The 57,671-nt window shown below is 59.9% G+C and carries 51 protein-coding genes and 2 pseudogenes (2 of these 53 cut by a window edge); 28 read left to right on the top strand and 25 right to left on the bottom strand.

Annotated elements, in window-relative coordinates:
* A protein-coding gene (locus KQH55_RS08935; protein WP_235090627.1) for an acetoin dehydrogenase E1 component beta-subunit crosses the window boundary here: on the bottom strand, positions 1 to 1,168 show its 5' portion. 629 nt of this gene lie to the left of the window's left edge; only the first 1,168 of its 1,797 coding nucleotides appear in the window; it begins with the start codon at positions 1,166 to 1,168; the stop codon falls past the left edge of the window.
* 731 nt (positions 1,169 to 1,899) lie between these two features.
* On the opposite strand from KQH55_RS08935, the gene KQH55_RS08930 reads away from it, so the two are divergent.
* The 8 genes from KQH55_RS08930 to KQH55_RS08895 all read left to right on the top strand — a co-directional run bounded on the left by KQH55_RS08930 (position 1,900) and on the right by KQH55_RS08895 (position 13,026).
* Complete coding sequence (locus KQH55_RS08930) at positions 1,900 to 3,654, top strand: hydrogenase maturation protein (RefSeq protein WP_170872324.1); 1,755 nt, start codon at positions 1,900 to 1,902, stop codon at positions 3,652 to 3,654.
* A 412-nt stretch (positions 3,655 to 4,066) separates the two neighbouring features.
* Positions 4,067 to 4,810: a hypothetical protein gene (locus tag KQH55_RS08925; RefSeq protein WP_076793985.1), complete on the top strand. Its 744-nt coding sequence runs from the start codon at positions 4,067 to 4,069 to the stop codon at positions 4,808 to 4,810.
* Between the two features lie 214 nt (positions 4,811 to 5,024).
* The gene (locus KQH55_RS08920; RefSeq protein ID WP_076788423.1) at positions 5,025 to 5,276 is read left to right on the top strand and encodes an acyl carrier protein; all 252 of its coding nucleotides are present in this window, start codon (positions 5,025 to 5,027) and stop codon (positions 5,274 to 5,276) included.
* Positions 5,273 to 6,526, top strand: coding sequence for an acyl-CoA dehydrogenase family protein (locus tag KQH55_RS08915; protein WP_235090626.1), 1,254 nt, complete (start codon positions 5,273 to 5,275; stop codon positions 6,524 to 6,526). Before KQH55_RS08920 ends, KQH55_RS08915 begins: the two co-directional genes overlap by 4 nt.
* Positions 6,526 to 7,491: an amino acid--[acyl-carrier-protein] ligase gene (locus KQH55_RS08910; protein WP_235090625.1), complete on the top strand. Its 966-nt coding sequence runs from the start codon at positions 6,526 to 6,528 to the stop codon at positions 7,489 to 7,491. Before KQH55_RS08915 ends, KQH55_RS08910 begins: the two co-directional genes overlap by 1 nt.
* Positions 7,492 to 7,550: 59 nt before the next feature.
* Positions 7,551 to 8,597 carry a DUF1839 family protein gene (locus KQH55_RS08905; protein WP_235090636.1) on the top strand — a complete coding sequence of 349 codons (1,047 nt, stop codon included), beginning with the start codon at positions 7,551 to 7,553 and terminating at the stop codon, positions 8,595 to 8,597.
* Between the two features lie 71 nt (positions 8,598 to 8,668).
* On the top strand, positions 8,669 to 11,179 hold the full coding sequence (locus KQH55_RS08900) for a beta-mannosidase (protein WP_076793990.1): 2,511 nt from the start codon (positions 8,669 to 8,671) through the stop codon (positions 11,177 to 11,179).
* A complete protein-coding gene (locus tag KQH55_RS08895; protein ID WP_235090624.1) occupies positions 11,176 to 13,026 on the top strand; it encodes an alpha/beta fold hydrolase in 1,851 nt (616 codons plus the stop codon). Before KQH55_RS08900 ends, KQH55_RS08895 begins: the two co-directional genes overlap by 4 nt.
* Before the next feature lie 195 nt (positions 13,027 to 13,221).
* On the opposite strand, the gene KQH55_RS08890 is transcribed toward KQH55_RS08895, so the two are convergent.
* Positions 13,222 to 13,362 (bottom strand): hypothetical protein, encoded by a 141-nt coding sequence (locus KQH55_RS08890; protein WP_235090623.1) that lies wholly within the window; start codon positions 13,360 to 13,362, stop codon positions 13,222 to 13,224.
* A 625-nt stretch (positions 13,363 to 13,987) separates the two neighbouring features.
* On the opposite strand from KQH55_RS08890, the gene KQH55_RS08885 reads away from it, so the two are divergent.
* Complete coding sequence (locus KQH55_RS08885) at positions 13,988 to 14,194, top strand: hypothetical protein (protein WP_076788431.1); 207 nt, start codon at positions 13,988 to 13,990, stop codon at positions 14,192 to 14,194.
* Between the two features lie 58 nt (positions 14,195 to 14,252).
* Positions 14,253 to 14,396 (top strand): annotated as a pseudogene (locus tag KQH55_RS16910) (phasin family protein); the annotation flags it as partial.
* A gap of 108 nt (positions 14,397 to 14,504) precedes the next feature.
* Here the strand turns inward: KQH55_RS16910 and KQH55_RS08880 are convergent.
* The 5 genes from KQH55_RS08880 to KQH55_RS08860 all read right to left on the bottom strand — a co-directional run bounded on the left by KQH55_RS08880 (position 14,505) and on the right by KQH55_RS08860 (position 21,402).
* Positions 14,505 to 15,323 (bottom strand): helix-turn-helix domain-containing protein, encoded by an 819-nt coding sequence (locus KQH55_RS08880; protein ID WP_235090622.1) that lies wholly within the window; start codon positions 15,321 to 15,323, stop codon positions 14,505 to 14,507.
* Positions 15,324 to 15,780: 457 nt separating this feature from the next.
* Positions 15,781 to 17,835: an LTA synthase family protein gene (locus KQH55_RS08875; protein WP_235090621.1), complete on the bottom strand. Its 2,055-nt coding sequence runs from the start codon at positions 17,833 to 17,835 to the stop codon at positions 15,781 to 15,783.
* A gap of 22 nt (positions 17,836 to 17,857) precedes the next feature.
* Positions 17,858 to 18,757, bottom strand: a complete 900-nt coding sequence (locus KQH55_RS08870) for an EAL domain-containing protein (protein ID WP_235090620.1) — start codon at positions 18,755 to 18,757, stop codon at positions 17,858 to 17,860.
* 44 nt (positions 18,758 to 18,801) lie between these two features.
* Complete coding sequence (locus tag KQH55_RS08865) at positions 18,802 to 19,650, bottom strand: helix-turn-helix domain-containing protein (protein WP_235090619.1); 849 nt, start codon at positions 19,648 to 19,650, stop codon at positions 18,802 to 18,804.
* 480 nt (positions 19,651 to 20,130) lie between these two features.
* Positions 20,131 to 21,402, bottom strand: coding sequence for a YadA family autotransporter adhesin (locus KQH55_RS08860; RefSeq protein WP_235090618.1), 1,272 nt, complete (start codon positions 21,400 to 21,402; stop codon positions 20,131 to 20,133).
* An 810-nt stretch (positions 21,403 to 22,212) separates the two neighbouring features.
* Between KQH55_RS08860 and KQH55_RS08855 the strand changes: the two genes are divergently transcribed.
* From KQH55_RS08855 to KQH55_RS08850, 3 genes and pseudogenes are all read left to right on the top strand, one after another.
* Positions 22,213 to 22,941: an HrpB1 family type III secretion system apparatus protein gene (locus KQH55_RS08855; protein ID WP_235090617.1), complete on the top strand. Its 729-nt coding sequence runs from the start codon at positions 22,213 to 22,215 to the stop codon at positions 22,939 to 22,941.
* Between the two features lie 203 nt (positions 22,942 to 23,144).
* Positions 23,145 to 23,232 (top strand): annotated as a pseudogene (locus KQH55_RS16695) (transposase); the annotation flags it as partial.
* Positions 23,233 to 24,155: 923 nt separating this feature from the next.
* The gene (locus KQH55_RS08850) at positions 24,156 to 25,046 is read left to right on the top strand and encodes a response regulator transcription factor (RefSeq protein WP_235090616.1); all 891 of its coding nucleotides are present in this window, start codon (positions 24,156 to 24,158) and stop codon (positions 25,044 to 25,046) included.
* Here the strand turns inward: KQH55_RS08850 and sctC are convergent.
* Positions 25,023 to 26,933, bottom strand: coding sequence for a type III secretion system outer membrane ring subunit SctC (sctC, locus tag KQH55_RS08845; RefSeq protein ID WP_373566379.1), 1,911 nt, complete (start codon positions 26,931 to 26,933; stop codon positions 25,023 to 25,025). The genes KQH55_RS08850 and sctC overlap by 24 nt on opposite strands.
* 84 nt (positions 26,934 to 27,017) lie before the next feature.
* The gene (locus tag KQH55_RS08840; protein ID WP_235090614.1) at positions 27,018 to 28,472 is read right to left on the bottom strand and encodes a helix-turn-helix transcriptional regulator; all 1,455 of its coding nucleotides are present in this window, start codon (positions 28,470 to 28,472) and stop codon (positions 27,018 to 27,020) included.
* Between the two features lie 334 nt (positions 28,473 to 28,806).
* On the opposite strand from KQH55_RS08840, the gene KQH55_RS16690 reads away from it, so the two are divergent.
* Positions 28,807 to 29,529 (top strand): DUF3455 domain-containing protein, encoded by a 723-nt coding sequence (locus tag KQH55_RS16690; RefSeq protein ID WP_076793999.1) that lies wholly within the window; start codon positions 28,807 to 28,809, stop codon positions 29,527 to 29,529.
* 200 nt (positions 29,530 to 29,729) lie between these two features.
* Here KQH55_RS16690 and sctT read toward each other — a convergent pair whose 3' ends face one another.
* Genes sctT through KQH55_RS08795 form a run of 8 tightly spaced genes read right to left on the bottom strand, consistent with a single transcriptional unit; the run spans position 29,730 to position 35,983 of the window.
* A complete protein-coding gene (sctT, locus tag KQH55_RS08830; RefSeq protein ID WP_235090613.1) occupies positions 29,730 to 30,542 on the bottom strand; it encodes a type III secretion system export apparatus subunit SctT in 813 nt (270 codons plus the stop codon).
* Entirely contained in the window at positions 30,539 to 31,060 is a 522-nt protein-coding gene (locus KQH55_RS08825; protein ID WP_235090612.1) for a type III secretion protein SctO, read from the bottom strand. Before KQH55_RS08825 ends, sctT begins: the two co-directional genes overlap by 4 nt.
* A gap of 10 nt (positions 31,061 to 31,070) precedes the next feature.
* Positions 31,071 to 32,450 carry a type III secretion system ATPase SctN gene (sctN, locus tag KQH55_RS08820; RefSeq protein ID WP_076794004.1) on the bottom strand — a complete coding sequence of 460 codons (1,380 nt, stop codon included), beginning with the start codon at positions 32,448 to 32,450 and terminating at the stop codon, positions 31,071 to 31,073.
* On the bottom strand, positions 32,447 to 33,520 hold the full coding sequence (gene sctL, locus KQH55_RS08815; RefSeq protein ID WP_076788449.1) for a type III secretion system stator protein SctL: 1,074 nt from the start codon (positions 33,518 to 33,520) through the stop codon (positions 32,447 to 32,449). The genes sctN and sctL overlap by 4 nt, the downstream gene beginning before the upstream one ends.
* Positions 33,505 to 34,203, bottom strand: a complete 699-nt coding sequence (locus KQH55_RS08810) for a type III secretion protein HrpB4 (protein ID WP_235090611.1) — start codon at positions 34,201 to 34,203, stop codon at positions 33,505 to 33,507. Before KQH55_RS08810 ends, sctL begins: the two co-directional genes overlap by 16 nt.
* Positions 34,204 to 34,217: 14 nt before the next feature.
* The gene (gene sctJ / locus KQH55_RS08805) at positions 34,218 to 35,015 is read right to left on the bottom strand and encodes a type III secretion system inner membrane ring lipoprotein SctJ (RefSeq protein WP_076794006.1); all 798 of its coding nucleotides are present in this window, start codon (positions 35,013 to 35,015) and stop codon (positions 34,218 to 34,220) included.
* 3 nt (positions 35,016 to 35,018) lie between these two features.
* On the bottom strand, positions 35,019 to 35,405 hold the full coding sequence (locus KQH55_RS08800) for a type III secretion protein SctI (protein ID WP_235090610.1): 387 nt from the start codon (positions 35,403 to 35,405) through the stop codon (positions 35,019 to 35,021).
* Between the two features lie 26 nt (positions 35,406 to 35,431).
* On the bottom strand, positions 35,432 to 35,983 hold the full coding sequence (locus KQH55_RS08795) for an HrpB1 family type III secretion system apparatus protein (RefSeq protein WP_235090609.1): 552 nt from the start codon (positions 35,981 to 35,983) through the stop codon (positions 35,432 to 35,434).
* Between the two features lie 308 nt (positions 35,984 to 36,291).
* Here KQH55_RS08795 and sctU point away from each other — a divergent pair, with 308 nt between their 5' ends.
* The 12 genes from sctU (at position 36,292) to KQH55_RS08735 (ending at position 47,415) form a co-directional block, all read left to right on the top strand.
* Entirely contained in the window at positions 36,292 to 37,374 is a 1,083-nt protein-coding gene (gene sctU / locus KQH55_RS08790; RefSeq protein ID WP_076788456.1) for a type III secretion system export apparatus subunit SctU, read from the top strand.
* Positions 37,375 to 37,393: 19 nt separating this feature from the next.
* Positions 37,394 to 39,478, top strand: coding sequence for a type III secretion system export apparatus subunit SctV (gene sctV, locus KQH55_RS08785; RefSeq protein WP_076794009.1), 2,085 nt, complete (start codon positions 37,394 to 37,396; stop codon positions 39,476 to 39,478).
* An 11-nt stretch (positions 39,479 to 39,489) separates the two neighbouring features.
* A complete protein-coding gene (sctP, locus tag KQH55_RS08780) occupies positions 39,490 to 40,116 on the top strand; it encodes a type III secretion system protein SctP (RefSeq protein ID WP_076788710.1) in 627 nt (208 codons plus the stop codon).
* Between the two features lie 61 nt (positions 40,117 to 40,177).
* On the top strand, positions 40,178 to 41,377 hold the full coding sequence (sctQ, locus tag KQH55_RS08775; protein WP_076794011.1) for a type III secretion system cytoplasmic ring protein SctQ: 1,200 nt from the start codon (positions 40,178 to 40,180) through the stop codon (positions 41,375 to 41,377).
* The gene (gene sctR, locus KQH55_RS08770; RefSeq protein ID WP_076794013.1) at positions 41,361 to 42,011 is read left to right on the top strand and encodes a type III secretion system export apparatus subunit SctR; all 651 of its coding nucleotides are present in this window, start codon (positions 41,361 to 41,363) and stop codon (positions 42,009 to 42,011) included. The genes sctQ and sctR overlap by 17 nt, the downstream gene beginning before the upstream one ends.
* Before the next feature lie 8 nt (positions 42,012 to 42,019).
* A complete protein-coding gene (gene sctS / locus KQH55_RS08765) occupies positions 42,020 to 42,283 on the top strand; it encodes a type III secretion system export apparatus subunit SctS (protein ID WP_076794015.1) in 264 nt (87 codons plus the stop codon).
* Positions 42,284 to 42,405: 122 nt separating this feature from the next.
* Positions 42,406 to 43,179 carry a hypothetical protein gene (locus KQH55_RS08760; RefSeq protein ID WP_235090608.1) on the top strand — a complete coding sequence of 258 codons (774 nt, stop codon included), beginning with the start codon at positions 42,406 to 42,408 and terminating at the stop codon, positions 43,177 to 43,179.
* A gap of 285 nt (positions 43,180 to 43,464) precedes the next feature.
* Entirely contained in the window at positions 43,465 to 44,532 is a 1,068-nt protein-coding gene (locus KQH55_RS08755; protein WP_235090607.1) for a prominin family protein, read from the top strand.
* Positions 44,533 to 44,547: 15 nt separating this feature from the next.
* Positions 44,548 to 44,781, top strand: coding sequence for a hypothetical protein (locus tag KQH55_RS08750; RefSeq protein ID WP_013428978.1), 234 nt, complete (start codon positions 44,548 to 44,550; stop codon positions 44,779 to 44,781).
* Between the two features lie 46 nt (positions 44,782 to 44,827).
* Positions 44,828 to 45,058, top strand: coding sequence for a hypothetical protein (locus KQH55_RS08745; RefSeq protein ID WP_013428979.1), 231 nt, complete (start codon positions 44,828 to 44,830; stop codon positions 45,056 to 45,058).
* 73 nt (positions 45,059 to 45,131) lie between these two features.
* Positions 45,132 to 45,587: a CesT family type III secretion system chaperone gene (locus KQH55_RS08740; protein WP_076794018.1), complete on the top strand. Its 456-nt coding sequence runs from the start codon at positions 45,132 to 45,134 to the stop codon at positions 45,585 to 45,587.
* Positions 45,588 to 45,759: 172 nt separating this feature from the next.
* On the top strand, positions 45,760 to 47,415 hold the full coding sequence (locus KQH55_RS08735) for a winged helix-turn-helix domain-containing protein (RefSeq protein WP_235090606.1): 1,656 nt from the start codon (positions 45,760 to 45,762) through the stop codon (positions 47,413 to 47,415).
* A gap of 362 nt (positions 47,416 to 47,777) precedes the next feature.
* On the opposite strand, the gene KQH55_RS08730 is transcribed toward KQH55_RS08735, so the two are convergent.
* Positions 47,778 to 47,960, bottom strand: a complete 183-nt coding sequence (locus KQH55_RS08730; RefSeq protein WP_235090605.1) for a hypothetical protein — start codon at positions 47,958 to 47,960, stop codon at positions 47,778 to 47,780.
* A gap of 249 nt (positions 47,961 to 48,209) precedes the next feature.
* Here KQH55_RS08730 and KQH55_RS08725 point away from each other — a divergent pair, with 249 nt between their 5' ends.
* Complete coding sequence (locus KQH55_RS08725) at positions 48,210 to 50,720, top strand: hypothetical protein (protein ID WP_235090604.1); 2,511 nt, start codon at positions 48,210 to 48,212, stop codon at positions 50,718 to 50,720.
* 64 nt (positions 50,721 to 50,784) lie between these two features.
* Here KQH55_RS08725 and KQH55_RS08720 read toward each other — a convergent pair whose 3' ends face one another.
* Entirely contained in the window at positions 50,785 to 51,330 is a 546-nt protein-coding gene (locus KQH55_RS08720; RefSeq protein ID WP_076788713.1) for a PadR family transcriptional regulator, read from the bottom strand.
* Positions 51,331 to 52,089: 759 nt separating this feature from the next.
* On the opposite strand from KQH55_RS08720, the gene hfq reads away from it, so the two are divergent.
* On the top strand, positions 52,090 to 52,476 hold the full coding sequence (gene hfq, locus KQH55_RS08715) for an RNA chaperone Hfq (protein WP_076788472.1): 387 nt from the start codon (positions 52,090 to 52,092) through the stop codon (positions 52,474 to 52,476).
* 208 nt (positions 52,477 to 52,684) lie between these two features.
* On the opposite strand, the gene KQH55_RS08705 is transcribed toward hfq, so the two are convergent.
* The 6 genes from KQH55_RS08705 to tdh form a co-directional block, all read right to left on the bottom strand.
* Positions 52,685 to 53,701: an amidohydrolase family protein gene (locus KQH55_RS08705; protein ID WP_076788474.1), complete on the bottom strand. Its 1,017-nt coding sequence runs from the start codon at positions 53,699 to 53,701 to the stop codon at positions 52,685 to 52,687.
* Between the two features lie 37 nt (positions 53,702 to 53,738).
* Positions 53,739 to 54,263, bottom strand: coding sequence for a 3-hydroxyanthranilate 3,4-dioxygenase (locus tag KQH55_RS08700; RefSeq protein WP_076788715.1), 525 nt, complete (start codon positions 54,261 to 54,263; stop codon positions 53,739 to 53,741).
* Between the two features lie 96 nt (positions 54,264 to 54,359).
* Entirely contained in the window at positions 54,360 to 54,791 is a 432-nt protein-coding gene (locus tag KQH55_RS08695; protein WP_076794021.1) for a RidA family protein, read from the bottom strand.
* Between the two features lie 22 nt (positions 54,792 to 54,813).
* Entirely contained in the window at positions 54,814 to 56,304 is a 1,491-nt protein-coding gene (locus KQH55_RS08690) for a 2-hydroxymuconic semialdehyde dehydrogenase (RefSeq protein ID WP_076794023.1), read from the bottom strand.
* A 561-nt stretch (positions 56,305 to 56,865) separates the two neighbouring features.
* Positions 56,866 to 57,402 carry a hypothetical protein gene (locus tag KQH55_RS08685; protein ID WP_076794025.1) on the bottom strand — a complete coding sequence of 179 codons (537 nt, stop codon included), beginning with the start codon at positions 57,400 to 57,402 and terminating at the stop codon, positions 56,866 to 56,868.
* A gap of 90 nt (positions 57,403 to 57,492) precedes the next feature.
* On the bottom strand, positions 57,493 to 57,671 hold the 3' portion of the coding sequence (gene tdh, locus KQH55_RS08680) for an L-threonine 3-dehydrogenase (RefSeq protein ID WP_076788480.1). Its footprint extends 850 nt past the window's final position; only the last 179 of its 1,029 coding nucleotides appear in the window; its start codon lies beyond the right edge, outside the window; it ends in the stop codon at positions 57,493 to 57,495.

Genomic DNA, 57,671 nt, shown 5'->3' with positions numbered 1-57,671 from the left:
CCTCTTGAAAGCCGCGATAGCTTTCCACCTGGATTCGATTGGCAAGCGTGGGATGCACATTCAGGCGGCTCAGTTCAGACGAAAACGCCTGCTCCTGAACGTCTGAACCATATGCGATAAACAGCCGAGGCGCGTCAGCTACCGACAACGCTTCGACTAGCGCGCCTGCTGACCATGGCGGTGCCTCGCTGCTTTGGGCGCAGAACGAATCATTGGCGCAACGTCGGATATCGCCAGCGACATCGTACGGCGACTGCCACAGACGATCGAGCTCGGCAGGCAAATGGCGCGTGGCGTCAAGACCAAGATCGGCATCCAGGTGTAGGAGCCATTGCGCGCCCAGCTCCCACGATATCTCGGCAGGCGGCTCCCGATGTTCGGCACGCCCGTCCGGCCCCAAGACCGGCGAGAGCATCGCCATGCCGGCGAACCCGTGAGGCCTCGTTTTCAATAAATCCATTGCATGACCGGCCACACGTGCACCGTGAGTGACAAGGTACACTGGCGAGCCACGCCTCTGATGCGCATCTAGATAGTTATCAATGAAACGCATTGCCATCCTCCCCGCATGAGGGCTGCCCCAAAAATCGCCCAATCCCGATCCGGTAGGATGGACGAAAATCAGATCGGACACGTCGAGCAACGTAGAGACGTTGTCATATCGATCCCAACATTCTCGGCCCGAAAGGTTCCCGACGATAGGACCGACCGTTGCCAGCAACAGATAGCCGGTAGAACGCAGCGGATCCTGTCGAACGCTGTCACCGAACAAGAAGGTGACTGGGCGGGACGAGGGTTCCGCATCGCGCTGGGTGTAGGCCACGTAGACGATCCGGTCGTCGTCGGATGCGCCCTCAATAGGCACCATGCCGACGGTAGCCGCTAAATCCAGTGTTCCGTCACTGACCTGCATTTGAAAATAACTCGTGACAGCTTCCCCGAACAGCCCTGAAGCAGGCTTTTCGGATGACGCCGAAGTCGGCCTTTCGGACAGCACCGAAGCCGAGTTTTCGGAGGACATCGAAGCCGGCTGCTTGGACAGCGCCGAAGTATGAAGGACGGTCACGGTCCGCGTATCAGGCTGGCCGGCAACCATCGCGTCGCCGACACCGGGCTCGCCTCCTCCTCCGCCACACGCATTCATGGACAGCGCAACAGCGATCACCATTGCGCTGGAGGATACTCGACCTGGCTTAATCAACCGGCAAAGACATTTATTTAATTCCATTTTCATGATGGTCACCATTTTAAGTGGTTAAAAGCAGCCCTCCGAAGAACCGGATAATCTTTAAAAAAGACCGACGGCCTTCTATTAAATGTTAGACGCAGAGCAATAGCGCTGCCTCGGCACCGGCGTGCGCGTCAACTCATTTGCTGGCTGAACTGCATGTAATGCAATTGAAAGTATGAGGCGCGAAACGTATCACGCGCGAAGCGCCAAGTAAAGATCAATAAGGAAACAATCGTTGCTTATATAACGATTTGGGCGAAATATATGAACCAATCAAGTCACCCACACCGGTTTTATTGGTATAGTACAAATTGGGTCTTTCTGTTTTGGATTGCTAACTCATCGGACAATATGGATTAATTTTCCGCGACATCACGGTAGCCGGCATGATATGCCTGCTTCGCAGCTCAGTTTTACCCATGTCTTGATAGTCCGGCCGGGCTGAGTCCGGCACATTTTTCCGGGCATCCGGGCATCACCGGTCGATGTTTCCGAAAGCGGATTTCTGTTTGCTTAGGCGCCACACAGCACCCTTTCAACGCCCATCACTTCGCCTTCCCGTCGCTTTCTTCGGCATCCCTGTCGTCGCGCGAGGTGGGATTGCTACGCTTCACGCTGTATTCGCGTTTTTTGATTGCTCGATATCGCAAACACCATCTGGGGGGCGCTTGGATATTCTGCTGTTTGCCTCGGCCTATAACGGCATGGTCCAGCGTGTTCATCGCGAACTCATTGCACTGGAGCATCGCGTCTGCATTGAATTGTCGCCGGACCCGGACACGATGCTGGCTCGCGCTGAACAGGTCAATCCGGATATGATCATCTGTCCATTCCTGAAACATCGCATTCCCGACACGGTATGGCGCGCCTGGCCGTGCTTGGTCGTGCACCCGGGAATCGAGGGCGATCGGGGGCCGTCCGCGTTGGATTGGGCGATTACCCACCGGCAATCCGAGTGGGGCGTTACCCTGCTGCAAGCCAACGCCGAAATGGACGGCGGCGATGTGTGGGGGACGCACCGGTTTGCGATGCGCACGGCCAGCAAAGGCAGCATCTATCGACGTGATGTCATACCCGGCGCGGTGAAGCTCATCCGGCAGGCACTGGTCGATTTCGCGAATCCGCGGTTCCGGCCGCATCCGCAAGACTATTCTCGCCCGTCGGTCAAGGGCCGTCCCCACGTGCTGATGCGACAGGATGCACGCCGCATCGACTGGAGCACCGACGACACCGATACGATCGTCAACCGCATCCATGCGGCTGACGGCTTCCCCGGCGTGCGTGACGAGATCCATGGCCAGCCGGTGTATCTGTTCGGTGCGGTAGCGGATACGGGCATCGCACATGAGGCCACGCCGGGGGCATGGCTGGGCCAGCGGCACGGCGCGGTGTGCCGCGCCACGCGGGACGGTGCCGTATGGATCAAGCAGATGAAGGCGGGGAGCCGCGGTCCAGGCGCCGGCATCAAGCTCCCGGCGATGCTGGCGCTGCGCGCCGCGTTCGGCGACGCAGCCTGGCTAGAGCAGTTACCCGAGATGGACTCGCCTGCTATCGAGGATATCCGCATCCATGTCGAACATCGGGTGGCATACGTCGAATTCGACTTCCACAACGGCGCGATGAGCACCGGCCAATGCACGCGCTTGACTCATGTGCTTGACGCGCTGAGTCGGCGCCACGACGTGCGCGTGATCGTACTAATGGGCGGCAACGATTTTTGGAGCAACGGCATTCATTTGCACTGCATCGAGGCATCGCCGGATCCGGCCGGCGAGTCGTGGCGCAACATCAATGCGATAAACGACTTAGTGCGCACCATCCTGCTGACCGAACGCAAGATCACCATTGCCGCGCTGCGCAACAACGCCGGCGCCGGCGGCGCCATCATGCCACTGGCATGCGACTTCGTGCTGGCCCGCCGCGGCGTCGTGCTCAATCCACACTACCAGACAATGGGCTTATACGGCTCCGAGTACTGGACTTACCTATTGCCGCGTCGCACCGGCGCCGCACGAGCGAAGGCCCTAGTCGACGCATGCTTGCCGGTAGTGGCGGACGAAGCGCTAGGCATGAACCTCGTCGACCACGTGCTGCCAGAGGATTGGACTGAATATCACGCTTTGCTGTCACGCCATTGCCAGACGATCGCGCAGGACGAACGGTTCTCGACGTATCTGAACATCAAGGCGCGCGTGCGAAGCATGGACGAACGGCGCAAGCCGCTGCAAGCCTATCGGGACGAAGAATTGCAGCGCATGAAGGCAGCCTTCGATGATCCGGATGCCAGCTACCACGCACTACGCTACCAATTCGTTCACAAAATCCCGTGTGCGGCAACGCCGCTACACCTGCTTGGCGACGTCGGCGTGCGGCAGTCGCACAATACGCAGCACCGACGGGAGCCGTCGCCCGTTCAAGCGTAACAGCCGGCCGGCACGGATTCATCGCCATCGCGACATATTGCGACGGCAATGCCATCGCTGTCGTACGCATACAACAGCCACCACGTCAGAAACACGCTGGTTCCAGCGTTCGCGCCTGGCGCGACGCCGGCGGTGCGCACCCACGGCGCACGCGTTGCCGCGCGCGCGACGGCATACGCGACGCAAGCGACGGCCCGGCCGCAGCAAGCGCACGACAGCGACCGCTGCAGCTGCCCCCACGGACGGCTGTGCTGCGTCGACGCGTGTTGCGCCCTGCCATGCCGCACGTGCGCCAACGTCCCTCCCATGCTGTCTGTCCGGCGCTCGCCGCCGGCGGGGACCGACCGGTTCCGTACTTTCATTCCGTCGTTCCCCAAGCGTCCTCCCCGGTTCATCCACATCTAGCTCAATCATGGGCGCCCACGCCTGGCATAGCCGGGCGCGGGCGGTCCGTGCCGCAACGCTCGCTTTCGTCGCGCTGTCCTTCATCGGCGGCGTCAAGGCGCTCGAGCATGGCGGATTTGGCTGGCAGTACATTGTCCATAACGGCGCGCTGCTGCCATCCCAGGCCGCACTGATCCTGGTGTGTGCTCATGTTACGATGCCCACCGCGGCCGCGCGGCTCGCCACCCGGCTCGGCAACGCAGCGCTGTCGCTGTTCGCCATCCATTTGCCATTGTTTCTCGTCTTCACCAAGCTGGGAAAGTTGCTGGCGATCGGCATGGACCCGCTACAATGCGTGCAGCAGTTCACGGCATGTGTAAACGCGTCACGCGACGTCGTGCCGTCGATGGCGCTTTACCCGGCCTATCTGGTTGGCACTGTGGTGGCAGCAGTGGTGTGCCAGGAGCGGATCGTCGCACCGTTGCGCGACGCATTGCGCACAGCCGGCTGTCGCGCGAACCGCTCCAGCATCGCGCCGCTGGTCCCTCAGGCGGGCAGTCCGGGTAATCCATCTCGCTCGCTTCCCGCCGTCTGCGCGGCAAGCCATGCCAGGTATTTTGCATGCCGAAGCAGTACCTCCAACGTGCGAGCGCGCACAATCAGCGTAGTCGCATTCGGGCTGCGGGTCTTGGATACCGTTTTTTCCGCCAATTGCACCTGCTGCCACCGGGTTTTTTATTGCCCGGCGCCGCCGATTGGTGCTCCGCCGTAGTGTGCAGCGCCTCCAAACCGCGTTGCACAGCGCTTCTTTGTGTGAACGCTGCGTTTTGCACGCACTTTTTCACGCTGTTAGAGACACTGGCGTTTTGTCGGGTGCCGCACAGATCTCGCGAGTACGGACTGGTCTACTAGCTTCGCGCACGGGGAGTGCCGCCGCCGGGATTTGGACGACCCGAGCCGGAAAATGATTGATACCGGAGCATCCGATGAAAAACGAATTAAGACAGATCATCCAGGAAGTCGCTCACCTGGAATTATCCGTTGACCGCCTTTCCGACAGTGACGACCTCTACGAAGCAGGTTTGTCGTCGCTGAACACGATTCAATTGATGCTTGCGATCGAAAAACACTTCAACGTCGAAATTCCCGACCGCATGCTGAATCGCCATCTGTTTCAGAGCATCGATTCACTGGCTGAGGCCGTCTCGCAATTGCAGCGCGACGTGCAATCAGCATGAGCGTTATCCAATCCGCCAACGGTGGTGAGCCGGTGCACGCCATTGCATTGCCCGAACCTGACGCGCACCCGTCGGGCGCCGGCGAGCACGCGTTGGACCAAGCCGCGATCGCGGTGGCGCAGGTCGCGGCGCGTTTCGCCGATGCCGTGGACCGCAAAGCCAGGTTCCCAAGCGAAGCCATCGACGCCATGCGCGAGCATAGGCTGCTCGGCGCGATGGTGCCCGTCGAGTTGGGCGGCATGGGCGCGTCGCTGGAAGCGGTCGCTTCAGCGTGCCGCATTCTCGGCCATGCGTGCTCGTCTGCCGCGATGATCTACGCGATGCATCAGATCGAAGTGATTTGCGTACTGGAACATGCGATGTCGGTGCCGTGGCATCGCGGGTTTCTCCGACAGGTTGCCGAGCATGAGTGGCTGCTGGCGTCCGCGACGTCCGAAGATGGCGTGGGCGGCAATTTGCGCAACAGCCGCTGCGCGATCGAACCCGACGGCGACGGTGCGTTCACATTGCACAAGCGCACGCCGACGATCTCCTACGGCGCCTATGCCGACGCCATTCTGACGACCGCCCGGCGCTCGCCGGACGCGCCGGCCGTGGAGCAGGTGCTCGTGACGATTTTGAAAGACGACACGACCCTGACTCGCCGCAGCGGATGGGATACGTTCGGCATGCGGGGCACGTGCAGCGAAGGCTTCGTGCTCGAGTCGCGCGGCCGCCAGGAACAGGTTTTCCCCGTACCGTTCGGCGAGATCGCCGAGCGCACGATGGTGCCGGCCTCCCACATCCTGTGGTCGTCACTGTGGACCGGCATCGCCAGCGACGCGTTTTCCCGCGCGCATCGCTACTTCCGCACACAGGCACAAGACAAGCCGACCGGCGCATCGCCCGCCGGTAGTCGAATCGCCGAAGCGCTCGGCCTGCTGCAAGCCATGCAGGGACGCATCGACAGCGCGCTGCGCGTCCACGCGCGCGCCAGCGCATCGGCCACGCGCTCGTGGTCCGAGACAATGGCAGACGCGGCTCAGATCAACACGCTCAAGACTTACGTGTCCATCACCGCGCTACAGGTCGTAATGCATGCGGTGATGATTTGCGGCATGGCGGCGTACAAGAACGGCACGCCGTTCACGCTGAGCCGGCACATTCGCGATCTCTATTCTGCACCCCTTATGATCAACAATGACCGTATCGATGCCAATACGGCCAGCCTATTGCTGGCGCAACGGCCCGCTTCGCTGGAGAAAGAATAATGGGTGATATTACGCTGCAAAACCCACCGGCGCACGCGGCCGACATCGATGATCGGCACGGCGTGAACGCACTACGCGATGCGCTCGTGGACGCGGGCCTGTTAATCCCGATGGGCGTGCAAGGCCTGTATGGCAGGAGCGAAGTGTTCGAGAACGTGATCGGGGCCATCGATGCATTGGTCACGCGCCTGGGCGCTGATCAGCACGCCGAGGTACTGCGCTTTCCGCCCGCAATGAACCGGACCGATTTTGAGCATAGCGAATACCTGAAGGGATTTCCGCAGCTCGCCGGGACGGTCCATAGCTTCTGCGGCTCGGAGCACGAGCATCAACGTGTGCTGCAATGCCTGGACCGGGGCGAGGATTGGACCGAGTTCCAAAAGCCGACCTACGTGGTCATGACGCCGGCTGCATGCTATCCCGCCTATCCGGTCATCGCGCGGCGCGGCGCGCTGCCACCGCAGGGCAGGACGCTGGATCTGTTCTCGTATTGCTTTCGCCACGAGCCGTCGCTGGACGCAACCCGGATGCAGCTGTTTCGCATGCGCGAGTATGTGCGCCTGGGTACGCCAGATCAGATCCTGGCATTTCGCACCGAGTGGATCGAGCGTGGCAAGCGAATGATGGCGATACTGGCGCTGCCGCACGAAGTGGACCTGGCCAATGACCCGTTCTTTGGCCGCGGCGGCCGCATTGCCGCGTCGAGCCAGCGTGAGCAAAACCTGAAATTCGAAATGCTGGTGCCGATCGAGAGCGACACCCGACTCACTGCCTGCCTGAGCTTCAACTACCACATGGACCACTTCGGCCTGCTGTGGGGCATTAAGACGAGCGATGCCGGCGTCGCGCATACCGGTTGTGTAGGTTTCGGCATGGAACGCCTGGCGCTCGGACTGTTCAAGCATCATGGATTCGATGTGCAGGCGTGGCCAGAATCGGTACGCAACGCGCTGTGGGGGAGCTAATGAATGACGTCGTCTCGCCCATGGCCACGCCGCACGCACTCACACGGCCAGCGCTGCCGATGACGTTGCCGCGCGACCCGGCTGGCTATCGTCCGCACGCGCTACATGACTCAACCATGGTCTGGAAGCAGACCAATTGCTACGTCGACCTGTGGATTGAGCTGCTGTCACAATGGGGTTTCGAGCCCCATGCCATGCTGCCCTTCACAGTCACGCAAGACTTTGAGGGAGACCAGTTCACCTTTTTCAAGGTGCCGTTGGAAGACTTAGAGCGGCTGTACGGGATTGTCGTGCAAGAGCACGCCATCTTCGAGCCACTGCCGTACCATATTGAGCAGCAGGTCCGACGCGGCAACGTGATGCTGGTCGAGGTGGATGCGTGGCATCTGCCCGACACCCGTGGCATCAGTTATCAACGCGAGCACACGAAGACGACCATCGGCATCGACGCGATCGACTTGCAAGCTGGCGAAATCGGCTATTTCCATAACGCTGGATACTATCGGGCCGCAGGTGACGACTATCGTGGGCTGTTCGACATCAGCTCCAGTACGTCGCTGGCGCCCTACGTCGAATGCGCGAAGCGGCGCTTCGAGCCGTTGCGCGGCCCGGCACTGCACGAAACCGCGCTCTCGCTGCTGACGCGGCACTTCAAACGCCGCCCCACCAGTAGCCCGATCGCCGCGTTTCGGGCTGCGCTTGCCAAAGACGCTGCAGTCATCGCATCGCGCCCGATCTCGTACTTTCATTCGTATTCATTCAACACGTTGCGTCAACTCGGTGCGAACTTCGAGCTACTGGGCCGCTGCCTGCGATGGCTGGACGCACCCGATGCGAACGGTACCGACGGCAACGGGGCCTTTACCGCTTGCGTGGCCGCCTGCAACACGATCGCCTCCGAGGCGATGGTGCTCGAATTCCGGCTCGCCAGGGCTTGCGCGCGACGCAACGAGGACCGTTGCGAAAGTACGCTGGAAACCATCGAGCACGCGTACGGGTCGTTGATTGACGAACTGGGTGTGCGGTTGGGCGACAACGATGCACCGCCACGGCTGTGCCACGACTCGAACACGGCCCGCCCCGACGCCAGGTCCTCGTTGCAATGAATCCGCAGCCTGCCCCGGCCGGGCGCAGCACTGCCGGCCCCGGAACTGTTCATGGGCGCGCGGCTTCGCCTATGTGGCGCTTGTGCACTACCCCGGCCGACGCCGCTACCCGACCAAGCGATCTGCCGCACGTGGATGCATCGCAGTGGATCGACGCGCCCGTGCCTGGGACCGTCGGCCAGGCACTCGCGGCCGCGAACCGGCTCACCCCGCTGGGTACAAGCCGGCTGGGTGAATACGACCACTGGTACCGGCTACCGCTGCGACGCGGCGGCGCCCGCCTGATACGGTTTGACGGGTTGGCGGGCATCGCGCAGGTCTGGCTGAACGACACTTTGCTGCTGCAGTCGACGAACATGTTCGTCTCGCAGCAGGTGTACATCGACCCGCTGCCCGAGGATAGCGCGTTGTATCTATGCTTTCGGTCACTGGCCCGCCACCTCGATACCATGCCCGCGCCCCGCCGCGCCCGCTGGCGCACGCGCCTGGTCGATGCGCCAGCACTGCGGGCGGTACGAATCTCGCTGTTCGGCCATATGCCAGGCTGGTTTCCGCGCATCGAGCCAATCGGCCCGTGGGGCGCCGTGGCCGTCATCAACGCTGACGCCGATACGGCCGCGCAGATCGTGCACCACAAGCTGAGCGCCTCGATCGAAGGCCGCGATGGAATCGTGGAGGCGACCATCACATTTGCCGCACCGGTTTCCGGCCATTTGGACGCGGTCCTGGACTGCGAGGGCCATCATGTACGCCTGCAACGCCACGACCGGTTCACGCTGCGCGCGCGGCTCACCGTGCCAAACGCCAAGCGATGGTGGCCGCACACGCATGGCGAACCAGCGCGCTACGCCGTCTCGCTGCACCTGGGCGACACGACCGTGGCCCTGGGATACGTCGGATTCCGCGCCATCGAGGTCACGCGCGGCCACGACGGCCAGGGCTTCGCGTTGTCCGTCAACGCGCTGCCGATCTTCGTGCGAGGCGCGTGCTGGAGCACCGCCGATCCGCTGGGGTTGCGCGTGTCCGCGCACGACTATCGCACGTGGTTAACGCTGGCCCGGGACGCCGGCTTCAACATGATCCGCGTCGGTGGCACCATGACGTACGAAGACGACGCGTTCTATGCGTCGTGCGACGAGCTGGGCCTGCTGGTCTGGCAAGACTTCATGTTCGCCAATTTCGACTATCCGTGTACCGCTCCTGATTTCGTCACATCGGTAAAGCTGGAAGCCAGCCAGTTTCTCGCGCGTACGGCAGGCAACCCTTCATTGGCCGTGCTATGCGGAGGCAGCGAAATCGCGCAGCAAGCGTCAATGGTCGGCCTGAGTGACGAGCAGCGCGATATGCCGTTGACTGCCAGCTTGCTCGCCGAGCTTGCCGCGACACATCGGGGCGACGTACCGTACGTATCGGACACGCCGTCCGGGCAGGTACTGCCATTTTATCCCCGCACGGGCATCTCGCATTACTACGGGGTCGGCGCCTATCTGCGGCCCTTGGACGATGCGCGCCGCGCAGCGGTCCGCTTCGCCAGCGAATGCCTAGCGTTTGCACACGTTCCCGCCGATGCAACGCTCGCTGCAATCGGCTCGCCGTCGGTGCACGAAATCGCGTGGAAAATGGCCGTGCCGCGCGATCCCGGCGCGCCATGGGATTTCGACGATGTGCGCGATCATTATTTGCGCGAGCTGTATGGGCAAGACCCGGCGCGGCTCAGGGGACAGGATCCGTCACGCTACCTCGAACTATCGCGAGCCGTGCTCGCCGACGTCGTATCCGAGACAATGGTGGAATGGCGCCGCACTGCGTCCAGCTGCACGGGCGCACTACTGTGGCAATTCCAGGACGTGATGCCAGGCGCCGGATGGGGCATCGTGGACGCGTTCCGGCGTCCCAAGTCGACCTGGTATGCACTCAAGCACGTGCTCCAATCGCAGCAAGTGTGCCTGTGTGACGAGGGGTTGAATGGACTGGACGTACACGTGTTCAACGACGGCCCCGCCCCGTTGCGGGGACGGCTGGAATTGGTCGCGTTGCGCGACGCCGTCGTGCCGGTCACACGGGCCCGTTGCGATCTTCATATCGAACCGCACGGTGCACTCCAGGTCAGCGCGGCGCAGTGCCTAGGGCGCTTCTTCGACTTCACCTACGCGTATCGGTTTGGCCCGCGCGAACATGACACGGTCATCGCATCGCTGTACGACCACGAGGAGCGGCTGCTCGCGCAATCGTTCTATTTCCCCGAACGTACCGCGCCGGCCGTCTTCGAACGCGACGATATCGGTTTGAACGCCTCGCTGGAACAGCGTGACGGCCAATGGTGGATCAATGTCGGCACGCGCGCGAGCGCGCGCTATGTGCAGATCACTGCGCCAGGTCTGCTGCCGAAGGACGACTGGTTCCATCTGGCGCCCGGCGCGAACGTGTCTATCCCGCTGCTGCCAGAATCGACACCCTTGCACTCCCCTCTTACGTCATTTTACTTGGGAACCCCGCATCTGGACACGCACGACGGCCCGGGAACGATTGAGATACGCGCCGTCAATTCCAACAAAGTCATTCGCTTGAGGAAACCATCGTGATACCAATTACATTCGATAATTGCGTCGGATGGCTGCACGAAGGACGCTCGTCACGAGGCGTCGTGCTGTGCGCCGCCGTCGGCCACGAAGGTCTGTGGACCCACAAGCTGATGCGTGCGCTAGCGCAGCGGCTGGCGCGCGAGGGCATCTGGGCGCTGCGGTTCGACTACCCCTGCTGCGGCGACTCGGCGGGCGACGACCTGGACAGCGGCCGGTTTGACAAAAGCATTGCCAGTATCGGCCGGGCTGTGCACGCACTGCGCGCCCATGCGCAGCTGACCGATGTCACGCTGGTCGGCCTGCGCACCGGTGCCGCCATGGCGTTATTGGCCTGCACGATGGATACATCTGCCGCCCTGCAGGTCGATACACTCGTCGCACTGTCGCCCATCGTGCGAGGGCGCACCTATATGCGCGAAGTAGCCATGGTCGAGCGTCAATGGCTGGACACGACGCCGCCCGCAGTGCAGCAGGCCCATGCGAAAGAGCCCTGCCTGAGCGTGCTCGGGCATCGCTATCCTGCTGACTTCGTCGCCGCGTTGCGAGCAATTGACCTGTGCGCCGCCATCGGGGGCGCGGCTTCGCTACCACGTTCCGTACTGCTCATCGATACCGATCGTGGTGACAGTGCCGTGCTGCAAACGGCGTTGCAGGCGCGTGGCGTCCAGACCACCGTGCAGCCGTTTCCCGAGTCCGCCACGACATTGGTCGAAAGCATCCGCTCCCGACTGCCGCTCGCCACCATCGAAGCGAGCGTCGCATGGATCGCCACGCGGCAAATGCAGGATGCCCCCGTGGCGCAACCTATGCCAGAACCGGCCGCTTCGTTGCGTACGACGGGTGCGCACCTGGTGCTGCCCGACGCCACCGAGAGCACCGTACAGATCGGCGCCGCACCGCTGATCGGAACGCTGTGTCGGCCGGCCACCCCGATGCCGGGCCGCTCGGGCATGCCGGCGTTGCTGTTCGTCACGACCGCCTCCAATCCTCGCAGTGCCGATGCACGACTCGCGGTGCGTGTCGCGCGGCAACTCGCAGCCCACGGCATCGCCTCGTTGCGCGTGGACGTGAGCGGCGTCGGCGACAGTGGCGCCTGCGTGCTGGACGACCAATCCGTCGTCCCGTACTCTGACCAAGCCGTAACGGACGTGGTTGCGGCCGCGGACTGGCTCGTGGAACAGGGATACCGCGATGTCGTGGCGCTCGGTATCTGCTCGGGTGCGTATGCGTCGCTTCAGGCTGCATCGCGTTCGGCGGCCGTCACCGGGATGATCGTGATCAACTTGCCCCGGTTCATCTGGCCGGCCGGCTTGACGCTCGCAGACGCGATTGCTCAGCAGACCAATTCGGCACGCGGCTACCTCGCGTCAGCACGCAACCCGCAGAAGTGGAAAAGCCTATTGCGACGCCGGCGTGACCTGCGCCCCGTTGTCAAGGCGCTCGTACGGCTGACGGCCGCCAAGCTACGCGTGCCAGCAATGCGGCTGCTCGAACGGGCAGGTTGGCGCCCGCCGGCTCACTCCGAGCGCGGGGTGATGCACGCGTTGGCGCGCCGTGGAGTGAAGGCACTATTGGTCTATGGCGAGTTCGACCCGGGACTGGACGAACTGTCCCGTCACTTCGGGCCTGCTCACCGGGCATTTCGCAGGCAACGGCAGATCGACGTGCAAACCATCGCGCAACTCGATCACTCGGTGTATGGCACACAAGGCGCCGATGCGATCATTCAACTATGCATACACACGTTGATGCACTGGAGCGCCGAACCTTGCGGCATGAGCGGCTTGCATAGACCAGCGCCCGCTACCACCTCCCGTTCGGCGACTGCCTCAATGCATATCCCATAGCTACGTTTTCGAAAGAATTGCCATGCCGCGGCCTGACGCCGCGTCCCGTTGCGGCTGCCAGGTCGGCCGCGCGCCGGCACGGGCAGTTCGCGCAGCGGATCGGCACAAAGAAATGCACATTGGATAACTGGCTGCTTTCGCCTGGTTCCAGCGAGTATCGGAGCATGCCAGTAGTCGCGCGCGCCCCAAGCTCACTTAGGCTGCCGAGATTGCATCTTCATTGTCGCCGTCCGCGAGCAGGAGCGTTTGCCCCGCGCCACGAATGAAGTACTCTGGCGAGTTCTCGATTGTGATCAGGCGAATGCTGTAGTCCGGGCCTTTGAGCGACGCATTCAAGCGTCGTCGACTTGATCGCGCCGGTGAGGGCCCTTCGAGCGCCGTCTCTCCTATGCTGCCGTCAAGCAAACGCAGCACGAGATAAATTTGTCGTGTCCATTAATAGCAAGTTAATTAGCCGCGTAGCATTATTTCAAGATTCAATATGCCGCGGCCCGCGACATCCCACCGCGCCGCATTTCCGTATCAATGAATGGCAGCAGGATGATTGTTTCAGTACCTGCTGGATATCAAGGTGCCCGCATACAAGTTCCAGTCCGCGGTTTGCCGTTCATTTACTTCATCCAAACGGTTCCTACGCTTGTCCATTCATCGCATCGTGTTTTAAGCAATCGTATAATTTTTTGTCAGCTATTGCGGCGTGAATTGGAGAAGATTAATATTCGCTCCTGGCGTCGAAAAACGTTTGTGGCGCAACACAATTCGAGCCAGCACATTATTCTTTTCGGGCTGCAATTAATACCTACTCGCTGCGGTTAATCCATTGGACAGAGTCAAAAATGCCGTCCAATGGTGGGGGAAAGAATTGTCTTCCAGCCGCCGGGGGAAATTGGCATATTTAACCGAATTTTTTGCGAGCCCAAGTCATTTCTACAGAACCGGGGTTGTTAGTCAGGAGCCGAAAATGTTGAGTCCACACGAATTCGCGACCCTCATGCTCATCAAGCACTCGCCAGACCAGATCGATCTGAGTCGCGCCGAACTTGGCACGCTACTCGAGCGCCAACTCGTCGTATTACACGATCAGGCCTCCGGCGGCCGTTCGCCGCAGCTGACGCGAGTTGGCCAGTCGATCCTCGACGCATGCTCGCGTGTGCGATTTTCCGCGTAGTTCCGCCGGCCAAGCCATCCGAGCCCGCGTCCGCCTCTAACGTCCAACAAGCCTAGTCATGAGTCTCGTGATCACGGAACAACTTGCCGCTGCGCAAAAATCCGGTATCAATACGCTGTTCGGGTTAGCCGGCAAAGTTTTCGATGGTGTCGAAAAAGTGACGGAGTTGAACTCGCAGGCTTGGCGTACGACACTGCAACAGATTCAACAAGCCACGCGGCAGGCGTGGTCCGTCACCGGCGTGCGCGAATGGGTCGCTCCCTCATCGGCACGCCAGGCAGCGCCCCCGTCCAAGCGGGCAGCGGCGCGCCTAGACGGCGGCGAGCGCAGTCGCATTGAGGATTCGAATGTTCCTGCCCTGCGTGTCGACCAGCCCTGCCCGGCTGAAGCCGGACAATATCCGGCTCACGGTTTCGAGTTTCAAACCCAGATAACTGCCCATCTCTGCCCGAGTCATCCTCAATTGAAACTCGTTCGGCGAATAACCCCGCACGGCGAAGCGCTTCGATAGGTTCAGCAAGAACGCCGCCACGCGTTCCGCGGCGTTCATCGTGCCCAGCCATACGTTAAGCCCGGATTCGCGCAAGATCTCTCCACTGAGCATCCGGTGCAGATGCCGCTGCATCGCCGGCTGCCGATGACAGAACGCCTCGAGCCGAGTAAACGACACCGTACACACCAGGCTGTCTTCGAGCGCAACGGCATCCCAACGATGGCGGTCCGAACACACACCATCGAGGCCTAGCGCGTCGCCCGGCAAGTAAAAGCCGGTAACCTGCTCGCGACCATCGCGCAGCACCATGACCGTCTTGAACGAGCCGGTCTTGATGGCAAAGATATTGCGAAATGGATCATCGCAACGATACAGCACGTCGCCACGGCGCACCAGACGCTTCATGCTGGCGACCTGATGAAACTGCTCGATGTCGTCGCTCGATAATTCCGGCGGCAAGCACAGGTTGCGTAATGCACAGCCCGAGCAGCGCGACACGTCGTGCCGCATCGATTCGCCGCTGTTGACCGCGACATGCTCGTCGACGTGATGCACGCTGTGACAGTTCGCCACATTTGCGCGATGTGCAGCATCGGCAGGCGGCCCGGCATGGTGTTCGGCTATGGAGAGAATCATGGCGCAAATTATACCGATGCCGGCGGCATGAATCGCGCCCCGCGCCGTGAATGCGACCGCGTGACGCATACAGTTGCCGCCCGTCGCGGCGAAGCTCCCGATGCCACAAAGGAGTGGCGCTCCCGCTACCGAAGCGGCCATTCGACTTTGACGACCTCCGGATCGTCGCTGTGAAGCGCAAACCCACAGTCCCGCGCAAACAACAACATTCGCGAACTCGGCCTTGTCGTTGTCCGAATCAGTTACCGCTTGCGCCACGCCATGAATAGCCGGGCGCGTGTCCTACTGCGTGCACGCAATGAGCGCCATCTCGCGGCCGTAGTCGATTTGCACGTACCGTGCAAGCTGAGCATGTCTCAGGTTGCGAATCGTAGCAGTTGCGCAGCGTACTGCGGCCGCAACGTGACGGGAACCTGAAGCGGCGCATCAGCCTGCGCCGCAGCTAACACGTTATCAGTCAGTATCCTTCTCCCGTGCGCGCACGAATGACCTGGTAGCGCACGTACCAGTCCGCCAGCGCGATCCGCGCCCGCGCCCGTGCGGCCTGCTCGCGCAGCAGCGTTGATGGTGCCTCATCCGGCACAAGCGCGTACGTGGGGCCCTGCCAGCGGAATGCGGCTGGCTCGCCGACCAGCGGCATCATCGCGCCGTCGCGGCTGAACATCGTCTTGAAGCCGATCACGGCAAATTGCTCGGTCTGCGGGGCGGGCGCGAACAGACTGTGCCCGAACGCCGGATAGCGCGCGTCGGACAACGCGAGATGATACAGTGTCGGAAAGAAATCTGCGTGCCCGGCATATCGTTCCAGATCCGGCACGAAACGGGGACGGTACGGCGGCGGCACACGGAAGAAACCCGGTACACGATACAGCTCCCGGCTCTGCTCCGGCCGCTGATACCGGAACAGCCCGCGCATGTTGTGATCACCGGTTGCCGCGATAATAGTCTTGCTGCCGAACTGTGCGGCCTCGACCCGGCTGACGAACATGCCCAGTTGGTGAGTGGCATACTGATACGTCTGCACCATACGGCTACCCTTGTCGAAATCGGCCGCGAAATGCCGGCGCATGTCGCTCAAGTCCAGCGGCGGAGGTAAATAATGACTCGGCACGACGTGAGGGGGGCGGTTCGTCGTACTCGTGACGAACAGGAGGATCTTCTGGCCCAGCGCGTCACGAGTGGCAAGCAAATCGAACGCGAATCGAAACAGGTACTCATCGTACACGCCCCAGATCGTGCGTTTTGCATCCGGGTACCTGCCAATGATGTCTGCCATGTCGTACACTTCGTCGAAGTTCTGACGCCGCATCGTACGCGACACTGATCGCCACGCACCGCTGCCGCCATAGACGAACACGGTTCGATAGCCCTTGGTCTTGAATGGCAGCGCGGCCGATGTCGAATACGTGACAAACCCCTGGTCACCTTGCGTCAGCGGCGAGACCGGCGAGTTGAGCAATAGCACCTCGAGCGCCGCGTGGCCGCCAAGCCGAGCTGGGAAAACATTGCGGAACAGGTAATCGCTTTGCAAGTGCTCTGCCATCACGCCCGCCAGGTCGGTGGAGGCCGTGCTGAATTCGAGCGGATGCGCGCCCCATGATTCCATCAGCGCGAAAACCACATGGGGTGGATGCGCGGCCAGAAATCGGTTCTCCGGAGTGCGGCGGAACACCACGCTTTCCAGATCCGGCGGCGCACCGGAGGCAGCGCCGACCGCACGGGCCAGCTCATCGGTGGAGCGGAACCCGTAGCGCGCTAATTGGCATGCGGGGTCTTCGTCGATTTTGGCTTGGCTGCGCCGGTCGGCATAGGCGTCGTATAGCGCCTGTGCTGCGTTGCGCACCGAGTCATTGATCCATGCACGCGTGGAAATCTCCGCCTCGCGCGAGCCGAGCGCAGCCTCGCCCAGGCCACCACGAGCCAAGCCGAGCAGTAACACGACCAGCACTGCGCCGTCCAGCACGCAACGCATGCGTTCGCGAGGCCGCGCTTGCCCGTTTCGATCGACACGCGCGCTCCCGGAAAGCCGCAGGATGACCCACATCTGCAAAGCGGTAACGAGAGCCATCAGTAGCGCACATCGCACGACCGGGTACTGACTTCGCGCCGCCACCAGTGTCCCCAACGGATCGGCACCCAGCAACCCAAACACCATCGGATTAAATGGGCTGCCATAGAAATCGTAGTAATAGAATTGGCAAGCGGAGCCGAGGTTCACGCACAGCAGTATCGCTGCGATGGACAGGCGCTGCAGCAGCCCAGCGGCACGCCTAAGGGGGCGCCACTTTGTCACCACGAAGACGGGCAGCATCACCACCAGGATCGCGATCGACAGCACCCTCAAGTCAAATCGCCAACCCATCCACAGCGCGTGCAACGTCTCGGCGCCGTGGTCGAACACTTGTGCAGCGCCACCGTAGTAAAATAGATAAGCAATACGAAATGCCTCAAAGCTGACGCTGCCCGCTATCAGCACGAGGAGCGCGGATCTGGCAAATCTCAACGAGCGCATAATATTTGCCCAGCTTGACCGTTCAGGCCGTATGACGCACGCGCTGCATGGCAAAATACTCGCTCGCCTCGTCCCACGACAACTCCGGTCCAAAATATAGGCCTTGAAAGAAATCGATATCCAGCGTTCTGGCGATTTCCAACTGGTTCTGCGTCTCGATGCCTGCCGCGATGACTTTCAAACCGAGTTTCCGACACAGATCGCACGCGCCGGCGAGAACGACGCGCCCTCGGGCGCAATCCAATCCGCAAATAAGGTCCCTATCCAGTTTTACCGAGTCGAAATGCGTGCCGGCAAGTCGCTGGTAGTTCGTATAGCCGGCGCCGAAGTCATCAATAATCAATTTTGCACCGCTGTCACGCAAGCGTCCAACACAACTCAGTGTGCTGTCCTTGGCAAGCGACACACCCGCACCGAGTTCTATCTCGACATTCAAGTAGCGCAACGCCTTGATCACTTCGTCAAATGCCGGACCGCATGCCATCGTATCCGAATGAAGCTTGATCGAGACAGCCGGGTACATCTCGCGCTGCGCCCATCGACCAATGGCCTGCTCGACTTCTTCACAGAGCCACACATCCACTGGACTGACGATACCAGTGCGCTCCAGGCAACCGAGGAAGCTGTCCGTTCCGGCACGCCCGAACGTACCTTTGAGGCGGGCCTGAGCTTCGAATCCGACGCACTGCAAGTTCGACACGGCGATCTTGGGGACATAGCGCACATCCAAGCCATCGCGGGCGATGAGATCGATCACGCGGCTGGCATCGATCCATGCTGCTTCAGCCAACGCCTTGGAACGCCTGGTGTAGATATCCAGTTCCCTGCGCAGGCTGCTTTGCATATCCATGATCATCCGTTCACCCGTGACTCGGGTAAGCCCCCTCCATAATACAGCGTCGCCCGTCGCGGCCGCGCTCATCCGTTGGTTGCGTCGCGCTGCGCGTCTGACCGCGCGCAAGACGATCAGGGTTGATCCATGCGCCTGCGGGCGGCGTTTCGGTAAGACGTCGGCGACGTGAACATGCGCTTACGGAACAATGTCGCCAGCCGCACACCGCTACCCAAGCCGGTACGGCGGGCAATTTTGTCGACCGGTAAGTCTGAGCGGACTAGCAATTCGCATGCCTTTTCCAAGCGGCAACGGAGCAGGAACTCCGACGGCGTAATACCCATTTCTAGCTTGAAACGGCGCAGAAAATTACGCTCGCTCATGGCGGCTGCCCGTGCTGCATCTGAAATCGATAAGGCGCGTTCGCATCCAGACTGCAACCGACGCGCCGCGGCGCGAATCGTGTCGCTGACTGCCGCGGTCGGATGCCCCATCCACTCGATGACGCGGCGCGCACAACGGGGCATCAGAAACTCAGCTACGTCCCGGACAACCTCTTGGCTGTAATCGCGCGAAACCAGCGACATCGCAGTAAAGAAGCCATCGTTAGATCGATAGCAGTCCGAAACACAACCGGACGCAGGCCCCGGCTTTGGCGAGGAGCGAATACGCCGCAGACTTTGCTCAGGCCAAGCAGGCACGCCGGCTGCTTCCAACACCATTGAGCCCTCGCCCACTGCACACACGGTCCGTGTGGACGGACCGATTTTACGCAACCAGCCGACCAGCCCGAAATCCTCAGACGCCGCGCGAGCGCCTGGGCCGCCGGCAATGAGCACCGTATCCGTGGAAGCGCCGAAATAGCGAGCGTCTAGCCCATCCGTCCACACACGAATGCCGGAGGTCGAGGCCATCACGCCGCCACGCGTGGACATCAGCCTGACCACGTAGCGGTTGCGCCATTCACTGCTGCGCTCCAGCACCCGGTTAGCGACGCTAAGCCATCCGCCACGGCAGCGACGTCCGCCAGCGAGAATGACTCGTAGAGAAAGATCACGACGACCCGGTCGGTTGAGGCTTTGGCTACCCCGACGTCGCCCCTGACTTCCTCCAATAACTCTGTATGTCTTAAGTATCCCATATGGCCTGTCAAAACTATCTTTGGCAAGAGCCAATGCATCAACATGCATCGTAAGCTTCATTGCCGGTTTTCGAACGTTGCGCGTCGGATGAACGAAAACTAATGGCGGGTATCCGCTAATTTGCTTTCATCTTTCGGCAAGCACCCCTGGCATTGGGCCGGCGCCATAGCGGGCTGCCACGACATGCCCACAGACCCAGACTCGCGCGGTTGCCTGTGCTGCGATTCGGCTCCGTCGCCGCGTCAAGCACGCGCCGGATGGGGGAAGCCTCATCGATCCGGACCGCACGCGACGTCGTGTTACAAGCCATCGACCGCTCCATCACCACTGAAAACCGCCTGCCGCGACCGCTCCGAAGTAACCTCGTCCATTGGCACTTGCGGCAAGTTTCATCACCCAACGGTTATCCGACGTCACGTGCGATACGCCCAATGCCATGCCTGGCCTACCGCGGTACGACGCACTGGATACTGTCGCGATGCTTCGTCCAGCAGAAGTGGGTTGTGGCAATCCGGCGACGGCCATCGCCGACGCGATGCCGGCGGACGCGTCGCCATCAACGCGGGCAACAGCCTCATCCAACTGCCCCTTATTGACTGCGTCGGTGGAATGAGTGCCACGCGCGACGTTGACGATTTTGCGTTCGCTACCTGGCGCCCCGACGGACATGCGAGCGTCATCGATGCTAATGCCCGGAGGCAACCTCAACGGCGTTGTTGAGATAATCTCGGCGACCAATGAGTGCAGCCATTCGGGATGTAGGGCATAATTAAGTGATTCACCGCCGGACATCGATCCGCTCGGCACAAGCTGATCCGAGTCCGGATGTCCAGCCTCGACTAAACCTGTGGGGGAAGGTGTATTGACAACAACGCTGCCGTCTTCAGCAGGAGCCAGTTGTGCAGCAGCAATGCTCGCCTTTGCTTTCTCGCGCTTAAGCAAATGCGCGTAGACGTTCTTCATGTGCGTTTCAGCGGCGAACCGCTGACTGATCGCCGCCGAGTTTTCGTTGGCCGCTTCCCACTGCGATATCGCCTTATCGACCAGTTCATGGACCTCCTCCAACATGGATGCACGCTCCCCCGCGTGGGGCAGCTGCACAGGACGAACATACAGAGGCAACGGGGAGTTCGGCTCCATCATCTTAGGAGCAGGCATTACAAGGGCTGCCGCACCTTCCTCAATCAGCGCCCGAATTTGACGACCCATCCCGTCCAGGCGCGAAACTAGTTCAGGGCTGATCTGATGCTGCGGACTTTGCTGACTTTTGCGGGTAACAAGTCGCTCCCCATTTCCATTGTTGCCTTCAATGCCAGGACTGGTCAAGTCACGCTGGCTACGGGAATCCAAGCGCCGTGGAAGCGGCGACACTACTGGAGATAACAAGTCAACGGTGTAATGGTCTACAACGTTTCTCGCAGCGCTTGAAAAGGCAGGATCGAACGGACTGACGCCATTATTAACATAAACATTATCCGCCGCCGCTACCGCTCGTGAGAGCGCTATTCCCACAGCAATACCAAGCATGCGCAAGTTACCCGATGCTCTAAATAGGGGGTAATTCGAGCGACACTGGAACGCGATCTGTTGCATCAACGTTGGCCTTTCATAACCGAGTCCTCTCGTAAATCCGCTCATTTGACTCCCCTTGTAGGCGCTTGACCTCGGAACGGGATGTAAGCGGAATGTATGTCTACGCACTTCCGAATGCAATCGGACAAGAATATTCGTGCGGAAATCAAAAGGGATATGTCGGCTAGGCCATATGCAACTCGTTGAGCAATTTCACAATTTGCCAATAAATCGGGCACGCTCATTAAATTATTCCGCTCACAAAGGCCATATAAGTCGCATCCAGCCAGCAACATATCGCCAATGCCACGCCAGGCAAATGCGATTAGACATCGACTGTTACGGCACGGATCGACCGGTGTATCACGGCGGCTGACGCACCTCCGGAGTCGTTGCACAGCACACGCCTCCCGCAGGAAGGCGCAGCTACGCGAAAGCCGCGTGGTCGCGGCGGTCGGGCCACGCGTTAGTACATTCGCGCTCCGCGCTGACGATGCAGTCGAAAATCGGCTGCAGGCAAAGAATGCAAACGCACCACGATGACAGTGTCGAGGAGCAGAAGCTTATTCGACAATCGCGGACCACCATGGCGGTTATGCGAAGCCGTCGACCCAGTCAACGAACCGCGCAACGGCCTACGCTCGTTCCTGACGCGCAATCACCGGATGACGCGTCACCGCTGAAGCCACGCCATGACCCAATTCTTACCCACTCTCCTAATAAATCGTTATCCTTATCAAATCCATTTCCTTAGTATGGCTTATAAATATCCAGAAGCACAATACGATACAGAGTTAAGCGACGAAGGTATAAGACAACGGATGGCCCGCGGTGATCAAACCACACGCCTATCAGCACGAAACGCTCGACGATCAGGCCAACCCAACCACATGCAATCCGTTACGCACGCAGCCAGACGCGGAGTCGGCCTGGCTCGAGCATCTATTTCCGATATCCATCCATGAGTTCGCACGTATGGCCGGTGCGTTGCGTCTGTCGACATACCATCGACAGGGTCGTCGGCACGTGATCGGCGACACGTCAAGTCTGATAACACACTGCGACATCGTCATGAATGCGCTATCGTCCGTTCGCCGCGCCTCCTACCTAAACTGCAGCGACAAGACAGTTGGCGCGCTGCTGCGGCTCTTCGCCTTGGGCATGGCCAGTGTGCCATCCGAAGATCTCGACGACCTACTGCTGGCGTTGCGCGTGCTCAAGCCATCGTCAACCCACGTCGACTTCAGCGAAGCGAATCTGCGTGTGCGGCAGTCGGACTGGATCGGTGCGCTGCGCGTGCTCAAGTCGATAGAGGCACGGCATCAAGGCGGCGCGGCCTGTGCTGCCCTGATCGCGTGTTGCCTTTATCACCTGCGGGACACTGAATGGCGGCGCTATGTCGAGCTGGTGTTAGAAGACGGCAATCCAGTCGCCCTGTCCGTGGTCGCCACCTTTCTTCGGCTCAATATGCGCCCGGAGGGCAACACCTTGGGCGTGGACAGCGACGCTCACGAGCATATGCGCGCACAAATCGAGCATGCGGTGGCGTGTGCACGCTGAATACCGGTTACCGTACTAGCGAGGCGCACCGCCGCACCGTCACGACCCCGATGAGAACCGGCGGCAGTCGGACGGATTGACATGCAAACGGCGCAGAAACGCGCGCGCCGGGATCACACCGGTGCTACGACGATAGTGCGGCATCCGCATCGGCGCTCCGCCGGGCACAATCAGCATATCGTGCCGACCTGCCGCCCCTCTAGGCGCTGACACGCTATTGCGATGAGGCGGCTTGAAATCGACAACCTACCTGTCGAGCGCGCCCTGCGCGGGGTGGCCATTGGCCGCCGACTACATCCGAGACGGATGCTGAGCTGAGCTGAGCTGAGCTGAGCTGAGCTGGGCTGAGCTGGGCTGGGCTGGGCTGAGCTGAGCTGGGCTGAGCTGGGCTGGGCTGAGCTGGGCTGGGCTGAGGCTGAGCTAGTAACTAGAATAGGCCGGTCATACAACTCCAACTCCGCTTCGGTCGGTCAGGTTACACCAGCGTCTCTGTTATCGTCCTTCGGCCAATCTACCCGTTGCGCCAGTCGGCTTAATCTATTCTTGCTGGCACGATGACGCGAACCCAGCACCCTGGGTCCGCGGCCGTGCCTCGCAAGCAATCCATTTTTGTCGACGACAGGGCACGTCAATATGACGTCGCTTTACGCAGCATGAGCACAAAGCAAATTAGCTTGTACTATTTCAATATCAGAATATCAGCTTTCCAGGTGTCGCAATAAAGAATAATGGTTCCAATGGTGCAATACCTATGCCGACGCGTACCTGCGGTAAGTGGCAGATTTGAGGTACCAGCAATATATCGCTTACTGAAATATCACAATTCCCTTTCAAAATCCATACACATCAATTTAGCGCAGGCTACCCGTAAAACAGCCATCCGCTGTAGCAGCCACCACACTACCGCTACGCTGGGCTTACCGGCTGCATGGACTCGGAGACGCTCTGCACAGCGGTATCCGATAATACAAACAGTCGCGCCGAGTCTACAAATCTCAAAAATCTGATCCTGGCTCACAAGACAAATATTGGACAGTGCTATCGACAACTCACCTACGCTGCGGATAAAGCAATGCGCGTTCGCTTGTTTGAAACAACGCGTTACATAGTTGACACTCGTATTGCCGTACAGTTGGAATGTCGCATCCCTGTCCGCTCCCTGACATAGCGCCAGTCGCGAAAAGCGGTTCAATTAAGAATCTACTGGAGAAGAAATGGGAATTGCCATTCTTACCGGAAATAGAGTTTTATTTCAGTTTATCGAAGCGTGCTTCAAGGCCGACGACGAGCCATGCCAGCAGTTCGTCGACGATGTGGCGCTCGCTCGTGCAGTCTATCGTGAGGAATTTCAAGCCATCCTGGTCGATTCAGCCATCGGGATTAACCCTTTGCGGCCATTCCTCGCGCGCCGGGCCTGCTATGCGGACCGTCGCGCGCCCTTGATCGTCATCGGGGCGCTCGAGGACCGGGCGAGTATCGTGCACGTGCTGGATGCCGGCGCGGATGATGTTGTGCTCACACCCATCGATCCACGAGAATTGTTGCTGCGGGTGCATCTGGCGATCCGACGCTTCAATGTCACCCGTCGTACAGACCATGCCAGCGTGATCGAGTGCGGCCCTTATCGTCTCGATCCGAATACGTGCATTGTCCGCGTCAACGGCGATGCGGTGCGGCTGACACCGCGAGAGTTCGCGATTGCGTGGCTGCTATTTTCACACTACGGGGAATATGTCAGCCGTCGGCAAATCGCTGGTGCGGTGTGGAGCAGTTCCGAGGACATCGTAGGCCGAACATTGGAGCAGCATATTTACAAGCTGCGCAAAAAGCTGGAACTACATGGCACGCATGGCCTGCGTCTGCGCACCATGTATGCACATGGCTATCGGGTCGAAGCCACTGAGGCCGATACCGCGACGTCGGCGATGATGGACAGCCCCCTCGAGACTCCGCTTGCCACGGCCCACAGGTCGCTCGGCGACGAAAAGGTTTTACGTCGCCACGACGACGTCAATCCGACGGTGGAATGCGTGCTCGACGCCAGGCACGAATGGCAGTGCCCGGCGTCCGTGGCACCGATCCTAGAACTCAATGATGCGCGGTGACAACAGGAAGATTCTTTCCATATGACTGCGTTGGTCACTACGATATCTAAACAAGCCGCCGATCAGCGGAATCTTGGACAACAGCGGTATCCCCGTTTCGAGATTGGACGAGGAGTCTGTTCGGTATCCCGCTATCAGCAAGCTTTCGTTCTGCCCTACAAACGCTTCGGTATTGATCGTACTAGTCGTGACAACAGGGATATTATCTACCAACTGATTAGTCACTTGTCCGTCCTCGATGTGAACTTCCAGCTTGATCTGCGTGCGCCCATCCTCTTCCACGACCAGGGGCCGAACACGCAATGACACGCCCGTTGACACACTGTACAAGTCTGCCGACGTGTAGCCGGCCACGCGCACGAAGAAGCGTGTCTTGTGATCCATGACGGCTTCCGCGTTGCTCAATGTCGCGACCTTCGGGCTGGCGTCGATACGCGCGAGATTGGCACTCTGCAGCGCGTCCACCCGCGCCAGCAGGTAGCGTCCGGCATTGCCCAGCACAGCCGTCAGAGACGCGCCAAGAGGCGCGGTACTGATAACGGTCGTGCCGTCGCTGCTTTTGGACGTAAATGTAGGATTGAGGGTACCGTCGTATGACGAGGGACTGTGCAAACCATTGCCGGTCTGCAAATCGATATGACTGTTGTGTGCCCGCCAGTCCACCCCAATCTGCTTGAGCGCGTCATCGTCGACTTCGATGATGTGAGCCTCGATTTCCACCAGCCGTGGTTTGACATCAAGCGCGTCAATCAGCGACTGGTATTGTGCCAGGCGCTCCGGTAAATCGCGGATCAGCACCGAATTGGTGCGTTCGTCCGCCTGGATGACGGGCAGTGACGCGGTATCGGCGGCCGGCCCCAAATCACCGGAGAAGCCAGCCGTGTAGCGTGCGGCGCCGCCGCCATAATCGCCTGCGCCTTGCCCCGGCAGCCCGGCCATGCTCCCGCCCATGGTACGGCCACCTGAGCCGATCCCGCCCAGCAGTCCAGCCAGCCCTGGCGACACAGTACCCGCGGGCATGTTATCCGGCAAGGGCGGCATCAACACCGTGGAACCGTTCGGTCCGCCGCCGGCTGCCGTACCGCCAAGATTGCCGACAGCGTCGGCCATTGGATCGACACGCCGCATGTAAGCCTTCGCGAAGCCGCTCTGCGAGCCGTTTTCCGATCCGCCCAGCGCCGCCTTGCTCTCAGGGTGGTATAGCGCTGACAACACACTGGCTACGCCAGCAACAACATAGCGCTGTCCGTCGACGTCCACATTATGGTCAGCGGCCCAGGCGTGCTTGAGTGAAAAAACGCGTACCTGCGAACCGGCTTGCCGGGCCACGGCCGCGTCGACTCGCCGCGCAACCTCGGCGATCAGCTGTACGTACTGCGGCGGCCCGTTAACGAGTACCGTATTGCGGGTATCGTCGTAGGACAACGGAAAGGCCGGATTGGTGATCCGCAGTCTGTCGAGTGCCGCCTTCAAGTCGTCGATGGTTGCGTGTTGCAACTGGACGACCTGCCGTGTCACGCCGCTCGAATCGCTGATTGACAACACCGTTCCGTCGTAGAACCAGACGAAGCCAAAGGTCGATGCCAAGGTCTCGAGGAATCGTTGCGGTGGCATGTCGAAACGACCCGTGACCTTACCGTGAACATCGCCGGATATCGTCGCGGGCACGCCCTGGCTGGACGCCAAGTCTCGCAGGACATCCTTGATATCCTTGCCCTCTACGGACACATGGACCATTCGGCTATGCCAGCGTATCGGTATGTCATCGGCGAAGACCGGCGTGGCGGCCAAAGCAAGCGATGCAATGCATGCCGCACAGACCAGCTTCTTGCGCATCGTGCCCGCGCCTGCTGAAACCACACCCCGAGTTGACTGCATCCAGTTCATTGTTGTCATCGATTTACGCGTTGTCAAGGTTGCATGGATCCTTCACCCACGGTCGGACACGCAAGACGATTAACGGGTATTCGTCTACCGGTCGAGCGTCTCCGACGGCGCTTCCTGAAATTCTTTCCGATACCCGCTCACCAACGTCGACCGGTTCTGCACGCCCCACTTGTTCGCGATGCGCAGCACGCTGCGTTCACTCTCCAGCGAGTCACTCAACAGCTCCGCCCGGATGCGCTCCATGCGCTGGCGTCGAATCAATTCGGTTGGAGACAATCCGAGGAAGTTCTTGAAAGCACTTTGCAAGGCCCGTTCGGTCACGCCAACCTCCGCGGCGATCTCGCGCACCGATAGGTCATGCCGATTCAGGTTCTCCTGCATGTATCGGTACGCTCGCCGGTACTTGGCCGGCAGCCGCGCGCTGATGTCGTCCAGCTGGCCCGTCTGGGGCGTCGCACGGCTGGAGAACGACACCAACGCCTGGGAGTCATCCCGCAGGCATTGCGTTGAGACAACCGCATAGCGCGTGTAGTACTGCATCGACTCGTTGACCTTACCCTGGCTTTGCCTGATCTTGGCAAGGCAATAGAGATAGTCGATTTGCCGGCGTCCGGTACTGGAAACGTAATCGACGCGGTTCAGCGACTCCACCACCGACTCGGCCAGCTGGGGCGCGCCTGCGTGCAACGCCGCCAAGCCGATCTCGATCCGAGTTGATCGCCCATACTCGGACAATCCGTTACGCGACGCCCAGTCCAAGTGTTGCTGGATGTTCATCATTGCGTCGCGCACGCCGTGCGACAACAGCCGCAAATGACGCAAGTACATGATTCGTTGCTTAAGCAACGGCATCTGGACACGCTGCGCATCGGTCTCCAAAGCTTCGATCAACGCACCGGAGTCACGGCTGCCAAGCGATCGTTCGTCACCAGCACCAGACAGCCAGTAGGCGTGGTCACCAAGCTGGGACGATAATCTCAACTCGCGCTGCACCGCGATATCCAGACGCAGCGTCAGCACAACCTCCTGCCAGCGTTCCGCCACCTCGGGCGGCGCCTCCTCGGTAAGCTCGATCAGCTGCTTGATCGCATCGCGCAGGAAGCGGCCCTGCCCGAGTTCGTGCAATGTGCACACCAGACCGAACTGAGCCTCCAGGCGCTGCAACGGACCCAGCTCCGCGTCGTCGACCAGGCGGACAAAGCAAGACAGCGCCGTCGCCAGCCTGCAGCGGAACAGCGCCTGCCAGCCGGCATTGCGGCAAGAGGCGGCCCGGACTGCATGAGCACACTCTCGCACCGCGCGCTGCGCGCGCCGATACGACGTTTCTGCCTCGTCATCGATACCCAGCGTCATTTGCATATCGGCGTGCAGTTGCAGCAGCCCGGCGACCTGTTGGTCCTCGCGCTCATCCTCGCCCCACCGGCTTGCCTGGCCACCTGCGGCGGTGAGATTCGCTTCAACCAACTTGTTCATGAACTCGGCTGGCACGTCTTTCGACGACAGGGCTGCAGCCAACGGGAAATACGGTGTTATGAGCATCGTGAGACTCCAATATGCGCGCGCCTCATGGCCTGACGCACAACGTCATTACAAGCGCCCTTGCGGGTCTGACATATCGGAATCTAGTCGAACCATCCTGCAACATTTTCAACAAATCTGACCAAACTGCGATATTTTGAGGACTGTTGAAATTCTTCCGCGCAATTAGGAACGCGACACCGGCACAGAGCATATCGGAACCGCCGCTGGTGGGATGTAGACATCAGCCCATTACTACGCCTGGTCATTCATCGTTTCGCATGCCGTCCATCGGCTGCGGCCCGATAGCGTTGTACTTTGGTTCTTTCCAGCCGATCTTGACGGATGCCGCACGGTGAATCCTCTTACCTATCTTCTAAACTGGGCGCGGGCACATCGAGTCCCGTCAAGCGGCAACGACGGCGGGCCGGCGCGCCGGCCGCCCGCGCATGGCCAACGCGCCGCCATACTGGTGTCGGGCGCTTGCGCGTTAGGGCTGGCGGCTTGTGCAGCGCCCGATGTGCCGCCGTCGAACAGCACACTGCCCGCTTCGCTCCAAGCCAAGCCAGTCGAAGTACTGCAGGAAGTATTCCGCGTACACGGGAATGAAACGTATGTGTGCCAACGCAACGGCAACCAACTGAGTTGGCATGCCACCGGAACGCTGGCGACACTGGTTGATGCGTCGCGCCACAGCGCCGGAGTTATATCACCAGGCGGATATTTCATAGCAACCGACGGCAGCTACGTCGTGACAAGGTTGCTTGCGCAGGAAATAATCAGTGCGTCGACGCTGCCGTGGCAACGGCTGACCGCCGTCCATTCCTCCGCGGAACCCGGAGAAGCCGGCAGGTTCGCCAACATCACGTCGATACAGCGCGTGCAAACGTCTGGAGGACTGCCTCCCGATCCCGCCTGCTCGGTTGAACGCACGGCGCTTTATGTACCGTACTCGGCTACTTATCTGTTTTATCGGCGCGGGCAGCCCGTCACGCCGGGTGATGGCACGACCGATGTCTCCCAGCAGGCAGTGGAGGCGAATTGCAAGTCTGAGATGCCTGCGTGTGGGGTGAAATAGTTTGCCGCTGAGGCAGCGCTTGCGTTTGTCTCGACCATGACGAACGGCCGGTTGGCTTTGCCGTTCGGATGCATAGTACGTATGCATATTCATGTCACTGTCGCGCTGTGCGTGATGGCGATGTGATGGCGGTGCTGATCGCCGCACACCAGCGGCAGAATCAATGCCGACTGTGGATTTGTCGCTGGCCGGCTCTTTTTTCACCGCGGTCCGTGCACCAACTCCCGCATATAGTCTGACAGCCCTGCCAGCACGAGTTGACCGCGGACTTGCTCGACAAAGATGCCGACGAATAGCGCGAGGATCAGGACGGTCAATGCGCCTTTGACGGGTTGGCTCAGTTGCATGACTTCTAGCTTCTGCGCCGATTTGGCGACGAAACCAAAAGCCAAATCGACCAGCAGAAGAATGAACATGATCGGAGCAGCCAGTTTTGCCGTCATTTGCATCAACGTATCCGTTTGATGCAATACGAAGCTCTCGAGGATATTCTCGGCAATCGGTGTACGAGACGTGATCGGCCACCAGTTGTATGAGTCGTATAGCACGCCGAGCAGGATAGGCATGCCGCCAAGGGTCCAGAATGCCACGGTGGCGATCTGTGTCAGCAATGTACCAGTAGGTGTATTCTGTTCGGAGCGGGCCGGATTAGTAATCTGGATATTGTTGTAGCCGGTCAAATCGTCAATGTACGTCCCGGCACTTTCCGCAACCCAGAATACGATCGACGCCGAAAAGCCGAGTGCAAGTCCGATGACGGCCTCACGTGCGAAGATTTCAACAAATCTTAGGCTCGACATTGATTCAAAGAAAGCCACGGGCTGGCCGTAAGCGATGAATGAACTGAACAATAGCACAACGCCATTGCGCGCAACGCCTTGCAGAACGCCGTCGGCGGTCGGTGGAAACATAAAGAATAAAATAAAGGCGCGTTCTGAGCATAATGTCAGCATTGCCAAATAGCCGTGTATCGCGTCGTGATACTCGCCATAGATCTCCAATAGTTTGTTCATCTCCGCCCCGTTCCTAATCGTATATGGTTTCTGGCTCGTGCCAACGCCGCTTCCTCAGTTTCCTCGTCATCGATGTCGCTCGCAAGTTCATCAAGTTTGCGGCGCAACACGCCAATGCGACGCTCGCATACATCGATCCGACCACGGTTGCTCGCGATGGCCTGTGCAGTACGGGAGATTTCATCGGTCTTTTCCCGATATTGCTGTTCGAGCGCAGCCAACTCACGTTGCAGCACTCGGATACGATCCGTCACAAGATCCATATATCGCATCGAAGCCTGCATTTCAGCGATTGAAAAGCAACTGCTGCCGGTCATCATTTGGGCAATGCGCTCTTCATGGGCGCGCACTACGTCCCGCTCCCGCTCGATCTGGGTGCCTTTGTCTTCACAGCTATGGAGCAACGTCGCTTGTTCGTCGCGCTGCCGAGCGAGCATTTCGCGCAATTCGTCTTCTATGCGCTTTCGGCGAGCCACCGCCCGGCGCAATGCAGTGATTCGGCGATCTGAGCCTCGCATGACGCTCTCGCTAGTTGCTTACCAGATCAAACAAGCGGGACTGTGTATCGTCGGGGTCCGCCCGCTCGTCGGTGCGCTGGCTCAGGAAATCGCGGATTGCGTCAATCTTGGCGATCGCCTCGTCGGCAAGCGGATTCCCCCCGGGCTGGTATTCACCGATCTGCAGCAGCATCTCAACTTCTCGGTGCTTTGCGAGCAGTTCGCGCACGCGCGCGGCGGCGTCCACATACTCTCGGGGCATCACCTGCGACATCACGCGAGACAAGCTTCCGAGCACGTCGATCGCCGGATACTGGTTCCTCGCTGCAATCTCGCGCGACAGGATCATATGGCCATCCAGGATGCCCCGGACTTCTTCCGCTATCGGGTCACTACCGCTCTCGTCCTCGGCCAATACCGTATATAGCGCCGTAATCGAGCCGGTCGCGCCCATGCCGGCACGCTCCAGCAGCCGCGGCAGCTCAGCAAAAATAGAGGGCGGAAAACCGCGTCGCGCCGGTGGCTCGCCCGCTGCCAGTCCAATCTCGCGTTGCGCACGGGCAAACCGCGTCAGCGAATCCATCATCAACAACACGCGTTGACCGCGATCGCGAAAATATTCGGCAATTGCAGTGGCGACATATGCCGCCTTCGCGCGCTCGATCGAGGACCGATCCGATGTTGCACAGACGACCACCGATCGTGCCATGCCCTCCTTGCCGAGAATCAACTCGACGAATTCCCGCACCTCGCGGCCCCGTTCGCCGATCAGCGCAATGACTGTAACGTCGCATTGCGCACCGCGCGCGAACATACCGAGCAGCGTGCTCTTGCCGACGCCAGCGGGTGCGAAAATGCCCATGCGTTGGCCCTCCGCGAGCGTCATCATGCTATCCACGACACGCACGCCCGTGGCCATCGGGTACTCGATCATACGACGACTCATCGGATCGGGAGGATCCGCAAAGATCGGGCGCTCCTCGTCTGCGTCGATGGAGCCCAACCCGTCGATCGGCTGGCCCAGGCTGTCAATCACACGGCCAAGCAACACATCGCCGACGGGAACCGACAGCGGACGTCCAAGCCCGATCACCCGGGTCGAGCGTGATATGTTCTCCAACCGCGAAAACGGCGACAATAATGCTACGTCGCGCGTAAAACCAATTACCTCGGCATGCTGCAGCAAGCTGCCGTCCGCCGCGCGCAACTCGCATAGCTCGCCCAGTGTCACATCTAAGCCGCCGACCTTCACAAGCGTGCCGATGACCTCCAGCACCTTACCGTTGCGCGCGATCGCCTGGGTCGACAAAATGGCCTTCTCGATTGCATCGGTCAGGCGATGCGCATCAAGCTCAAGCGCTTTCTCATATTCGGCGTCACCGGTACGGCCGACGTTGTGTGCACGGTTCATGGCGCGCGCTCCGACTCCCCACGAGTGAATCGGCCCCATTCGTCCGACACGACGTCCGCATCGTCGTCCAACTCGCCTTCGTCCTCATCGACATCCGCGACGTATTCCTCAACATCCGTAGCATCCTCGCCGATATCCGCGGTGTCTTCCTCCTCTGCATCCGCGGCGTCCTCGCCGACATTCATGGCATCCTCTTCGTCATCCGTATCATCAACAAGATAGCCATCCAAAATCTCTTCGTCACCTGCCCCTTCATCATACACATCGTCGCCCAGTTGATCTTCATCGCCGTCGGCGGACAGGCGGACGTCTGGTTGCGCGACACGGTCCGTCCCCTTTCCGGTTTCTTCCATCTCGACCAACGAACGTTTCAGGGTTTTTGTGATTGCGGTACGCATGGCCCGCAATTGAGTAGCAAGGCTCGCATCTATCGAACCAAAGTCTGATTCGCAAATGCAGCTTCCGGCGGGCAATTGCCGGTCCGCAACGACAGTGAGTGGAAACGGGCGCCCCATTTCCCGCCACCGCGCTGCCAAGCGCTCAAACGCAACACAAGCCTTGTCGTGATCCACCTCGCTGACAACCACCCGCACATATGCTGCGCCTTCGACGATTCGGTCGACAACCTCCAATGCACGCTCGAACAGTGCGTCGCTATGCTGAACCTGTACGATCTGTTCGACACCGACAGTCACTATCTGCGCCAATCGTTCACGCATGCGGACCTGCATTCGACGCTCGCCGTCGGCCAGTTCCGCCAGCCGCTCCATCCACTCGGACAGCGCGCGCTGCTCCCCTTCCTGATATCCGCGCTTTGCCGCTGTCTCATACTCCCGCTTGGCATCATCGAGTATCTGTTGGGCAGCCTCGTGCGCTGCGTCGATCAATGAAGCAGCCTCTTTCTCTGCACGCTCGATTGCCGCGCGCCGGTCCGCTTCCAGCTGAGCATAGGCCTGCTCAATAGTCATCAGTGCGCCAAACTCTTGCGCCGGAATGATGTCGCTGCCGGCGCCAACGCGAGCAACGAGTGTCTCAGGCAAGCAATACGGCGACCTCAGCCAAATAGCCATTTCCACTCCGGTAGCCACGCGCTCAAATGAGTTATCATATTGCGCGTTCCTTGCTTGTCCAGTCCGCCCACGCGCCCATTGAACCATCGCGACGGACCAGCATCACGTGGCAACGCAAGCCGCAAAAGCGTACGGCGTGTGGTCATGGCCGCAGCACCCTCTTCATCCCGGATAACCAGGAAGTAGCCTTCCTGCGCCAATGTCTGCGCGTCTATTTCATCCAATGGCAGCATTGTTCCACCCAATTCAAACGTCGAAATGTCGGGCGCGCCAGAAGATGCCTGTACAATCGAGTCGAGAGGAACACCCGTCCAGTCAACCAAGCGCATGCGGCTTCCCTTATCAATCAGGTGACGGATCTGCGCACTACGGAACAACAGCGCGCGCACTCTGAGCATGCGCAAGCCCTGCTCGGGCGGAAGCGCATCCAACATCGCCGCGCCTGGCGCAAGGAATGAGGTCATGCTAGGCATCGGCACGCCGCTGGCACGACATAGAATGAAGGAAGCTTTGTCCAGCTGCGTACGCGGCCCGCTAGACAACGCGGCTCGTAACGTTTCGGCTGCGCGGACATCGATGCTCAGTGCCCCGGCGAGCCACGATGGGTGCGCCCAGCAAATCGCGTCGCGTACGTTACGGTCGTATGCTTGAAGCGCTGCAGCGGCACGGTCGAAAGGCGACATCGCGACCATCCCGCTTACGGAGCCGACGCCGCACCATCCTGCTTCGTTCGCCCGCGCAATAGCCCGGCTATGCGGTCAAACAGCTTACGGCCATCGCTCGCGTCATTGCGAAACAGCCACCAAGCTGTCGGCAGCAGTATCAAAAGCAGTATCGCCACCACGACGGGCAATATATAGGACTGCTTCTTTGGCATACGCGATAGATCCAGTGGATCCGCCGGGACCGCGGTAACGCTGACCGCCTCATAGGTCAGACCCTCGACACTGTGTACCACCAGCGTCTTAATCTGTGGCACCAATGCCGCCACATCGGAATCCGGCCGGTACTTGATGAATACCGATGCAGACGAGGGCTTGGTCTGCGAGGCAAGTGGATCGTTATTGGGTAATACGATTTGCACCCGCGCGACTACAACACCATCGATTTTGGACAACGTGTTGGATAATTCCTGCGACAGTCCGTATATGAACCGCACGCGCTCCTCAGTCGGCGTGGAAACTAACCCATCTCGTTTAAACAGGCTTCCGAGGTCGTCATACTTGGCATGCGGCAATCCACGTGCACGCAACACCTCCATCGCACGCACAATCTCTGCTTCTTCTACGCTCAACGACCACGTTTTTCCGTTATCTGGCGTGCTCTTGGATGCGTCTACGCCGCGCTCCAGCAGAGCGACCATCATTTCGTTGACGTCCTGTTCGGACAGGTTATTATACAGCTCCTTATGGCAACCCCATAACGAGACACACACCAGCAGAGCCAGCACCATCCGGCTGATTCGGATGATAATAGTTTGTTGTCCCGTCGACATGTGCTATTGATTCTTCAGCAATGTTTCGATAGAACCTTTTGTCGAAGTTGCGAACGACATCGCAACGGTGGTCTCTACATTAAGACTCGCCATCCTGGTCATCACCAAGTTTGATGCCGCTGCCGTCTCACCAGGAGATAAGCTTCCCATATTATGCTGTAATGCATCGACGTCATTTAGCACCTGCTCCATCTGTACATCGTGTGTGCCGACGATCTTGCTTAGCGCCGACATATCACCACTCGGCTCGGTGGTAGGTGCTGCGACGTCGGCTTGCTGCATCAACGCCTGAAATCGACTGACCGCCTCCGGTGAAGGCATCGCCTTGTCAGCGTCCTGAGCCCGGCCCAGAATGGTCTCCATACCTGCCATTTGAAGCGGCTGAGTCATGTCACTGCTCCATATCGGATCAAACACTACAGTCGAAGAAAGTTGGCCTGCGGGGTAAACGCAGTACCGGCATCGGTCAGTTCGCTTTTGTCCGGCGCCGTCCCTTGCTGCTCAATCTCCCGCATTTGTTCTGCGCAAGACTCGGGTAGCACAAAGTTACCTGTCCTGCGATACGCATCCATGGCCATACGCAAATCAGCACGGGCGCGCATGGCGCGCACAAGCTTGCGGCTGTCTTCGCCCGCGTCCGATTCATCAATTTCGTCGGCAAGCACCTGCCATGCGGAATCGCCTCTATAAAACAACGCGAGTGCAAGTAATGCCTTTGCATACAAGAAGCCAGGGCGCTCGTGCAGTACCGCTTCCAGCGCCTGTACTGCGTCATCCCATCGTCCCCGAGAGAGCCATAACATGCCTTCCAGCGTTTCGAACTCCGGAGCGTTAGGGCGCACGACCCGCAACGCGTCAATAACCATTTCCGCATCCTCAGTATCGCCAGATGCAGCCTGAAAATTTACCTGCAGAAAAAGCGACACGACCTCGATCAGTCCGCCGACGATAAGCTTGTCGGCCTTCATGTACTGCTGTGACGAAATGCTCATGGTGTAAGGCTCCAGACAAATCCCATCGCAGGCTCCTTCGATTTTTGTACGACGACGCCAACTCGCCTCATACGCGATGCCGATGCGACAACATTAGCGTAACGGCCGCCACAATCAATTAGCGGCCGCGAAGCACACGTCGTCCATGCGAAGCATGCCGGCTGCTTCGCATAGTCAAGTTCCCGCTTCGCCTTCTTACACCAGGTTCAGCGAGATGTTGTTAGTGTGGGCCCTCGCCCAACGGCCTGCCCCCGGTCCGGGACCGGATCGACGGAGAGTGCATCATGAGCGACGAGAAAACCGAAGAACCGACCGAAAAGCGACTACGTGACGCTCGACGCGACGGTCAAGTAGCAAAAAGCACTGACTTGGCCGACGCTGCGGTTATGTGCGCATCCATCGCCGTATTAGTGGCTGCCGCCAGCATGTTCACCGACGCCTTTCGTGCGCTGATCCATACGACGTTGGACTTCGTTACAACGGACCGCAGCAATACGATGCTGGTCGCATCAGCATTCAAGCTCGGTCGCCAATCGTTGACCATCATCGTGCCATGCGTGGCCGCGGCGGCGCTCTGCGCGTTCGCAGCACTGTTCGCACAAGTGGGCTTCCAAATCAGCACGAAACCCGTAACTCCGAATCCCACGGCGGTCAACCCTGCAAGCGGAATTAAACGGATCTTCTCGCTTCGTACTGTGGTCGATATGGCCAAGTCACTGCTCAAGGCGGCGCTGGTCGCCTGCGTCATGTGGTACACGATTCGCGGGCTGATACCGCTCATCGCCACCTCGCTGTACCAGCCACTTCCCGAACTATCGAGACTGTTCTGGACGGTTCTGCTCAAGCTATTCTCCGCCGCCGCGCTGGTCTTCATTGTGATTGCGGCGCTCGACTTCAAGCTGCAAAAATTTCTTTTCACGCGGCAAATGCGCATGAGCAAGGATGAAATCAAGCGGGAGTACAAGCAGCAGGAAGGCGATCCCCAACTCAAAGGCGAACGCAAGCGCATCGCGCGGGAGTGGGCACAGGAAGCACCACCGAGGCTGCGCGTCGGCCTTGCAAACGCACTCATCGTCAATCCAACTCATTATGCTGTAGCAATTCGCTATGCACCCGAAGAGTGTCCACTGCCCGTCGTAATCGCAAAGGGTCACGATGAGAGCGCGGCCGAGTTAAGACGGTACGCCGCGCAGGCGCGCGTGCCGATCATCGGCAATCCGCCAGTCGCCCGCGCGCTGCACCGCGTGAAGATTGACGAGCCTATTCCAGAAGCACTGTTCGAAGCAGTTGCAGCCATTCTGCGTTGGGTCGACTCCCTTGGCCCAAGGCAAACGGACTCTGGCGGCGCTGCCACTTCGACCCACTGAGTTCCAGCCCCATACTGTCATGTCGAAAGCACTGAAGCTGCCTGCCGCCGGCGAAATCGGCGTCGCCCTCGTCGTGGTGGCAATCATCTCGCTGATGATCCTGCCGCTTCCGACTCTTTTGATCGATGTACTGCTGGCATGCAACATCGCGATCAGCGTCACATTGTTGATGATCACCATGTACGTACCAGACATCGTAGCGCTATCGGTGTTCCCGTCATTGCTGTTGTTCACGACACTATATCGCTTGTCGTTGAATATCGCATCGACAAAATCCATACTGTTGCATGCCGACGCGGGACATATTATCGAGGCTTTCGGGCAATTGGTCGTCGGAGGCAACTTGGTGGTCGGCCTGGTTGTCTTTGTCATCATCACCACGGTTCAATTCATCGTCATCGCCAAGGGGTCGGAGCGGGTAGCGGAGGTCGGCGCCCGGTTCACGCTGGACGCGCTGCCCGGAAAGCAGATGAGCATCGATGCCGATCTTCGAGCCAATCTGCTCACCGCTGACGAAGCACGCCGCAAACGTGCAACGCTGGCCATCGAAAGCCAGCTTCATGGTGGCATGGATGGCGCCATGAAGTTCGTCAAGGGCGACGCGATAGCGGGGTTGATCATCACCGGAATCAACATCATCGCCGGCATCGCCGTGGGCGTCGCATACCATGGCATGAGTGCCGGGGAAGCAGCCAATCGGTTTTCGGTCTTGTCGGTTGGCGACGCGATGGTCTCGCAGATTCCGTCGTTGCTTCTATCAGTCGCTGCCGGCGTCATGATCACCCGGGTAGCCGACGAACGCGACGCGCATCCTCAGTCGCTTGGCAGCGAGATGGGTCGGCAACTCAGTTCAAGCACGCGAGCGCTTTTTTTTGCAGCGATTTTGTTGCTCGGCTTCGCCGCCGTCCCGGGCTTTCCCGCCCCGCTGTTCCTACTGCTCTCCGCCATGCTGGCATTTTGCGGTTACAAGCTGAACCATAAGCGCCCCCTTTCGGGCGAACATCATAGCGAGCCGGTCACTTCGATGCAGCGCGCAGGTAGCAAGGGGGAAGCAAGCGGCATCCTGCCACGTGCGCCACAGTTCACGCCTGCAGTGGGCGTCAGAATCGCACCCGATTTGATGCCACGCCTGTCCGCTGCCGCGCTGGACCAGTCATTTGCGTCAGAGCGCAACCAACTCCAGGAGGAGTTGGGCCTGCCTTTTCCGGGTATCACGATGTGGGTAGGCGAGAATATCCGTGCGTCACACTTTGAGATCCTGATACACGACGTGCCATACGTGACAATCGAACTACCGCCCGGCAAGTTCATGTTACCACCAGGCAATGACGATCTCGACGCCAATCAGGCCGATGCAGTGCTGGCTGCATTGCGCGCCCGTGCCGAACCTAGGGCCGGGCTAGACGGTGGCGCAGGCCCCACTTGGTGGGTGGATGATAAAGCGGTTCCTCCAAAGGTCCAGGTATGGCGCGCCGAGCACGTCATTGCTCACGGTGCGATTGCGTTGCTGCGACGTCACGCATCACTGTTCCTGGGCATCCAGGAAGTTCAATGGATTCTCGAGCAGCAGGGTAACGAATATCCCGGGCTGGTTGCTGAAGTGCAGAAAGCTGTACCGCCTCAGCGTATCGCCGAGGTATTGCGGCGCCTGCTGGAAGAGCAAGTACCTATCCGCAACATGAGGACGATCCTAGAAAGCATGCTTGCATGGGGAACGAAAGAAAAGGACATGCTGATGCTCACCGAGTATGTGCGGGGAGACCTTGCGCGGTTCCTCGCCCATCGTGCTGCCGCAGGTGCGGGCGTGCTCCAGGCGGTGTTGCTCGACCTGCCCGTTGAGCAACACATTCGTCAAGCGATCAAGCAGACACCCACCGGTAACTATCTGGCGCTAGCCCCCGACGAGGTGACCTTTCTGGTAGACAAGATCCAATCGTTGGCGGGTACTGACGAGCGTGACGGCGTAGCGCTGGTCACGTCGATGGACATCCGACGCTATGTTCGGCGCATGGTAGAGAATCGCATCAGCTGGCTACCAGTCTATTCCTATCAGGAACTTGGCGAGCACGTCGAGCTGAAACCGCTCGGGCGGGTAACGGCATAGGGTTGCGCGCCATGACATCCATTCGACACCGGCCGGTACGAATCATCGCTCGCGACAGTGAACACGCCGCTCCCGTGTACGGTCGCCGTGCGCGGCCCGACTATGCGTCGCTCGCGCGCCGCGGCAGGTCGGCCGACACGCATGAAGACACCTTGCCGGTTTTACATCATGGCATAGCCAGTACAAAACTCGCGCTGACCTATCCATCCGGTCAAGACGCCGACACGAGCGACGATGATTCGCAATCCTCGGAAGACGGCACAGCAGACGCATCGTCCATGGTGGACAAACGGCTACGCAAAGCGCTACAGCCTGTCGTAGCGAAAATCCTTCGAACCCAAGATAAGGTGATGGACCTGGTTTGCAAACTCACGCAGGAAATCGCTGCTTTCTGCGGTGACCGCTCGATTAACGAGACCGGGACCTGGGACGCGCAGTTGCCGCTCGATGCCAGCCTGCTGCGGAACACGACACTCAATTTGACGCTTTCGTATTCGACACTATCACTTCGCTTCGACACAGACGACGACGATATCAAGCAACTACTCTTGACTCATACACCAATGCTCGAACGCGAACTCGACGCATTGATGCGAGCATGGGACGTGCCGCGCCAGATCCAGCTCACGGTCTGGTGACCGACTTTGGTCACCGGGGCCGTCACCGCCGGACCTTCACATAATATGACCGCCATAGTGGATGATTGATCCGACCGTCGACTTGCTGACCAGTGACGTTGGCGACACGCGCTGGCTCCCCCGGCCACTACAGCCCGCCATCGCTCGCGCTGCGCGCTTGTTTTGCGACAATCGCCTACCCGACACGCTCGAGAGGCTGTGCGGCATCGAGCAATGGACCGCGACGCTGGAACCTTCATCCGCACCGGCGATGGACCTCGTCGGCGCAGCCCGGTGGATCGAACCGGCATGGTTGGAATTTGCGCATCCGTCCGGACGGCTGGGAATCAGCTTCGACCTGGCACAATACCCGGCCCTGGGGCCTGTTACCGGCGCGGACGATGTGTCGGACTCGGACCGGTCGCATGGCGATCCGGCTTTGCAGTTGGCAATCGCCCATATACTGGCCCAACCGGTACTAGCTGCGCTGGCAGCCGTCGGCCTCAAGGAGCTTCGCCTGGCTGGCCTATACCGGGTTCCCCAACGCGGTGGCTTGCCGATTCGACCGTCTGTCGACATACCGATTATGCGGATGACGTTTGTCCATCACGGCCGCACCCACGCGGTAATCGTCGTACCGGATGCTCCGCTCTTGCAATTGATGCAGCACTGCTTGGACCAGCACGCTACGACCGCCGCTCAGCGCCCGTCGCACAGCGGTCACCCGCTCGCCGAAGTCCGCGTGCCAGGCAGACTGATCATCGGATACAAGACCTTGACAGTGTCCACGCTGGACAGACTTGCTCCTGGCGACGTCATCCTGCGCGCGGTATCAGCAGATGTCGAGCCGCTGATAGCCGGCCACCACGCTCCAGTCCATACGACCGTCGCGTGGGGTACGCCCGGGCTCGTCCGCCTCCACGCACAAGCCGAAATAGGCGGCCAGACGCTTTCTATTTTGAAGGACCCGTACATGACCGAACATGTCGATAAGTCGCTCGCCAACGACACACTTACCGCCGAAGCGCGCGACGAGGCTGCCTGCGTCGATCAACTCGAGCTGCCGATTCAATTGGAGATCGACACCATCGCACTGCCGTTGCACGAAATCTGTGCGTTGCGCGCCGGTTACGTCCTTGAGTTGCCCAATCCGGTGGACGCTGTCCAGATCAAACTTGTCACCCATGGGCGTACGATAGGCTACGCGGAACTCGTCAGCGTCGGTGATCATCTCGGCATCCGAATCCTCCGAATGGTGCAAGGCAATGCTCCAGCCCAGTGAACTGACGAGCTTGATGCTGATTGTTCTTGCAATCAGCGTCGTCCCCCTCGTCGCCGTCGTCATCACGTCATATACAAAGATTGTCGTGGTACTCAGCCTGCTGCGCAACGCACTCGGCGCACAGCAAGTTCCACCGAACATGGTGCTAAACGGTATCGCCATCCTCGTTTCGCTCTACATCATGGCACCCATCGGCATGGCGGCAGCAAAACAACTGGAGAACCAGCCGAATGCCGGCACCCCCTCCCAGTCGGTCGTGCAAGCATTCAGTGCGGCGCAGGAGCCATTCCGTGCATTCCTAAAACAACATGCCAACGAAAGAGAAAAGCGCTTTTTCATGCGTACGGCGACTGTCATCTGGCCCAAGGAGGTGGCCGACGGCCTCCGTGAGGATGATTTCATCATACTGGCGCCGGCATTCACCTTAACCGAGCTCACCGATGCCTTCAAGATCGGATTTCTTCTCTACATCACCTTTGTGGTCATCGACCTGATCATCGCCAATGTGCTGCTCGCGATGGGTCTCAACCAGGTCATGCCAACCAACGTCGCAATACCCTTCAAGCTACTGCTGTTCGTCGTGATGGATGGCTGGTCAACGCTGATCCACGGATTGATTCTGACATATCGCTAAGCGCCACCATGGACATCAATACACTGATCCGGCTAACGATGCACGGCATGCTGTTATGCATGTACGTGTCCCTACCAATCGTCAGCGTCGCCGCGGCGGTGGGGTTGGCTGTGTCTTTCCTGCAAGCGATCACGTCCATGCAGGACCAGGCGTTGTCTCACGGAGTGAAGCTCATTGCTGTGACGATCGCGATCGTTGTCGGAGCGCCCATGTCCGCCGCCGCGGTACTCAGATTCGCCAACGAAGTGTTCCAGGCCGCCATACCACAATGATAAGCATCCGCAAGTTGGCTCCCACCGATCATGCGGGCGGTCCGACTGGATCCCCCGCCCGCCAGCATGTCCGCACACCTGTTCGCCGGCCCCGCAAGGCGGTCCTGCATCGCGGATCTATTGTGTTCGCCCATTCCGCGACCGCGCAGGCCAATGTGCAGCAAGTGAGAAAGGCGGCCGCCCGAGCACGCTTGCTGGCATCGATACGTGCGTCGGCGCGTCTGACTCGCCGCCGGTTGCGTAGCAGGACGAGCCTGCTGGAAAACGAGGCGGATGAGTCGGACGATCGCGCAGCGGATACGCCGGCACACATCACGGGTATTGGACAGCGTGACGGATCAGGCGGTGGCGGTGGCCAAGGGCGTGGACAGCGTGACCAAAAAGAGGAAGACGTCGACGCCCAAAGCGAAGTTCCCTGCTTTCGGCAAAGCAGGACTACGCGACGTGCCGGCATATCGAGGCTCGACGCGGGCCCACTGCACGAGTTGGCCCGATCGGGTAAGACAATCGCCAGCAATGATGTAATGCACGTATTAATCGCGAAACTACGGGATCTGGTTGACCAGGCGCAGCGAAACCCACACGCAAGCATCGATGCCAATATTCATCATTTGATGAGCGAGTGTCTGGACCTGCAAGCCCGTCTGGCACCGGAACCGCTGTCACTACAGCATGTGATAGAAATGTTGGTTAGTATCCGACAAAAACCCGCTTTAGCTAGCCCACAGAGCCACGCCGGTGAGTTGAACCGCGGACAGCGGCTCAATCCCATGATGCCGCTGATCGCATTCAACGCCCTGCGGCCGAGAACACCGAGCCAACTTAAACGTGCGAAGTGTTACCAAGCACTGCGAATTGCTTCAACGACCACTCGGCACGGCGACACCTTGGCATAGCGCCGGCTCTTACCGATAGCCGAGGTGGGCTTCGCGTAATCCACATCCGGTTCGTGTTGCGCATTGCTTTTCTGATCCGCCACGTTAGAGTAGTTGCAAGCCAACATCGCGCCCAAGGGCGAATGTACGCCGACCCATCGGAACTTGACGATCATGAAGCTGTTACGCATTCTCACCGGTATGCACGCAGGAGCTCAGCTGAAGCTGGTGCCCGGCGCATATCGGCTGGCAGCAGACGATGACGCCGACATCCGACTGTCCGATTGGACTGGCGCGGAGCTTGTCTTGACGATCGACCCGCAGGACACTGTACATGCACGACGCGGCGCAGCACCGGCAAACGGTGATAATGTCAACGCGCATCACGCCGTAACCCACGACGAGCCTATTGAGCAACATGCGAAAAGCCCGGCACAGATGCTGGACCAACGCACGATCACACCCTCGTCAGAAGTCACCCAACAGGGCGAGGAACCGATTCTGCTGCTGGACTTCGTGCCGATGCAATTCGACGATACCGTCATCTGCGTTGGCCCGGCAGATTCCTCATGGCCGTCTGACGTCGAACTACTTTCGACGTTGCTAGTTAAGCCGGACCAAGACAGGCGCGAAGCGAAGCGTGCTCGCCATCGCAAAATCGCGGGCATCACGCTTGCCTGTACGGCGGTCGGCATGGTCATTGGGCTCAGTGCGCTGTTAATGTCTGCGCAGGACAGCCGAGCTGCCCGCAGGCGTGACATCAACGATCTTGCGCAGCACATCAATCATTTGCTCGCGGAGCAGAAGTTGACGGAGTTACGTGCACAGGTATCCGGATCTGTCATTCGGGTCACGGGAATGGTTCAGACACCCGCGGAAGATGTCAATACACGCGAACTTCTGCAACGTGCCGCAGCCGGTCTCGCCCTACGGCAGTATGATGTGGCCGAGGTCGATGCACGCAGCATTGCCGAATCGCTCGGTATACCGGGCGTCCAAATCACCTACGCAGGAAATGGTGTATTTGACGTGACAGCGAAAGTCGCTGACCCCCAACAATTCCGGGAGTCACTCGAACGGGTAAGACACGATTTGAACGGGAATGTTAGAACGCTACGCACTCATATCACGACCATCGACAAAAATCTGTTGCCTTCAACGTACTCGGAAATGATCGCCTCCGACGCGATCCAGTATGCCCAGGCTCCCGACGGCACGAAACACATATACGTCGCGCAGCAGCCGAATGACCAGGCCGAATCACCGGAAAGTGGCAGCATTCCTCCAGACAACGCTCCTGTTCCGTCAGGTCAGGATGCAACCGGCACGGCGATTCCAGCCACTACGTCGCAGTCATCTCAAGTCAGTAAGTAGAGCAGGAGAATACCTATGTACGAAGCACTGGAAGCATGCGCGGCAGATTTCAATGATCTGCCCAAGATCATCACCGATGCGTCCAAGGTCAAAACGATACGCTCGGCACTTGATGCCACTGCGAGACGGATCGCTGAGGATACAGGTGAAACCGAAGTGGATCGCGACAGCTTGGCTAAACTCTATCGCGGTCTTCTCGCGGCGAGCCGGATCGTCGCGCAGTTGCATGAGAAGCGAAGCACCGGCTGACTCATTGTCGCTTCTCTATCCGACTATTGCTTAAATGGAGTGATATATGAGTGTTCTTAACGGAGTCAAACACGGCAGTGACGCTGCAAACACAGCGAGCGCGCTGGGTCATTTTGGCACGAGTGCCGCGGGGGGCAAGTTAACCTCAACAGCTGCCAATGCTGAAATGGATCAGTATTCCAACATGATCCTTGAGACTCAGTTGCATGCGATGAAATGTCAATTCATAGAAAATTTGGGGGAAGCCTGCAAAGAGGTCGGCAGCAAACAGATATAATCTGACTGACCAGTGCGCATTTGATGCGCACTGGTCTATTGCCTTCCAATTCACCTCAAATGAATAGTCCCCAATGAACGGCGAACGGTACGGGGAACTGGTTCGCGAACTGTGCGATGTCGTCGGACTCGCCGATCCGGAATACGTGCTGGAAACGCGGACCATAGAAGTCCAGGGCTACGATGTTCGTCTTGAATACTTCGAAAATGACCTAGACGCAATCTACCTAAACTTCCATTTCGGCACAGTAACCGCAGGCCGCACGCTGAACGTATTCCGGTTGATGCTCGAAGCCAACTTGCTGATCTACGCGCAAGATCAGGCTCAAATGGGTCTGGACACCGATACCGGCGGCATCATCCTCATCATTAGAATACCGATGGATCCCGACCTGGACGGCGAGACCCTAGCCGACCTGTTGTCCCATTACGCTGAGCACGGTCATTACTGGCGGCGTAACATCATCGAATCGACGGACGAGATGTTCGAAGGCATCGTAGCGGGCGATTTCACGTGGCTGCGTGCGTAAGCTGCGCCTATCCGAGCATGTCATCTATTTTGATATAGCAGTACGACACGCAATTACAACATACTGTTGCCTGCGCGTAGTTCGTCACTATCACTGTTCAACTTCCGTCCATAGGCTCACTTCACTGCGCTCGCGTGGACCGTCGACACACCTATAGGGAAAGCCTGCATCGATGTCAACTCAACCCGCGATGGTGGCTATCGCATTCGGGCGATACCAACTGATCCTCGATCCGGCACAACTGAACGTAGACGGCAAACCGGTCACGATCGGCTCCCGATCGCTCACGATCCTTCGAATACTACTGGAGGCCAACGGCCGCACAGTCAGCACCGGTGAATTGCGCGAGAAGGTATGGCACAACGCGGACATCAGCGTCAACTCGATCCAGTCGAAGGTTGCCACACTGCGGCGCGCGCTCGGCAGCGATGAGCACTTGGTCGCGACGGTCCGAGGCCAGGGATACCGGTTCACCGGCGAGCAACGTTCCGTAACGCTTGCGCCCGAAGCACCGTCTGGCGACGGCGCCGTCACGGCGATGGGAAGCGCAAGCACCGCTCAGGCACCGCCTCATCCTCGCGTCGAATCGGCACAGGCCGAGCCGTTTTCCGAAGAGGCGGCCGGCGCGCCGCAAACCCGGACAACCTTGATGCTGCCGCACGGTACGACACCGTTTGTCGGGCGCCATGCCGAAATATCAGAGTTGTTGGCAGTGGTTCCAACGGCCCGCGTCGTCGCACTAACCGGCCCAGCGGGCATAGGCAAGACACGCGTCGCGTTGGAGCTAGTCCGCCGTCTGGGCGCGTTGTATCCACACGGCGCCGCCCTTGTGCACTGCGCGCCGCAGCAGCACGTCGATGCATTTGCCCGAGCATGTATTCGAGCATCGCCCATCGAAGCGTACCGCGGCGACGCGCCGGGCCCATACTTGCGCGAATGGCTCAAGCCGCGCCGTATGATGCTGTTGATCCATGACGTAAACGGACTACCTGTCGAAACGACTCGGTACATCAATAGACTGATCGACGAAGCGCCAGGAGCGTGTGTGATCGTAACAGCCACGGATGCGCCGGGCATACACGCCGAACACGTCGTGCGCATATCGCCGTTACAGACGCCCTCCCCTTCTTGTGGCGCTTCATCGTTGATCCCGCAATGCGACGCGCTTCAATTACTGTTCGCCCGTTTGCACATCCTGACGAGCCCGCGCGGCGCCACGCAACAAAGACGCCCGCCGACAGCTGCCGGTTCGATGTGGTACGCCGACGCAAGCCCGGAGGCCATCGCGATGGCGGCGCGGGTCGCGGCACTGGCCGAAGGCATGCCGCTCGCATTGGAATTGGCCGCGTTTGTACTCGCGCAGCGGATTCGTGTCGGGGAGCCGCTCGAGACAGCGCTGGCGACGCTGGCCGACACGATGCGTCCGGCCGCCGGCAACATCAATACCGGCCACGCAAGCATGGCGGCGCCCGGCGCGGCGGCGTTCCTGCCGCTTATCCGGCAGTGCATGGCCCAATTGGGCTCATTAGAGCACGTCATATTACGCAGCCTAGCCACTTTCGAGCACGCCGTGACATACGATGAAGTGCTGTATCGATTAAGGGGGATACCACAGCTGGCGTCAATGCCGGACAACGCGGTACTCGATGCATCGCTGTCGAGGTTGATCGATTCACGCTTGATACGAGACATCGGCATTGCCGGCCAAGCGATGCTGAAAGTCAATGAGTGGCTCGCCGCCAACGCCGATGCGCCGTTCTGGCGCATCGATGAAAACACCACCGGAAACCCGTGGCACACTTCGTTCGATGCGCCATCGGAGCGCTAAACGTGACGATATGACACACCGGAGTGCAATAGTGAAGCCGTTGACATTTTCAGCCAGCGCCAACCATGCCCGCCAATGTGATCGTTTCGCCCTCTTCAGGCGTCGTGTACACTGCGTCCCCGGCGGTTGAGCACGCCAGCCCGAAATCCAATCGCAAAAAATCGCTCGGATCCACCGCTCCCAAGCCTGCTGCCACGTCGCGACGCACGGCTGCCCTGCACGAGCTGCGCTCTAAAATCGGCGCTCCTCTTCGCGGAAAGCAGCCCCGTCCGTCGGCGGGAGCCGCCATACCGGCCCGTGCGATCGGCGTCACGCCAGCCGATTACGACACGCCCGGCTACAGCATCGACACGGTAGGCGTGCTAGGTGTCGACGAACCGCGCCTTTGGACGCGCGCGCAGTTGCTGAACCATCTTGTCGAAGCCAACTATCCAGGCCCGAACCTGGCAACAGCCGAACTGGCGCACCAGCTCCATACAGGGTTGGATGACGGCACGGGCAAGGTAAGCGCCGCGCGCGCCCAGCTGGTCTTGTTTGCGATGCATGAAGCGGGTCTACGCGACAGCACGACAGCCACGATGATGCTGCGGCAGCTGCGCACGTTGAACTTCGATCAGCCGTTCCACGACGCATCCGCCGCAGCGGGCGGCGCCCATTTGCCCGATCAGCGGCAAGCGTGGCGCGCATCATGGGAAACAGCTCGCGTGCTCGCCCGTACGGAATACGGCTTTGAGACGCTGCTCAAGCTGCGCGCAGAGAAGTGCGCGCCGCTGTCCCGCAGCGCGGATCGGGACATGCTCCACGTGCTGTTGGATACGGCCGAGTGGATCGAGAACCACGTACGCTTAGCTCAGCAGCGCGACGGTCACGCGACGTCGGTGCACGCCGCGCTCGATTTTGACGACCCATCGCCATCGGGAACTGCCAAGCGTCAGCAGTGGCTTCAAAGTCACTTGGCAATGAACGGGCAGGACGCCAAAGCCACGCTACTGGCCAGCCAGGTCTTTGCCATCGCCAAGAAATACTTCGACCAAACAGAACACCCGCACAGCACGAGTGGTTCCACGCCAGAGGACCGCTTCGCCTCGTTCATTAGAACACTCGCGCCCAGCGAAAAAGAGGCATTATTTGACTGGCAACAGCGCTTCCATGAAAGCGGCCGGGGAACGGACAAGGCGAAGGCATCGGGCCGTTTGAATAATGTTAGAAAGGTCGTAACTTCGATTATAGGAAAAGTCGTGCCTGCCAAGGTTGCCGCACTTTTCAATCAGCGACCAGGCTTGCACGAAACCGATAAAGCGAAGGCATCGCACCGTTTGAACAAGTTTGTGTCGGAAGTCGCGCTCAGGGACCGCGAACATTGTGGCTCCCACCTTATACAGCGGATCCGCGGAGCCATGAAAGCCCCGATGATCGCGACCCGCATCCCATCAGGCGCCAGCAGAGCCGCCGAGAAGTCTAGCGCTGCTGACATGCAGGCCTCGGCGTCAGACCACGCGTCAGCGGCTTCGACTGCAGAGGCTTCCGAGCTGACCCGTGCGGCATCGACCGCGACTCAGTCGGTCACGACTGCTGTTGCTGACGCAACCGATAGCGGCTGGGATGCACTAAAACACATCGTGCCATCGCTGCGTCCCGGCATGGCGGTCGAATTCAGTGACGGAGGCGAGCTCGCCGTCACGACAGAACGGGTATCAGCGTCGGTAACAGCGGCGGTAAGCCAAGCCGCCCAAGCGAGCCCGGTACCCTTACCCGTGGTGGTCCCAAGCATCAACGCCAAGCGCTCACGCAAACGCAAGGCCACGGTGCAAATGGGGTGTACCGAGCAGCACGCCTGGCTTTTTATCGGCACGGCCCATGCGACGGGCGACGGCGCGGGCGTCGGTGTGCTGGTCGGCGCCTCGTTACCAGGCAGCCTTGTCGGTGGCACCGTCGGTGTGCAATTCTACGATTCGGAGCACGCGCGCCCCCGCGGCATCCTCGTTCAAGTGGCCCGTCAGCTAAAGGAGGACGGTTCCGGCTACGACGACGAAGCCATGCAAGCTAGCGTGAATCACATCCTCGACACTATGAAGAGCCTATCACCCGCCGGCGCCGCAGCCGAATCACGCGGCACCAGCGAGCAATGCTGGAACACACTGGCGCAATCGCTGGTCGGCGCGCGCGATGTGTCCGTCGGATGGATCGAAGGCACCGTGGACGAAAAACGTCATGGCGCATCGACGGGGCCCCTCGTCAGCACCGGCGTTCCCATCGGGCTTCCGGCACCGCTCAGTACGTCCGTCAGCGCTTCCGTCCCGGTGTCTGGCAAGCACGTGAACAGCATATCGACGTCCCGCAACGACTCCGGCCGCATGTCAACCGAAAAGCGGCACACGGAGCGCAGCATCGAAGTCAAGATAGAGGCCAAGGTCGGCGCTTCCATTTCAGCCACCACCTCGAGCAGCCCGAAGAGCGGTGTCAGCACCGGCCCCACCTCCAAACGCTTATGGGACAAACAAATCTACCAGGTGAAGGTGTCGCTTTCGCGCACGTTGCAAACCCACCACGGCAAAATCGACCCGCGCGCCTGCTTTCTGGATGTCGATTTCCCGGACGCAACCGCATATGAATATGCGACGCGCCAGCTGCTTAACCACGATGGCGACCATGACGATACCGGAATCAAGGCGGTTGGCACGTATCTCGAACAGAAACGGGCTCAATCTACCGAGCCGCTAGCAAACCAGGTGGCCAGCGCGGTAAAAAACGTGCTGGAACTGGGCAACGGGACGAGGCAAATGCACAGCCATATCCATCGCTATGCGCTGACGGATCCGGCTGCGGAACAGATCAACCTGTTGCAGGCGCACTTCGAGCAACATTACCTGCGTCCTTGGGAGGCCGGCTCGCGAGAACGCGTGTCCGCGAAAGACCTCGCTAAAATGAAACAGGTCATCGAGGCCAAACGCGAGCAGATCCTGGCCGATCCCACTTCGTGGAGATTGGCTTCCCTGATCACGAAAGAACGTAGCGAGGCTCATGAGTCTGCTCCGATCCTGTCCCCGTGGGCAAGAGGCCTGGCGACGGCGCTGCTACTTGTGGATGCCAACGTGGGCGCGGCTCGGGTCGACGAGAACGAAGTGGTTCACCACCGCTTTGCAACCGATGTCAATATCAAGCCGTTGGTCGACGTCTCGATGTCCGGGATCACGTTCGACCGGCTGCGTCGCGATGGATCCCATACCTTCATGGGCAAGCCGCGCGCGGCCGCCAAGGGGACAAGGCGTGGTAAAGGCAGCAATGAGGCTAGTTCGCGAATTTAATCGACAAGCGCGACACCGATGCTGCGCGTTCGTGCCCGATCGCGCAGCATCGCGCGCGATGCGTTCAGTGGCTGAGTTCGTGCAACAGTGCCACGATGTCGTGCGCCCATTCGATCCAGGTTTCTTCGGCACGGATGCCGTACCGCAGCACCGCGTGTTGCAGGCGTTGCTTCGTCGAGAGGACGGGGGCGGAGAAATCCCGCTGCTCGATGTTCCGGTAGGTGTCGAGGCGGGCCTGCCACTGCTCGAGCAGTCGTGCCAGCTCCTCCCCCAGCCCGTCCGGGCCAACCACAGCGGCCGCACGAAGCTTGACTAGGAACGCTTGCCGGCAGTTCCGGTCGCTGTCGTCCAAAGGCTCGCGGATCCACCGCACGAGTTCTGCCCTACCGGTCGGCAGTACCTGATAGCACTTCTTGCGCCTTGCCGGATCGTTCACGTCATCGACGGACGCCACCCATCCGACGGTCGCCATGCGGGCAAGTTCGCGATAGATCTGCTGGTGCGTGGCGTGCCAGAAATAGCCGATCGAGCGATCGAAGCGGCGCGCCAGGTCGTAACCCGAGGTTGGCTTTTCGAGCAGCGACGTAAGGAGGGCGTGCTGGATGGACATGAGCGGCATTCTATCCGCTTAGCAACATTAGCGACGCCGCATTTGATGATATTGACGCTGTGCTGGGCTGTCCCTAGCGCGCCACCTCGCTTAACCGGTCGTGGCTTCGCATCGGTTGTCGCCTCAAAACGACAACCGCCGCCGATGCGCAGCGCCGTTACGGCTAGTACGCAATCCTGGTGACGCCTTTCCGATGCGGACCTGGCGTGACACCGGCCCCGGCGCGTCTCTCGAACTGTTGCAGCGGATCCCGTTAGCCCCCACCAGGCACGCGCGATGAGCACAACGGCACGGACCATGTGTCATTTACGTCATGGGGTCATCCGGCGCGGGCAAGGATACGCTGCTGAGCTATGCGCGCGCATCGGTACCCGGGTAATCTTCGCACACCGCTCTATCACACGGCCGGTCGCGGATGGCGAGAACCACATCGCACTGACACGCGGCATTCCTCACACGGATGGCGCATGGCCTGTTCTCGTTACACTGGCAAAACCACGCACTGCACTACAGGATCGGCATCGAGATTGACGGCTGGCTGGCACGGGACCTGCCGGCGGTGATCAATGGCCACGGGTGCGAAGTAAGCACCGGATAACCGCCGCGCCGGAGCGCGATAAAAAGCGTGCCGCCCCGGCGCGCCGCCAGTCTGATACCATTTGGGCTTGAACCGTGGTTCCACTTCGCCGCATTCCGTATCCATCAACCTCCAGTGGTCATGCACCTGGCATCGATCACTACGCACGCTCAGCACAACGCATGGCGTCAGAATCCGGCCTGTCGCAAAACGACATCCTCAATTCAGCGCGCAAAGAACGCAAGCGCGTCCAGATCTACTTGGTCAATGGCATCCGTATCGTCGGCCATGTTGAATCATTCGATCAATACGTCGTGATGCTTCGTACCCCTGGCGGCATGCAGGTCATCTATAAGAAAGCGATTTCGACGGTCCAGCACGACACGCCCGACAGCCGTGCCGCCCGACCCTCAACATCGGGCCGCGGCGCCGGACCCGTCCGCGGGGGGCCGACGTCCCGCCTGTCGGTCCTCCCGCGCGCGGGTGCGTCAGCAGGCACCGCTTCCCGACCGGTGGTGGTCACCCGAAAGCGCCGCGTCACGATTCCGAATAACAATACCGACGAGTAAGACTGCCACCGCGCTTATCGAGAATTCGTCGGACACACGGGGAGCCGCGCCACACTGCCGACCGACTCTAGCCGAGCGACGCGTCGATAAGTTCGATCCAATAGATGACCGACGTGCGCCCCGCGCCATTCAGATGGGCCTGGCACCCGATGTTGGCAGTCAAGATCACGTCGGGCTTGCTGCTTTAAAGGGCGGCAAGCTTGTTCACCTATACGGCGGCCAGCTCCGACAAACCAAAAAAGCGCAACGCGTTTTGACCGAGAATCTTGCTCTTCGCGTCATCGCTCAGTTCCGGATGCGTCGCAACCAGTTCGCCGATCAACTGCTCCCCGAGCGGGAACGGGTAGTCGGAGCCGAGTAGCACCCGGTCCTCCCCCATTGTATCGACCAGCATTTTCAGCGCACGTGGATCGAAGACCGCGCTGTCTACATGAAACCGATTCAAGTATGACAGCGGCGGGTGCGGGCAATTCTCACGGACGATATCCCGGTTTTCCCACGCGTTCTGCACGCGACCGAGCAAGAACGCAAAGCTGCCGCCGCCGTGCGCAAAGCACAGCTTCAATGAAGCCGGGATACGCTCAAAGGCACCGGAGAGAATCAACGACACCATGCTCAACTGCGTCTCCGCTGGCATGGCGACAAGCCACGGCAGCATCCATTTCTTCATCCGGCCATCGGTCATCATGTCCCACGGATGAACCAGCACCGGAATCCCATCGTTTGCGCAGTGTGTGAGAAACGTGACCAGTTGCTCGTCGTCCAAGTCACGCGCGCCGAGGTGGTTACCGATCTGCACACCGTGGTGTCCGCAACGGAACGCGCGCGTCGCCTCGCGGCATGCCAGCTCGACATCCTGCAACGGCACCTGCGCCAGCGCCATCAACCTGTCCGGTGCATACGCGCACATTTCCAGCGCGAGATCGTTCATCCGTCGCGCCCATTCGTCGGCCACCCTGGCGTCGTAGCGATAGCCGAACATCACCGGCGTTGCGCACATTATCTGGATGCCGATGCCGCGTTCGTCCATCTCGGCGATACGCGTGCGCGGATCCCACAGCGCACGGTACACCGGCCGGAATGACCGGTCCCCCGTCATGATCATGCCATGCTGGCCATCTGCGTCGATATTCAGCCAGGGGGCATGTGTGGCGTCCAAGCGCGCCGCCTCTTCTCGCGTGATGCGCGGGAAGAAATGAGAATGCATGTCGATTCGAAGCTTCATCGCGAGTCAGTGTGGCAATCCAGTCAGGTTCGGTTAATTAAGCGGCTTTGCCCGCATGCAATTGGCCGCACTGCGGACATCGCCGCTTGTCTTCGGAGCCGTAAAATGCGTCGAACAACGGCGGCAGGTCGGTCACGATGTTCTTGAGCTGGACCTCGACCCGATGCACCCGGTGATAGCACGCGTCGCAGTACCACTCGAACCCGTCGAGCAGTCCTGGTGGCCGCTGACGCTCAATCACCAGGCACGCGCTGCCGGCCTCGGGCCGCTGCGGCGAATGCCGCACATGCGGCGGTAACAAAAATATGTCGCCTTCTTTTAGGTCCACACGCTCCCTGCGACCGTCGATCCACAGATACAGATACGCGTTGCCGCGCAGCTGGTAAAAAAACTCCTCGAGCGGATCGTCGTGGTAATCGGTACGATGATTCGGACCGCCCACGACCGTCACGATCAAGTCGCTGTTCTGCCAGACTTGCTGGTTGCCCACCGGCGGCTGCAGCAAGTGCATGTGTTCGTCAATCCAGCGTTGGAAGTTGAACGGCGTCCCATATCCCAGCATGTTGGTTTCCTCTATTGATGCACGGTACCGCCGCCGCGTTACGCCGGCATAGCCGACGTGCCAGACGTCCCGCACTCCGTTCCTGACGCCCCGCCCTCAACGCTGGCGCGGCGCATACGCGACAGCCTTGATCTCGATCAGCAGGTGCGGGTGGGGTAGCTGATGGACGGCCACGGTCGTGCGGGTTGGGCCAGTTTCGTCAAAAAACTCGCCATAGACTTCGTTGTATCCGCCAAAGTCATTCATGTTGACCAGGAACGCCGAGATGTCGACCAGATTCGAGAGTTCGGCCTCGTCGGCGCGCAGAATATCGCGAATATTCTCGATCACCGCCCGGGTCTGTGCCCGAATGTCCAGGTTAACCGTACCGAGCGCATCGACCGACGCGCCGACGATCGTATTATCGGGACGGCGCGCGCTGGTGCCCGACACGAACAAAAAGTCACCGGCACGCTGCAGGTGCGGAAATCGGCCGCGCGGCGTGGCCTTGCCTGGCACAATGCGGCCCTGGGAAGTCGATTCAGTCATAACGGTTCCGTATTTCGTGCGTTTATCCGATCTTCACGCAAACATTGGTAAGCTCAGAGTAGAAGTCGAGCGAATGTCGACCGCCTTCGCGACCGATGCCCGACAGCTTGGCGCCGCCAAATGGCGTGCGCAGGTCGCGCACGAACCACGCATTGACCCACACAATGCCAGTCTCGATCTGGCGCGCGACACGGTGGCCTCGGGCCAGTTGCGTCGTCCAGACGCTTGACGCCAGACCGTAGGCGCTATGGTTGACGCGGTCGATCACCTCCTCCTCACTGTCGAACGGCGCTACATGGCAAACCGGCCCAAAGATCTCCTCGGTCACGCAGCGCACAGTATCCGGCAGGCCTGTCCAGATGGTCGGATTCACGAATGCACCACGATCTCGAGCATCGCCGAAATGCGGGACATCGCCGCCGGTCACCACGTTGGCCCCTTCCTCGACAGCCAACCGGAAATACGACAGCACCTTGTCGCGATGGTGTTGTGAAATCAACGGCCCCATCGTAGTGGCCGGATCCTCCGGCGCGCCCACGCGCAGCGCCTGCGCCTTTTGCTTCAGTGCGGCCACGAAGCGCTCGAAGATCGGCCGCTCAACGTACACTCGCTCGCTACACAGGCAGACCTGCCCGGCGTTCGTGAAGCTCGATTTGGCCACACCGTCGACCGCAGCATCGAAATCGGCGTCGGCGAACACGACCGCTGCGTTCTTGCCGCCCAACTCGAACGAGATGTCCTTCACGCCATCGGCAACCGTCTTCATGATGGTGCTGCCGGTGCGCGACTCGCCGGTAAACGTGATTGCGCTGATGTCCGGATGACGGGACAAGAACTCGCCTGCCGCGTTAGGCCCATGACCATGGACCAAGTTGAATACCCCGCGTGGCAAGCCGACTTCATGGATCACCTCGGCCAGCAGTGTCGCCGAGCCGGGCGTTTCCTCCGACGGTTTGGCCACCACGCAGTTGCCCATCGCGAGCGCGGGCGCAACCTTCCACGTCAGCAACAACAGCGGCAGGTTCCATGGCGAAATGATGCCCACCACACCGAGCGGCTTGCGCGTCACATAATTGATTAGCTCACCGCCGTCCGCCGTATGAGTTTCGAAAAACTCGCTGTTTGCGGTACGCACCAAGTCAGCGAACATGCGGAAATTAGCGATGCCCCGCGCCACATCCAGCGCCCGCGCTTGGGCAACCGGACGGCCGGTGTCCGCCACTTCCGCGACAACGAATGCATCAAAGCGCGCTTCGATGCCCTGAGCAATCCGGTACAGCCAGTCTGCCCGCTGCGCCGGCGTCGTGTCACGCCAACCGGCTAGTTGGGCCGCCCGTGCTGCCCGCACCGCGCGGTCCACGGCGTGCGCGTCAGCCTCGCAGACCAACGCAACCTGCGAGCCGTCGACCGGGCTCAAGTCCTGGAACGTGACATCACCCGCCACGAATTCACCATCGATGTAGTGCCGTAACAAGCGGGGCTGGGGCGACGCGGTGACCGGTTCGATGCTCACAACAACTCCTGCGTATTCAAGGGTTAGGAGCAGTCTATGAGAGGCACCGCGTGCGCGGAAATCAAACATTCGTTATTGACTATATGAATCGGTAATACCAGTGCCACAACTGAGCCGGTCCGCGACCGCCGTGACGCTTCCACACGGTTTGAAGTCTGTGCCCTACGGGTCCAGTTATCAATATCCGGCTGCAAACCGACCATGACGCAGCAGGTCTGCGCTGCTGTACTCAAGCGCCACCGATTCGACGCGTCGCGCTACAGCGACGTGGCGGCGAGCATTCTCCCGTTCCGAGGATCTTGGTTTCGTCCACGTTGGTAATGGAGCCAGCAATCGAAAGATTTAAAAAGAGATGGAAAAATACCAGCGACTTCCGACGGTGGGGGTAACGCGGGACGATGACTGTCGCCTTCGTGTCAACCCAAGCGTCCGGGCGACATCGGTCACACCGGTAGCACTCCCCCAAAAATCTCACCTGAATGCACGATGATCGGCTACTAGCCTGTGCCCGCAGATCTTCAAATTCGCAGGCGGCGGCCTCTATTGGATTTCGTTAGAGATTCAATCGACACGAACCTTTATTTGGAACCCCACGGTGAACGGCAGTTTCTCCGACGGTATCGGCGGAATCAAAATGAAATTCGCGCCAACACGCTTGAAATTCGCCATTAGTACGGGGGCCAGAACCGGCCCGACGGTCCGATTGTGTCCCATTCCCCAACGACCGTAGTTGTAGCCGGAAATCACGCCACCCATCGCGGCAACCCGAAACCATCTCCAATGGACAAACTCCGGTGCCCATACAGCACCGCCGTAGAACGATGGACGCCGAATCGAATTGCGAAAGTACCCTGCCGTCGCACCCCACTGCGGCGAGAAATAACACTCGACGCCGCCCCCCGGATTAAACTGCTCGAAGCGCTTCGACGGATCGGGATCAATATGGTACGACCTCAGCATTGCGTCGATCCATATACCCTGGTCACACCAGCCGGCGTAGGCACGCGGCGCCCCGAATCCGGATATCGCTATGCACAACAACGTCAAGCTGACGCGCACGCGAGCATCGCGATGCTGAAACATCGTTCGAATAGGCATGCTTTCTCCAAAGGCAAGCCAGGGCCGGAAAACACGCACTTTACCGCATCCCCAGCGGGGAACCTCTGTTCACACGCCCTGCAGAATCGACTACGCCGTCCAATCCAGGATGACCTTGCCACTGCGTCCGGACAACATTGCATCAAAACCACTGCGATATGCCTCCACGGGGAAGCGGTGCGTAATGATCGGCGACAAGTCCAACCCGCTTTGCAGCATCGCGATCATCTTGTACCAAGTTTCAAACATTTCGCGTCCGTATATCCCCT

Origin of the sequence: Mycetohabitans sp. B3 (assembly GCF_021498065.1) — a bacterium.
In the GTDB taxonomy this organism is placed as follows: Bacteria; Pseudomonadota; Gammaproteobacteria; order Burkholderiales; family Burkholderiaceae; genus Mycetohabitans.
The sequence above is the reverse complement of the archived record's forward strand: the minus strand, read 5'-3'. Positions and strand labels throughout refer to the sequence as shown.

Coding starts and splice junctions, on each gene's coding strand:
- KQH55_RS08925 (WP_076793985.1), top strand. CDS start 4,067: ATGGGCGCCCACGCCTGGCATAGCCGGGCGCGGGCGGTCCGTGCCGCA.
- KQH55_RS08920 (WP_076788423.1), top strand. CDS start 5,025: ATGAAAAACGAATTAAGACAGATCATCCAGGAAGTCGCTCACCTGGAA.
- KQH55_RS08915 (WP_235090626.1), top strand. CDS start 5,273: ATGAGCGTTATCCAATCCGCCAACGGTGGTGAGCCGGTGCACGCCATT.
- KQH55_RS08910 (WP_235090625.1), top strand. CDS start 6,526: ATGGGTGATATTACGCTGCAAAACCCACCGGCGCACGCGGCCGACATC.
- KQH55_RS08905 (WP_235090636.1), top strand. CDS start 7,551: ATGACGTTGCCGCGCGACCCGGCTGGCTATCGTCCGCACGCGCTACAT.
- KQH55_RS08900 (WP_076793990.1), top strand. CDS start 8,669: ATGTGGCGCTTGTGCACTACCCCGGCCGACGCCGCTACCCGACCAAGC.
- KQH55_RS08885 (WP_076788431.1), top strand. CDS start 13,988: ATGTTGAGTCCACACGAATTCGCGACCCTCATGCTCATCAAGCACTCG.
- KQH55_RS08880 (WP_235090622.1), bottom strand. CDS start 15,323: ATGATTCTCTCCATAGCCGAACACCATGCCGGGCCGCCTGCCGATGCT.
- KQH55_RS08875 (WP_235090621.1), bottom strand. CDS start 17,835: ATGCGCTCGTTGAGATTTGCCAGATCCGCGCTCCTCGTGCTGATAGCG.
- KQH55_RS08870 (WP_235090620.1), bottom strand. CDS start 18,757: ATGAGCGCGGCCGCGACGGGCGACGCTGTATTATGGAGGGGGCTTACC.
- KQH55_RS08860 (WP_235090618.1), bottom strand. CDS start 21,402: ATGCAACAGATCGCGTTCCAGTGTCGCTCGAATTACCCCCTATTTAGA.
- KQH55_RS08850 (WP_235090616.1), top strand. CDS start 24,156: ATGGGAATTGCCATTCTTACCGGAAATAGAGTTTTATTTCAGTTTATC.
- sctC (WP_373566379.1), bottom strand. CDS start 26,933: ATGAACTGGATGCAGTCAACTCGGGGTGTGGTTTCAGCAGGCGCGGGC.
- KQH55_RS08840 (WP_235090614.1), bottom strand. CDS start 28,472: ATGCTCATAACACCGTATTTCCCGTTGGCTGCAGCCCTGTCGTCGAAA.
- sctT (WP_235090613.1), bottom strand. CDS start 30,542: ATGAACAAACTATTGGAGATCTATGGCGAGTATCACGACGCGATACAC.
- KQH55_RS08825 (WP_235090612.1), bottom strand. CDS start 31,060: ATGCGAGGCTCAGATCGCCGAATCACTGCATTGCGCCGGGCGGTGGCT.
- sctN (WP_076794004.1), bottom strand. CDS start 32,450: ATGAACCGTGCACACAACGTCGGCCGTACCGGTGACGCCGAATATGAG.
- sctL (WP_076788449.1), bottom strand. CDS start 33,520: ATGGCTATTTGGCTGAGGTCGCCGTATTGCTTGCCTGAGACACTCGTT.
- KQH55_RS08810 (WP_235090611.1), bottom strand. CDS start 34,203: ATGTCGCCTTTCGACCGTGCCGCTGCAGCGCTTCAAGCATACGACCGT.
- sctJ (WP_076794006.1), bottom strand. CDS start 35,015: ATGTCGACGGGACAACAAACTATTATCATCCGAATCAGCCGGATGGTG.
- KQH55_RS08800 (WP_235090610.1), bottom strand. CDS start 35,405: ATGACTCAGCCGCTTCAAATGGCAGGTATGGAGACCATTCTGGGCCGG.
- KQH55_RS08795 (WP_235090609.1), bottom strand. CDS start 35,983: ATGAAGGCCGACAAGCTTATCGTCGGCGGACTGATCGAGGTCGTGTCG.
- sctU (WP_076788456.1), top strand. CDS start 36,292: ATGAGCGACGAGAAAACCGAAGAACCGACCGAAAAGCGACTACGTGAC.
- sctV (WP_076794009.1), top strand. CDS start 37,394: ATGTCGAAAGCACTGAAGCTGCCTGCCGCCGGCGAAATCGGCGTCGCC.
- sctP (WP_076788710.1), top strand. CDS start 39,490: ATGACATCCATTCGACACCGGCCGGTACGAATCATCGCTCGCGACAGT.
- sctQ (WP_076794011.1), top strand. CDS start 40,178: ATGATTGATCCGACCGTCGACTTGCTGACCAGTGACGTTGGCGACACG.
- sctR (WP_076794013.1), top strand. CDS start 41,361: ATGCTCCAGCCCAGTGAACTGACGAGCTTGATGCTGATTGTTCTTGCA.
- sctS (WP_076794015.1), top strand. CDS start 42,020: ATGGACATCAATACACTGATCCGGCTAACGATGCACGGCATGCTGTTA.
- KQH55_RS08750 (WP_013428978.1), top strand. CDS start 44,548: ATGTACGAAGCACTGGAAGCATGCGCGGCAGATTTCAATGATCTGCCC.
- KQH55_RS08745 (WP_013428979.1), top strand. CDS start 44,828: ATGAGTGTTCTTAACGGAGTCAAACACGGCAGTGACGCTGCAAACACA.
- KQH55_RS08740 (WP_076794018.1), top strand. CDS start 45,132: ATGAACGGCGAACGGTACGGGGAACTGGTTCGCGAACTGTGCGATGTC.
- KQH55_RS08735 (WP_235090606.1), top strand. CDS start 45,760: ATGTCAACTCAACCCGCGATGGTGGCTATCGCATTCGGGCGATACCAA.
- KQH55_RS08730 (WP_235090605.1), bottom strand. CDS start 47,960: ATGCATCGCAAACAAGACCAGCTGGGCGCGCGCGGCGCTTACCTTGCC.
- KQH55_RS08725 (WP_235090604.1), top strand. CDS start 48,210: ATGCTCCACGTGCTGTTGGATACGGCCGAGTGGATCGAGAACCACGTA.
- KQH55_RS08720 (WP_076788713.1), bottom strand. CDS start 51,330: ATGTCCATCCAGCACGCCCTCCTTACGTCGCTGCTCGAAAAGCCAACC.
- hfq (WP_076788472.1), top strand. CDS start 52,090: ATGGCGTCAGAATCCGGCCTGTCGCAAAACGACATCCTCAATTCAGCG.
- KQH55_RS08705 (WP_076788474.1), bottom strand. CDS start 53,701: ATGAAGCTTCGAATCGACATGCATTCTCATTTCTTCCCGCGCATCACG.
- KQH55_RS08700 (WP_076788715.1), bottom strand. CDS start 54,263: ATGCTGGGATATGGGACGCCGTTCAACTTCCAACGCTGGATTGACGAA.
- KQH55_RS08695 (WP_076794021.1), bottom strand. CDS start 54,791: ATGACTGAATCGACTTCCCAGGGCCGCATTGTGCCAGGCAAGGCCACG.
- KQH55_RS08685 (WP_076794025.1), bottom strand. CDS start 57,402: ATGCCTATTCGAACGATGTTTCAGCATCGCGATGCTCGCGTGCGCGTC.